At 74.5% G+C, this 55,889-nt stretch carries 51 protein-coding genes (2 of these 51 only partly in view); 26 read left to right on the forward strand and 25 right to left on the reverse strand.

What is annotated here, in order from left to right:
• On the forward strand, positions 1–402 hold the 3' portion of the coding sequence (locus QSK22_RS08110; RefSeq protein WP_285493388.1) for an alpha,alpha-trehalose-phosphate synthase (UDP-forming). It extends 996 nt beyond the left edge of the window; only the last 402 of its 1,398 coding nucleotides appear in the window; its start codon lies beyond the left edge, outside the window; the stop codon is at positions 400–402.
• 535 nt (positions 403–937) lie between these two features.
• On the opposite strand, the gene QSK22_RS08115 is transcribed toward QSK22_RS08110, so the two are convergent.
• Positions 938–1,537, reverse strand: a complete 600-nt coding sequence (locus QSK22_RS08115) for an ATP-binding protein (protein WP_285493389.1) — start codon at positions 1,535–1,537, stop codon at positions 938–940.
• A 196-nt stretch (positions 1,538–1,733) separates the two neighbouring features.
• On the opposite strand from QSK22_RS08115, the gene QSK22_RS08120 reads away from it, so the two are divergent.
• Positions 1,734–1,964, forward strand: coding sequence for a DUF397 domain-containing protein (locus QSK22_RS08120; protein WP_285493390.1), 231 nt, complete (start codon positions 1,734–1,736; stop codon positions 1,962–1,964).
• Between the two features lie 82 nt (positions 1,965–2,046).
• Positions 2,047–3,597, forward strand: a complete 1,551-nt coding sequence (locus QSK22_RS08125) for an acyl-CoA synthetase (RefSeq protein WP_285493391.1) — start codon at positions 2,047–2,049, stop codon at positions 3,595–3,597.
• 171 nt (positions 3,598–3,768) lie between these two features.
• On the opposite strand, the gene QSK22_RS08130 is transcribed toward QSK22_RS08125, so the two are convergent.
• From QSK22_RS08130 to QSK22_RS08160, 7 genes are all read right to left on the reverse strand, one after another.
• Positions 3,769–5,319, reverse strand: a complete 1,551-nt coding sequence (locus QSK22_RS08130) for a DHA2 family efflux MFS transporter permease subunit (RefSeq protein WP_285493392.1) — start codon at positions 5,317–5,319, stop codon at positions 3,769–3,771.
• A gap of 354 nt (positions 5,320–5,673) precedes the next feature.
• The gene (locus QSK22_RS08135) at positions 5,674–6,303 is read right to left on the reverse strand and encodes a DAK2 domain-containing protein (protein WP_285493393.1); all 630 of its coding nucleotides are present in this window, start codon (positions 6,301–6,303) and stop codon (positions 5,674–5,676) included.
• Positions 6,303–7,337 (reverse strand): dihydroxyacetone kinase subunit DhaK, encoded by a 1,035-nt coding sequence (locus QSK22_RS08140; protein ID WP_285493394.1) that lies wholly within the window; start codon positions 7,335–7,337, stop codon positions 6,303–6,305. Before QSK22_RS08140 ends, QSK22_RS08135 begins: the two co-directional genes overlap by 1 nt.
• A 217-nt stretch (positions 7,338–7,554) precedes the next feature.
• A complete protein-coding gene (locus QSK22_RS08145) occupies positions 7,555–8,706 on the reverse strand; it encodes an acyl-CoA dehydrogenase family protein (RefSeq protein ID WP_285493395.1) in 1,152 nt (383 codons plus the stop codon).
• Entirely contained in the window at positions 8,703–9,632 is a 930-nt protein-coding gene (locus QSK22_RS08150) for a hydroxymethylglutaryl-CoA lyase (RefSeq protein ID WP_285493396.1), read from the reverse strand. Before QSK22_RS08150 ends, QSK22_RS08145 begins: the two co-directional genes overlap by 4 nt.
• A gap of 2 nt (positions 9,633–9,634) precedes the next feature.
• Complete coding sequence (locus QSK22_RS08155; RefSeq protein WP_285493397.1) at positions 9,635–11,587, reverse strand: acetyl/propionyl/methylcrotonyl-CoA carboxylase subunit alpha; 1,953 nt, start codon at positions 11,585–11,587, stop codon at positions 9,635–9,637.
• A gap of 8 nt (positions 11,588–11,595) precedes the next feature.
• Positions 11,596–13,197: a carboxyl transferase domain-containing protein gene (locus QSK22_RS08160; protein WP_502872290.1), complete on the reverse strand. Its 1,602-nt coding sequence runs from the start codon at positions 13,195–13,197 to the stop codon at positions 11,596–11,598.
• A gap of 101 nt (positions 13,198–13,298) precedes the next feature.
• Here QSK22_RS08160 and QSK22_RS08165 point away from each other — a divergent pair, with 101 nt between their 5' ends.
• Both QSK22_RS08165 and QSK22_RS08170 read left to right on the forward strand, forming a co-directional pair.
• Positions 13,299–13,904, forward strand: a complete 606-nt coding sequence (locus tag QSK22_RS08165; RefSeq protein WP_285493399.1) for an SACE_7040 family transcriptional regulator — start codon at positions 13,299–13,301, stop codon at positions 13,902–13,904.
• 67 nt (positions 13,905–13,971) lie between these two features.
• Entirely contained in the window at positions 13,972–15,231 is a 1,260-nt protein-coding gene (locus QSK22_RS08170) for a chromosome segregation ATPase (protein ID WP_285493400.1), read from the forward strand.
• 112 nt (positions 15,232–15,343) lie between these two features.
• Here QSK22_RS08170 and QSK22_RS08175 read toward each other — a convergent pair whose 3' ends face one another.
• The 7 genes from QSK22_RS08175 to QSK22_RS08205 form a co-directional block, all read right to left on the reverse strand.
• Entirely contained in the window at positions 15,344–16,030 is a 687-nt protein-coding gene (locus tag QSK22_RS08175; protein WP_285493401.1) for an adenosylcobinamide amidohydrolase, read from the reverse strand.
• Positions 16,027–16,815, reverse strand: a complete 789-nt coding sequence (locus tag QSK22_RS08180; RefSeq protein WP_285493402.1) for an ABC transporter ATP-binding protein — start codon at positions 16,813–16,815, stop codon at positions 16,027–16,029. Before QSK22_RS08180 ends, QSK22_RS08175 begins: the two co-directional genes overlap by 4 nt.
• Positions 16,812–17,783 carry a FecCD family ABC transporter permease gene (locus QSK22_RS08185; protein ID WP_285493707.1) on the reverse strand — a complete coding sequence of 324 codons (972 nt, stop codon included), beginning with the start codon at positions 17,781–17,783 and terminating at the stop codon, positions 16,812–16,814. The genes QSK22_RS08180 and QSK22_RS08185 overlap by 4 nt, the downstream gene beginning before the upstream one ends.
• A gap of 113 nt (positions 17,784–17,896) precedes the next feature.
• Positions 17,897–18,847, reverse strand: a complete 951-nt coding sequence (locus tag QSK22_RS08190) for an ABC transporter substrate-binding protein (protein ID WP_285493403.1) — start codon at positions 18,845–18,847, stop codon at positions 17,897–17,899.
• 536 nt (positions 18,848–19,383) lie between these two features.
• Complete coding sequence (locus QSK22_RS08195) at positions 19,384–20,145, reverse strand: peptidoglycan DD-metalloendopeptidase family protein (protein WP_285493404.1); 762 nt, start codon at positions 20,143–20,145, stop codon at positions 19,384–19,386.
• 38 nt (positions 20,146–20,183) lie between these two features.
• Positions 20,184–21,362 carry a DUF8814 domain-containing protein gene (locus tag QSK22_RS08200; protein WP_285493405.1) on the reverse strand — a complete coding sequence of 393 codons (1,179 nt, stop codon included), beginning with the start codon at positions 21,360–21,362 and terminating at the stop codon, positions 20,184–20,186.
• A gap of 558 nt (positions 21,363–21,920) precedes the next feature.
• Complete coding sequence (locus QSK22_RS08205) at positions 21,921–23,384, reverse strand: MFS transporter (protein ID WP_285493406.1); 1,464 nt, start codon at positions 23,382–23,384, stop codon at positions 21,921–21,923.
• Between the two features lie 103 nt (positions 23,385–23,487).
• Here QSK22_RS08205 and QSK22_RS08210 point away from each other — a divergent pair, with 103 nt between their 5' ends.
• The 3 genes from QSK22_RS08210 to QSK22_RS08220 all read left to right on the forward strand — a co-directional run bounded on the left by QSK22_RS08210 (position 23,488) and on the right by QSK22_RS08220 (position 26,491).
• Positions 23,488–24,036 (forward strand): MarR family winged helix-turn-helix transcriptional regulator, encoded by a 549-nt coding sequence (locus QSK22_RS08210; RefSeq protein ID WP_285493407.1) that lies wholly within the window; start codon positions 23,488–23,490, stop codon positions 24,034–24,036.
• Between the two features lie 288 nt (positions 24,037–24,324).
• Positions 24,325–25,497 (forward strand): AI-2E family transporter, encoded by a 1,173-nt coding sequence (locus QSK22_RS08215; protein WP_285493408.1) that lies wholly within the window; start codon positions 24,325–24,327, stop codon positions 25,495–25,497.
• Positions 25,498–25,543: 46 nt separating this feature from the next.
• Complete coding sequence (locus QSK22_RS08220) at positions 25,544–26,491, forward strand: DMT family transporter (RefSeq protein WP_285493409.1); 948 nt, start codon at positions 25,544–25,546, stop codon at positions 26,489–26,491.
• 5 nt (positions 26,492–26,496) lie between these two features.
• Here QSK22_RS08220 and QSK22_RS08225 read toward each other — a convergent pair whose 3' ends face one another.
• The gene (locus QSK22_RS08225; RefSeq protein WP_285493410.1) at positions 26,497–28,152 is read right to left on the reverse strand and encodes an FAD-dependent monooxygenase; all 1,656 of its coding nucleotides are present in this window, start codon (positions 28,150–28,152) and stop codon (positions 26,497–26,499) included.
• A gap of 289 nt (positions 28,153–28,441) precedes the next feature.
• On the opposite strand from QSK22_RS08225, the gene QSK22_RS08230 reads away from it, so the two are divergent.
• From QSK22_RS08230 to QSK22_RS08280, 10 genes are all read left to right on the forward strand, one after another.
• The gene (locus tag QSK22_RS08230; RefSeq protein ID WP_285493411.1) at positions 28,442–28,813 is read left to right on the forward strand and encodes a SchA/CurD-like domain-containing protein; all 372 of its coding nucleotides are present in this window, start codon (positions 28,442–28,444) and stop codon (positions 28,811–28,813) included.
• A 288-nt stretch (positions 28,814–29,101) separates the two neighbouring features.
• On the forward strand, positions 29,102–29,797 hold the full coding sequence (locus QSK22_RS08235; RefSeq protein ID WP_285493412.1) for a response regulator: 696 nt from the start codon (positions 29,102–29,104) through the stop codon (positions 29,795–29,797).
• A gap of 111 nt (positions 29,798–29,908) precedes the next feature.
• Positions 29,909–30,301 carry a TcmI family type II polyketide cyclase gene (locus QSK22_RS08240; RefSeq protein ID WP_285493413.1) on the forward strand — a complete coding sequence of 131 codons (393 nt, stop codon included), beginning with the start codon at positions 29,909–29,911 and terminating at the stop codon, positions 30,299–30,301.
• A complete protein-coding gene (locus QSK22_RS08245; protein WP_285493414.1) occupies positions 30,298–31,971 on the forward strand; it encodes an acetyl-CoA carboxylase carboxyltransferase subunit alpha in 1,674 nt (557 codons plus the stop codon). The genes QSK22_RS08240 and QSK22_RS08245 overlap by 4 nt, the downstream gene beginning before the upstream one ends.
• On the forward strand, positions 31,964–32,686 hold the full coding sequence (gene accB / locus QSK22_RS08250) for an acetyl-CoA carboxylase biotin carboxyl carrier protein (RefSeq protein ID WP_285493415.1): 723 nt from the start codon (positions 31,964–31,966) through the stop codon (positions 32,684–32,686). Before QSK22_RS08245 ends, accB begins: the two co-directional genes overlap by 8 nt.
• Positions 32,658–34,100, forward strand: coding sequence for an acetyl-CoA carboxylase biotin carboxylase subunit (locus QSK22_RS08255; RefSeq protein WP_285493416.1), 1,443 nt, complete (start codon positions 32,658–32,660; stop codon positions 34,098–34,100). The genes accB and QSK22_RS08255 overlap by 29 nt, the downstream gene beginning before the upstream one ends.
• On the forward strand, positions 34,060–34,323 hold the full coding sequence (locus tag QSK22_RS08260; RefSeq protein ID WP_285493417.1) for an acyl carrier protein: 264 nt from the start codon (positions 34,060–34,062) through the stop codon (positions 34,321–34,323). The genes QSK22_RS08255 and QSK22_RS08260 overlap by 41 nt, the downstream gene beginning before the upstream one ends.
• Before the next feature lie 74 nt (positions 34,324–34,397).
• On the forward strand, positions 34,398–35,360 hold the full coding sequence (locus QSK22_RS33705) for a cupin domain-containing protein (protein ID WP_352231422.1): 963 nt from the start codon (positions 34,398–34,400) through the stop codon (positions 35,358–35,360).
• Positions 35,357–36,676, forward strand: coding sequence for a beta-ketoacyl-[acyl-carrier-protein] synthase family protein (locus QSK22_RS08275; protein ID WP_285493418.1), 1,320 nt, complete (start codon positions 35,357–35,359; stop codon positions 36,674–36,676). Before QSK22_RS33705 ends, QSK22_RS08275 begins: the two co-directional genes overlap by 4 nt.
• Entirely contained in the window at positions 36,673–38,001 is a 1,329-nt protein-coding gene (locus QSK22_RS08280) for a beta-ketoacyl synthase N-terminal-like domain-containing protein (protein WP_285493419.1), read from the forward strand. Before QSK22_RS08275 ends, QSK22_RS08280 begins: the two co-directional genes overlap by 4 nt.
• Here QSK22_RS08280 and QSK22_RS08285 read toward each other — a convergent pair.
• Together QSK22_RS08285 and QSK22_RS08290 are read right to left on the reverse strand one after the other, a co-directional pair.
• Positions 37,972–38,904 (reverse strand): sensor histidine kinase, encoded by a 933-nt coding sequence (locus QSK22_RS08285; protein WP_285493420.1) that lies wholly within the window; start codon positions 38,902–38,904, stop codon positions 37,972–37,974. The two genes, QSK22_RS08280 and QSK22_RS08285, sit on opposite strands and share 30 nt — an antisense overlap.
• Positions 38,905–39,105: 201 nt before the next feature.
• The gene (locus QSK22_RS08290) at positions 39,106–41,073 is read right to left on the reverse strand and encodes an APC family permease (RefSeq protein ID WP_285493421.1); all 1,968 of its coding nucleotides are present in this window, start codon (positions 41,071–41,073) and stop codon (positions 39,106–39,108) included.
• A gap of 244 nt (positions 41,074–41,317) precedes the next feature.
• On the opposite strand from QSK22_RS08290, the gene QSK22_RS08295 reads away from it, so the two are divergent.
• The 3 genes from QSK22_RS08295 to QSK22_RS08305 all read left to right on the forward strand — a co-directional run bounded on the left by QSK22_RS08295 (position 41,318) and on the right by QSK22_RS08305 (position 43,657).
• On the forward strand, positions 41,318–42,226 hold the full coding sequence (locus tag QSK22_RS08295) for an LLM class flavin-dependent oxidoreductase (protein WP_352231423.1): 909 nt from the start codon (positions 41,318–41,320) through the stop codon (positions 42,224–42,226).
• A 74-nt stretch (positions 42,227–42,300) separates the two neighbouring features.
• Positions 42,301–42,726: a hypothetical protein gene (locus QSK22_RS08300; RefSeq protein ID WP_285493422.1), complete on the forward strand. Its 426-nt coding sequence runs from the start codon at positions 42,301–42,303 to the stop codon at positions 42,724–42,726.
• A gap of 202 nt (positions 42,727–42,928) precedes the next feature.
• Positions 42,929–43,657 carry a FadR/GntR family transcriptional regulator gene (locus QSK22_RS08305; RefSeq protein ID WP_285493423.1) on the forward strand — a complete coding sequence of 243 codons (729 nt, stop codon included), beginning with the start codon at positions 42,929–42,931 and terminating at the stop codon, positions 43,655–43,657.
• A gap of 44 nt (positions 43,658–43,701) precedes the next feature.
• On the opposite strand, the gene QSK22_RS08310 is transcribed toward QSK22_RS08305, so the two are convergent.
• The 3 genes from QSK22_RS08310 to QSK22_RS08320 are packed head-to-tail and all read right to left on the reverse strand — an operon-like array spanning position 43,702 to position 46,528.
• Positions 43,702–44,484 (reverse strand): crotonase/enoyl-CoA hydratase family protein, encoded by a 783-nt coding sequence (locus QSK22_RS08310; RefSeq protein ID WP_285493424.1) that lies wholly within the window; start codon positions 44,482–44,484, stop codon positions 43,702–43,704.
• Between the two features lie 27 nt (positions 44,485–44,511).
• Entirely contained in the window at positions 44,512–45,270 is a 759-nt protein-coding gene (locus tag QSK22_RS08315; protein ID WP_285493425.1) for an SDR family NAD(P)-dependent oxidoreductase, read from the reverse strand.
• Positions 45,271–45,328: 58 nt separating this feature from the next.
• The gene (locus QSK22_RS08320) at positions 45,329–46,528 is read right to left on the reverse strand and encodes a thiolase family protein (protein ID WP_285493426.1); all 1,200 of its coding nucleotides are present in this window, start codon (positions 46,526–46,528) and stop codon (positions 45,329–45,331) included.
• 102 nt (positions 46,529–46,630) lie between these two features.
• Here QSK22_RS08320 and QSK22_RS08325 point away from each other — a divergent pair, with 102 nt between their 5' ends.
• The 4 genes from QSK22_RS08325 to QSK22_RS08340 are packed head-to-tail and all read left to right on the forward strand — an operon-like array spanning position 46,631 to position 50,534.
• Positions 46,631–47,794, forward strand: coding sequence for an acyl-CoA dehydrogenase family protein (locus tag QSK22_RS08325; RefSeq protein ID WP_285493427.1), 1,164 nt, complete (start codon positions 46,631–46,633; stop codon positions 47,792–47,794).
• A gap of 34 nt (positions 47,795–47,828) precedes the next feature.
• Positions 47,829–48,974 (forward strand): acyl-CoA dehydrogenase family protein, encoded by a 1,146-nt coding sequence (locus QSK22_RS08330; RefSeq protein WP_285493428.1) that lies wholly within the window; start codon positions 47,829–47,831, stop codon positions 48,972–48,974.
• A complete protein-coding gene (locus QSK22_RS08335) occupies positions 48,974–49,723 on the forward strand; it encodes an SDR family NAD(P)-dependent oxidoreductase (RefSeq protein WP_285493429.1) in 750 nt (249 codons plus the stop codon). The genes QSK22_RS08330 and QSK22_RS08335 overlap by 1 nt, the downstream gene beginning before the upstream one ends.
• 7 nt (positions 49,724–49,730) lie before the next feature.
• Positions 49,731–50,534, forward strand: a complete 804-nt coding sequence (locus QSK22_RS08340; protein ID WP_285493430.1) for an amidohydrolase family protein — start codon at positions 49,731–49,733, stop codon at positions 50,532–50,534.
• A gap of 72 nt (positions 50,535–50,606) precedes the next feature.
• Here the strand turns inward: QSK22_RS08340 and QSK22_RS08345 are convergent, their stop codons facing one another.
• The 3 genes from QSK22_RS08345 to QSK22_RS08355 form a co-directional block, all read right to left on the reverse strand.
• Positions 50,607–51,374: a FadR/GntR family transcriptional regulator gene (locus QSK22_RS08345; RefSeq protein ID WP_285493431.1), complete on the reverse strand. Its 768-nt coding sequence runs from the start codon at positions 51,372–51,374 to the stop codon at positions 50,607–50,609.
• Positions 51,371–52,624, reverse strand: a complete 1,254-nt coding sequence (locus QSK22_RS08350) for a CaiB/BaiF CoA transferase family protein (protein WP_285493432.1) — start codon at positions 52,622–52,624, stop codon at positions 51,371–51,373. The genes QSK22_RS08345 and QSK22_RS08350 overlap by 4 nt, the downstream gene beginning before the upstream one ends.
• Before the next feature lie 71 nt (positions 52,625–52,695).
• Positions 52,696–54,336 carry a flavin-containing monooxygenase gene (locus QSK22_RS08355; RefSeq protein ID WP_285493433.1) on the reverse strand — a complete coding sequence of 547 codons (1,641 nt, stop codon included), beginning with the start codon at positions 54,334–54,336 and terminating at the stop codon, positions 52,696–52,698.
• Between the two features lie 251 nt (positions 54,337–54,587).
• Between QSK22_RS08355 and QSK22_RS08360 the strand changes: the two genes are divergently transcribed.
• Complete coding sequence (locus QSK22_RS08360; protein WP_285493434.1) at positions 54,588–55,595, forward strand: LLM class flavin-dependent oxidoreductase; 1,008 nt, start codon at positions 54,588–54,590, stop codon at positions 55,593–55,595.
• A gap of 86 nt (positions 55,596–55,681) precedes the next feature.
• Here QSK22_RS08360 and QSK22_RS08365 read toward each other — a convergent pair whose 3' ends face one another.
• Positions 55,682–55,889, reverse strand: the end of a protein-coding gene (locus QSK22_RS08365; protein WP_285493435.1) for a nuclear transport factor 2 family protein. The gene runs 269 nt beyond the window's last position; 208 of the gene's 477 nt are visible here — the last part of the coding sequence; its start codon lies beyond the right edge, outside the window; its stop codon occupies positions 55,682–55,684.

Consider the following 55,889-nt stretch of genomic DNA (forward strand, 5'->3'; position numbering starts at 1 on the left):
TACGGGGAGCTGGGCTTCCCCGTCGTGCACTACCTGCACACCTCCTACGACCGCGCCGAGCTGGCCGCCCTCTACCTGGCCGCGGACGTCATGGTGGTCACCCCGCTGCGGGACGGCATGAACCTGGTCGCCAAGGAGTACGTCGCCTGCCGCGACGACCTGCGCGGCGCGCTGGTGCTCAGCGAGTTCGCCGGCGCGGCCGCCGAGCTCAAGCGGGCCTTCCAGGTCAACCCGTACGACATCGACGGGCTCAAGAGCACCATGCTGGCCGCGATGAACGCCGACCCGGCCGAACAGGCCCGCCGCATGCGCGCGATGCGCAAGCGCGTCCTCGAACACGACGTCGACCGCTGGGCCAGGGACTTCCTCAGCGCTCTGGAACAGCCCCAACGGGTCAACTGACCCGCCGTCCCCCGCAGGGGGACCTTAGGGGGACACAGCCTTCCGAACCCCTGAGCGACCGACCCGACTGTGCCCCCCGCCGAAAGGACGGCTCCCCGGTCCGAACCCCGCGGATGACCGGTCCGAACCCCTGTGCCGCCCGGTCCTGAGGCGACCGCGTCGCGCCGGCGCACCACCCGCGCGCTTGTTGTGGAGCGTGCCACCGACTTGACGGACGCGCCGTCACCACCGCTCGTGCCCCGGGCCCGGCAGATGCGGGGACGCCGCGTCCGACCAGCCGCCGGCGCCGCGGCGAACGCCGCCCCCTCGTCGGCGCTCGCAGCCTCGCCGCAGCCCGCTCGGCGCCCTCTCGCACCGCCCGGACGGGGCGTTCCAGACGCGGCCCGAGACGCCGGCTCCCGGCTCGCGCCGACCTCCCCGCGCAAAGCCGCCCCCGCAGCCGGCGGTCTCGGGCACGCGGCAGGCGGCCGTCACCCGGCGGCCCCGGGCGGCTTCCGGCACGCCCGGGGAACCCGCGGGCGGGCCGCCCGGGGTCTCAGCGGCCGGTGGAGGCCGGGCGCAGGTCGAAGGCCGCCCAGACGGCCTTGCCGCCGGTGGACAGGGGCGCCCAGCCCCACGCGTCGCTGACCGCGCCGACCACCACCAGGCCGCGGCCCGCCTCGCCGAAGCGGTCCGGGTCGGGCTCGGCCTGCTCGGGCACCTGGGCGCCCGGGTCGGTGACGGCCACGACCAGGCGGCGCGGATGCCCCAGCAGCACCACCTGGATGGGGCACGGCGGCGCCGGGCGCAGCAGGCCCGTCAGGCCGTGCCGCAACGCGTTGGTGACCAGCTCGGACACCGTGACCAGGACGTCCTCGGCGGCGTCGGCCAGCCCCCATTCCTCCAGCGTGGCCCGCGTGAACTCGCGGGCCGCCTTCGGCGAGGCGGCGTCGGCGGGCAGCACCCGGCGGGCGGTGCGCGGACGCCCCGAGGGCGGCGTCGGCCAGTGGCCGGCCAGCCCCGGTGTGGCCGGCGGGACCAACGCCGTCGGGCCGGCGTCCGGCCACAGCGCCCGCCCGGCGGCCGCGGGCCGCCAGGCCCGCCTCCCCCCGTGCGCGGCCGGAGCGGCGACGTCGTCTGCCTGGTCAACGATCATTGTCAGACCCCAGTGGCGAGCGGGTGTTCAGTGCGCGGCGTTCGCTATCTTGCTCCCCATGTCGTGCAGATGCAAGACCGTCTGCATGAACCAATGCAAGAACGAATGCACGTGCATCTCGTACCATGGCTACAGGGGTGGGGCGAGATCGCAGCCTCCCGCGCGGGAGGCGAGACGGCCTGACAAGGGGGCACGCATGTACGGCGACGAGCTGTCGGACCTCTGGCGGCACGGACTCGTCTGGCAGAAGAGCCGCCGCAGCAACCCGAGCGGCAACTGCGTCGAGTTGGCCGAACTTCCCACCGGGGAGATCGCGGTGCGCAACTCCCGGTATCCGGACGGACCGATCCTCGTCTACACGCGGGAGGAGGTCGAGGCGTTCGTGGGCGGTGCCAAGGACGGCGACTTCGACCACATGCTGGTCTGAGCCGCGGTCCGGTCGGGACCGTCGGTAAACCGAAACCGAATCCCGTTCCATTTTGGCGTTCCGCCGGGTACCGTGCTGACGCATGCACCTGGGACAGATCGCCGAGCGATCGCCCGGCAGGCCCGCCGTGATCATGGCGGGCTCCGGGCGGATCGTCACGTACCGGGAACTCGACGAGGAGTCCAACCGGCTCGCGCAGCTCCTCCGTGCCGAGGGGCTGCGCCCCGGTGACCACGTCGCCTTCATGCTCGAGAACCATCCGCTGTTCCTGGCCGTGGCCTGGGCGGCGCAGCGTTCCGGGCTCTACTACACCGCCGTCAGCTCGCGGCTGCAGGCCGACGAGCTGGCCTACATCGTCGACAACTGCGAGGCGAAGGTCTTCATCTCCTCGCAGGCCCTGGCCGGCACCGCTGCGGCCGTCACCGAGCGCACACCCAGGGTGCGGCTGCGGCTGATGCTGGACGGCGTCGCGCCGGGCTTCGAGTCGTACGAGGAGCGGGTCGCGGCCCATCCGCCGACGCCCATCGCCGACGAGTGCGAGGGCGTCGACATGCTGTACTCCTCGGGCACCACCGGCCGCCCCAAGGGCGTCAAACCGGAGCTGCGGCTGGACCCGATGGGCACGCCGGGCCCCCTCTACCAGCTGATCTCCCTGCTGTTCCAGCCCGACGGCGACTCGGTGTACCTGTCCCCGGCGCCGCTCTACCACGCCGCGCCGCTGCGCTACAGCCTCACCTTCCAACGGTTCGGCGCCACCGTCGTGGTGATGGAGAAGTTCGACCCCGAGCAGGCCCTCGCGGCCATCGACAAGTACGGGGTGACGCACAGCCAGTGGGTGCCCACCCACTTCATTAGGATGCTCAAGCTGCCGCCGGAGGTGCGCGCCCGCTACGACCTGTCGACGCTGCGGTGCGCCGTGCACGCCGCCGCGCCCTGCCCCGTCCCGGTCAAGGAGCAGATGATCGAGTGGTGGGGCCCGATCCTGCACGAGTACTACGCCGGGACCGAGGGCAACTGCTTCGTCTACACCGACTCCCAGGACTGGCTCACCCACAAGGGCACGGTCGGACGGCCTCTGCTGGGCGAGATCCACGTCCTCGACGAGAACGGCGACGAGCTGCCGCCCGGCACGCCCGGCACCCTCTACTTCGGCGCCGGCCCCGAGTTCGAGTACCACGGCGACGCCGAGAAGACCGCCGCGTCCCGCGACCCCAAGGGCCGCGGCTGGACGACGCTCGGCGACGTCGGCTACGTGGACGAGGACGGCTTCCTGTACCTGACCGACCGCCGCTCCTACATGATCATCAGCGGCGGGGTGAACATCTACCCGCAGGAGGCCGAGAACGTGCTGGCCGTGCATCCGAAGGTCGCCGACGTGGCGGTCATCGGCGTGCCGGACCCCGAGATGGGCGAGTCGGTCAAGGCCGTCGTGCAGCCGGTGTCCATGGACGACGCGGGCTCCGAGCTGGAGGCCGAGCTGATCGCCTACTGCCGCGAGCGCCTGGCCCACTACAAGTGTCCGCGCTCGGTCGACTTCCGCGCCGAGCTGCCCCGCCACGCCACCGGCAAGCTCTACAAGCGCCTGCTCAAGGACGAGTACTGGAAGGACGCCGCCACCGGGCCGCGGCCCTGACCCGCGTCCCCTCGCATCCCGCGCCGGGCGGCCCCCGGCGTGGCATCCGCCGCCCCGCGCCCGGGGCCGCTCCGTAATCGCCTTCGAGGCGGGATGAGAGGGGCGTACAGCGGAGAACGCCCCGCCCCGAAGGCTGAGACCTCGGGACGGGGCGTTCGGCCGTGCGGATGCTCAGTGCATCGGCATGGGCGCGTCGACGGCGCCGTCGGGCTTCTTGCGCGGCAGCATCAGCGCCGGGATGAAGGCCAGCACCAGCAGCGCCAGCGACCACCAGTAGGTGGTCTGGAACGCGTCGGCCATCTTGTTGAAGACCTGGGCCATGACCTCGGGCGGCACCTGCTGCGCCTGCGCCCCGGCGGGGGCCTCGGCCGCGCCGCCGCCGGTGGGCAGGTCGCGGGCCCGCAGCTGGGAGGCCAGCAGGACGGCGATGAACGCGGTGCCGATCGAGCCCGCCACCTGCTGGATGATGTTCAGCGCGGTGGAGGCCCGCGGCACCTCGTCGTGCTGCAGGGTCTGCATGGCGGCCGACATGGTCGGCATCATCGTCATGCCCATGCCGAGCCCCATGACGAACAGCGCGGCGCCCAGCCCCCAGTACGAGGCGTCGGCGGTGAGCTGCGAGGCGAAGCCCGCGACGCCCAGCACCACGATGGTGAGGCCGATCCACACGACCCGGCCGGGGCCCACGCGGTCGGTGAGCTTGCCGCCGATCGGCATGGTGACCATGGCGCCCACGCCCTGCGGGGCCAGCAGCAGGCCCGCGGTGAACGCGCTCTCGCCGCGCACCGACTGGTAGTACAGCGGCAGGATCAGCATGGCGCCGAAGAAGGCGCAGGCGAACAGCACCAGCGTGCCGGACGCGGTGGCCACCGAGCGGCGCTGGAACAGCCGCAGGTCGATCAGCGGGTTCTTGTTGTGGCGGCCGAGCGCGTGGACGACGAACCCGAGCGTCAGCACCGCCCCGGCGATGGTGGCGATGAGCACGTTCGGACGGCCGAAGTCGGACTTCTCCGCGCCGGTGGCCAGCCCGTAGATCAGCGCGGCCAGCCCCGGCGACAGCAGCAGCAGCCCGAGGAAGTCGAGCCGCTCGGCGGGGCGCGGTTCGTCGCGCTTGAGGATGCGCGCGGCCAGGAACAGCGCCACCGCGCCGATCGGCACGTTGATGTAGAAGATCCAGCGCCAGGAGACGTCGTCGACCAGCCATCCGCCCAGGATGGGGCCGGTGATCGGGCCGAGCAGCATCGGGATGCCGACGATGCTCATCACCTGGCCGACCCGCTGCGGGCCGGCGGCCTGGGTGAGGATCGTCATGCCGGCGGGCATGATCATGCCGCCGCCCAGGCCCTGCAGCACCCGGAAGGCGATCAGGGACTCGGCGTTCCAGGCCGTGCCCGCCAGCGCGGACCCGGCGACGAACAGCACGATCGACAGGATGTACAGGCGCTTGGTGCCGAACCGCGCGGAGGCCCAGCCGGTCACCGGGATGACCGTGGCCAGTGCGAGCGTGTAGCCGGTGGCCACCCACTGGATGGTGGCGAGCGACGCGTCGAAGTCCTCGGACAGGTGCTTGAGCGCGACGTTGACGACGGTCACGTCCAGGATGGACATGATCGCGCCGAGGACGACGACGATGGCCACCGCGAGCACGCCGCGGTCGAGCCCTCCAGCGGACGCCGAGTCCGGCGGATCGGCCTTCGTCTGCGAAGACGCGGGAGCGGTCAAAACGGTCTTCCAATCATCTGGGCCCGGGCATGCGGGCGCGACGGGATCACGACGGGGCTTCGGGATGCCGCAGCAAAATACTGCAGCGACTGACACTTTCGCGAACGATTAAACCCCCGCCGTACCGGGAGTATTCCGGCGGGGTCTGACATTTCCGTGCACGTCGGCCGTCTCCCCCTGCAACGGGCCGTGACCCGCAGCGCCATGCGGATGTGACATACCCGACATCCCCCTCAGGCTCCCCGGACACCGGGACATGCTCGCCGACACGCCCGCCGAGACACCCGCCGACTTGTCCGCCGCGAGGCGCGGCGCACCCCGGTGCCCGGTGGACCTACCGTGCGGGAGCGGCCGTCACAGGGAGGGGACCGGGGAGGGCACGTCCGCGGCGGGGTCGGCGGCGGTGGCGAGGGCCCAGAACAGCAGCGCGACCCCGACCGCCCCCGGGTCGGGCCGCCCCTTGACGCGGTCGCCGACGTAGCTGGCCCGGCCCATGCGGGCGCGCAGCTCCGCGGTGCGGGCGGCGCCCTCGGCGGCGGCCCGCGCCGCGGCGGCGAACGCGTCGTCCCCGCCCGCGCGCAGCGCGTCGACGGCGGGCGCCAGGGCGTCCACCAGCGTGCGGTCGCCCACCTTCGCCTCGCCGACGCGCTGGATGGCCGCCAGCCCGGCCGCCGCGCCCTCCGCCCAGGCCGCCGCGTCCGCGCCGGACTCCAGCGCCCGGGCGATCTCGGTGAACAGCAGGCCGAGCAGCGGGCCGCTGGTGCCGCCGACCTCGTCCAGGAACACCGTGCCGAGCACGCCGAACGCCGGCCCCCCGGACCGCTCGAACGCGGCGACCGCCGCGCGCAGCCCGCCCCGCAGGTTGTCGCCGAAGTCGCCGTCGCCGCTGTGCCGGTCGAGCGCGGTGAGCTCGGCGTGCGCGTCCTCGGCCGCGGCGGCGTAGCGGCGCAGCACGGACTCCTGGTCGGCCTCGGTGGCGGGCATCAGACGGTCTCCTCGGCGGTGGTGCGGGGGGCGGTGCGGGGGAACGCGGGGGTGACGGCCGGGGCGGCCCACCAGGTTCTCCACTCGGGCCGCATCCGGGTCAGCGTGATGGAGAACCCGGCCATGTCCAGGGCGGGGGCGAACGTGCCGACCAGCGCGCCGGCCAGCGCGAACCCGCGCCGCTCCAGCCCGCCGGCGACCAGGTCGTGCAGCCCGTACAGCTCCAGCAGCGTGGTGCCGCCCAGGCCGTTGACGACGGCGACGACCTCGTCCGGCCCCGCCGGGAGGCCCGCGATCACCTCGTCCAGCATCCGGTCCACCAGGTCCTCGGTGGACGGCCGGGGGATCGACTTGGCGGCGCGCTCGCCGTGGATGCCGACGCCGTACTCCAGCTCGCCCTCGGCCAGCTCGAACGCGGGCCTGCCGGTGTGCATGGAGGTCTGCGCCCGGGACGCCACGGCCAGGCTGCGCGACGCGGCGGCGAACGCCGCGCCCAGCTCGGCCAGTTCGTCGATGCCGAGCCCGTCGTCGGCGGCGGCGCCGAGCAGCTTCTCCACCACGACGGTGGCGCCGGTGCCGCGCCGCCCGGTCGCGGTGTCGGCGGAGTCGGTGGCCAGGTCGTCGTCCACCAGCACGCGGCGGACCTCGATGCCCTCCAGCCGCAGCCGCTCGGCGGCGATGCCGAAGTTGATGCGGTCACCGGTGTAGTTCTTCACCACGTGGATCACGCCGCCGGGCCCGGCCGCCTTCCGGCTGGCCTCCAGGATCTGCCGGTTGTGCGGGGAGGCGAACACCTTGCCGGGCGCGACCGCGTCGAGCATGCCGCGGCCGAGGAACCCGGCGTGCATCGGCTCGTGCCCGGACCCGCCGCCCGACACCAGCCCCACCCGCCGGCCCGGCGCACGGTGCCGCGCGACCAGGTGGGCGGGGTTCTCGTGCAGCTCGACCAGGTCGGCGTGGACCCGCGCGAAGCCGCGCAGCGAGGGCGGGACGGGGTCGCCGTCGGAGGGGTGGAAGGGCGCGCTGGACGTCACGGTGCGGTCTCCTCGGGGCAGACGATGCGCAGTCGACGCGGCCGCCTAATATACGCGCCCGGTATTCACCTCCGGCTCCCGGCCCGACCCGCAGGCGGCGGCCGAGTCCACGCGCGGCCGCGGACCGGGCGGCTGCACCGGGGGCCGTCAGGGCCGTCCCGCCCGGTCGCGGCGCGCAGAGGGCCCGGACGGGCCGCCGGGCGTCAGGCGGCGGGCGTCAGGCGGCGGGCGGCAGGCCCAGGGAGCGGGCGATGAGCATGCGCTGGACCTCGGAGGTGCCCTCGCCCACCTCCAGGATCTTGGCGTCCCGGTAGAAGCGGCCCACGGGGTACTCGTTCATGAAGCCGTAGCCGCCGAAGATCTGGGTGGCGTCGCGCGCGTTGTCCATGGCGGCGTTGGAGGCGACCAGCTTGGCGATGGACGCCTCCTTCTTGAACGGCAGCCCCGCCAGCATGCGGGCCGCGGCGGCGTAGTAGGCCAGGCGGGCGGTGTGCGCGCGGGTCTCCATGTCGGCGATCTTGAACTGGACGGCCTGGTAGCGGCCGATCTCGCGGCCGAAGGCGACGCGCTGGCCGGCGTAGCGCACGCACTCGTCCACGCAGCCCTGGGCCAGGCCGACCGACAGCGCGGCGATGGCGATGCGGCCCTCGTCCAGGATGCGCAGGAACTGGGCGTAGCCGCGGCCGCGCTCGCCGACCAGGTTCTCGGCGGGCACCCGCACGTCGGCGAACGCCAGCTCGCGGGTGTCGGACGCCGACCAGCCGACCTTGGAGTACTTGCGGCCGACGGTGAAGCCGGGCGTGCCGTTCGGCACGATGATCGTCGAGATCTCGTTCTCGCCGGTCAGCGCGGTGACGGTGACGAACGCGGTGATGTCGGTGCCGGCGTTGGTGATGAACGACTTGGACCCGTTGAGCACCCAGTGGCCGCCGTCCAGGCGGGCGGTGGTGCGCATGCCGCCGGGCACGTCGGAGCCGCCGCCCGGTTCGGTCAGCCCGAAGGCCGCCAGTTTCTCGCCGGACGTCAGCGACGGCAGCCACCGCTCCTTCTGCTCCTGCGATCCGAAGCGGTAGACGGGCATGGCGCCCAGGGACACCGCGGCCTCCAGCGTGATGGCCACCGAGGAGTCCACGCGGGCCAGTTCCTCCAGGGCGAGGCAGAGGGTGAAGTAGTCGCCGCCCATGCCGCCGTACTCCTCGGGGAACGGCAGGCCGAACAGCCCCATCTTGCCCATCGCGGCGACGATCTCGTACGGGAACTCGCCCCGCTCGTACAGGTCGCCGATCACCGGCGCGACGGACTCGCGGGCGAACCGCTCCACGGTCCGGCGCAGCTCCTCCTGCTCCTCGGTGAGCGTGAAGTCGATCATTGCTGCTCCTTGGGTGCCAGCGCCTGGACGACGCGGGAGGGACTGGGACGGCCGAGGCGCTCGGCCATCCAGCTACTGGTGGCGGCGAGGGCGGCGAGGTCGACGCCGGTGTCGATGCCGAGGCCGTGCAGCATCCACACCAGGTCCTCGGTGGCCAGATTGCCGGTGGCGCTCTCGGCGTACGGGCAGCCTCCGATGCCGCCGGCGGAGGCGTCGACCGTGGTGACACCGGCGCGCAGGGCGGCCAGCGTGTTGGCCAGGGCCTGCCCGTAGGTGTCATGGAAGTGCACCGCGAGCCGGTCGACGCCGATGCCCGCCGCGACCAGCGCCTCGATCAGCGCGGTGACCTGGCCGGGCGTGCCGACGCCGATGGTGTCGCCGATGCTCAGCTGCGCGCAGCCGAGGTCCATCATGCGCTTGGCCACGCGCACCACCTGGTCGATCGGCACGTCGCCCTCCCACGGGTCGCCGCACGCCATCGACACGTAGGCGCGCACCCACATGCCCTCGGCGAGGGCGCGTTCGACGACGGGCGCGAACATCGCGATCGACTCGTCGACGGTGCGGTTGAGGTTGCGCCGGGCGAACGACTCGGTGGCGCTGCCGAAGATCGCGATCTCGGTGACACCGTTGCGCAGCGCCCGCTCCAGTCCCCGTTCGTTGGGCACCAGGACGGGGCGGCGCGCCCCCGGGGCCGCCGGGGGCAGGGCGGCCAGCAGCTCTTCGGCGTCGGCCAGCTGCGGCACCCACCTGGGGTGGACGAAGCTGGTCGTCTCGATCGTGCGCAGTCCGGCGTCGGCGAGCCGCGCGACGAACTCGGCCTTGACGTCCGCCGGGACGGTCGCCTTCTCGTTCTGCAGCCCGTCGCGCGGCCCGACCTCGTAGATCTCGACCCGGTCGGGCAGGCCGTCCAGCGGCACCCGCATCGTCACTCCTCCTCGATGACGGCCAGCACCGCGTCCAGGGCGACCTGCGCGCCCGCGCGGACCGGCAGGTCCGTGACCGTGCCGGCGACCGGCGCGGTCACGGTGTGCTCCATCTTCATCGCCTCCACCACCACCAGCGGCTGGCCCGCGGCGACCCGCTCGCCCTGGCTCGCCTTGACGGAGAGGACGGTGCCGGGCATGGGGCTGCGGACGACGCCGTCCCCGGCCGCGGAGGCGCCGCCCCCGGTCTCGGCGCGCACGTGCTCGGCCAGCGCCCAGGCGTGCCCGTCGCGGCCGAGCCACAGCGTGCCGCCGTCGCGGGCGTGCCGGAAGGTCAGGGTGCGGTCGCCGTGGGCGAGTGTCAGCGTGCGGCCGTCGCGCCGAAGGGACGCGCGGACGGGCGCGGCGTCGCCGACGGCGACGAGCGCGTCGTGGGCGCGGCCCTGGACGCGCACCTCCACGGGGTCGCCGCCGACCGGGGTGATGATCCACGGGGTCCAGGCGGGGGCGCCGGGACGCCAGCCGTCGGGGATGTCCCACGGGTCGGCGTCGTCGCCGGGGTCCAGGGCGAGCATGCGTTCCAGCGCGGCGGCGGCCAAAACCTCGGCGGGGACGGAGCCGTCCCCCGTCAGGTCGGCCGGTGAACGCTCGACCAGGCCCGTGTCGAGACGGCCGGCCGCCACGTCCGGGTGCTTGAGCAGCGCCCGCAGGAACGCCACGTTGGCGGGGACGCCGAGCAGCGTGTACGACGCGAGCGCGCGGTCGAGGCGGTGCAGGGCGGCGGCGCGGTCGGCGCCCCAGGCGACCACCTTGGCGAGCATCGGATCGTAGGAGCCGCCGACCTCGTCGCCCTCCTCCAGGCCCGAGTCGACGCGGGTGCCGGACGGTTCGTCCAGCAGCAGCACCCGGCCGCCCGTGGGCAGGAAGCCGCGCGCCGGGTCCTCGGCGTAGACGCGCGCCTCGACGGCGTGGCCGTTCAGGCGCACCTCCTCCTGGGTGAGGGGGAGCGGCTCCCCGGCGGCGACGCGCAGCTGCAGCTCCACCAGGTCGAGGCCGGTGACCAGTTCGGTGACGGGGTGCTCGACCTGCAGCCGGGTGTTCATCTCCATGAAGAAGAACTCGCCGGGGCGGTCGGCCGGCACGATGTACTCCACCGTCCCGGCGCCGGTGTACCCGACGGCCCGGGCCGCCGCGACGGCCGCCGCGCCCATGCGCTCGCGGGTCGCCTCGTCCAGCAGCGGGGACGGCGCCTCCTCCACGATCTTCTGGTGCCGGCGCTGCAGGCTGCACTCGCGCTCGCCGAGGTGGACGGCGTTGCCGTGGGCGTCGGCGAGCACCTGGATCTCGATGTGCCGGGGGTTGCCGACGTACCGCTCCACCAGCAGGGTGTCGTCGCCGAACGCGGCGCGGGCCTCGCGGCGGGCGGCGGCGATCGCGTCGGGCAGCTCGGCGGCGTCGCGGACCAGCCGCATGCCCTTGCCGCCGCCGCCCGCCGACGGCTTGAGCAGCACGGGCAGGCCCACCTCCAGCGCGGCGGCGGCCAGCTCCTCGTCCGGCAGGCCCGGCTCGTCCCGGCCCGGCACGACCGGCACGCCCGCCGCCGCGACGGTGCGCTTGGCGCGGATCTTGTCGCCCATCGCCTCGATCGCCGCGGCGGGCGGGCCGACGAACACCAGCCCGGCGGCGGCGCAGGCGCGGGCGAACCCGGCGTTCTCGGCCAGGAAGCCGTACCCGGGGTGGACGGCCTCGGCGCCGGCCGCGCGGGCCGCCGCGACCACCGCGTCCGCGTCGAGGTACGACGGGATGCGCACCGCCTCGTCGGCCTCCCGGACGTGCCGCGCGCCGGCGTCGGCGCCGGTGTGCACGGCGACCGAGCGGACGCCCAGCCGCCGCAGCGTGCGGAACACCCGGACCGCGATCTCGCCGCGGTTGGCCACCAGGACGCTTTCGAACATTTGCGGCCTCACATCCGGAAGACGCCGTAGCCGACGGGTTCCAGCGGCGCGTTCGCCGCCGCGGACAGCGCGAGCCCCAGGACCCGGCGGGTGTCGAGGGGGTCGATCACGCCGTCGTCCCACAGCCGCGCCGTGGAGTAGTACGGGTTGCCCTGCTTCTCGTACTGCTCGCGGATCGGCGCCTTGAACTCCTCCTCCGCCTCCTGCGGCCACTGCTCGCCGCGCGCCTCCAGCTGGTCGCGGCGGACGGTGGCCAGCACGCCGGCGGCCTGCTCCCCGCCCATCACCGAGATCCGCGCGTTCGGCCACATCCACAGGAAGCGGGGGGAGTAGGCCCGGCCGCACATGGCGTAGTTGCCCGCGCCGAACGATCCGCCGATCACGACGGTGAACTTGGGGACGCGGGCGCACGCCACGGCGGTGACCATCTTGGCGCCGTGCTTGGCGATGCCGCCCGCCTCGTACTGCCGGCCCACCATGAACCCGGTGATGTTCTGCAGGAACAGCAGCGGCACCGAGCGGCGGTCGCACAGCTCGATGAAGTGCGCGCCCTTGAGCGCCGACTCGGCGAACAGGATGCCGTTGTTGGCCACGACGCCGACCGGGTGGCCGTGGACGCGGGCGAAGCCGGTCACCAGCGTGCTGCCGTACTCCTTCTTGAACTCCTGGAACCGGCTGCCGTCCACGATCCGCGCGATCACCTCGCGCACGTCGTAGGGGGTGCGCGGGTCGGGTGGCACGACCCCGTACAGCTCGCCGGGGTCGGCGGCGGGCGGCTCGGGCGGCGCCACGTCCCAGGGGCGCGGCGCGCGCGGGCCGAGCGTCGCGATGATGTCGCGGACGATCGCCAGCGCGTGCGCATCGTCCTCGGCCAGGTGGTCGGTCACGCCGGAGGTGCGGGCGTGCAGCTCCCCGCCGCCCAGCTCCTCGGCGGTGACGACCTCGCCGGTCGCGGCCTTCACCAGCGGCGGGCCGCCCAGGAAGATCGTGCCCTGGCCGCGGACGATCACCGCCTCGTCGCTCATCGCCGGGACGTAGGCGCCGCCCGCGGTGCACGAGCCGAGCACGGCGGCGATCTGCGGGATGCCGCGGGCCGACATGGTCGCCTGGTTGTAGAAGATCCGGCCGAAGTGCTCGCGGTCGGGGAACACCTCGTCCTGGCGGGGCAGGAACGCGCCGCCCGAGTCGACCAGGTAGACGCACGGCAGCCGGTTGTGCAGCGCCACCTCCTGCGCCCGCAGGTGCTTTTTGACCGTCATCGGGTAGTAGGTGCCGCCCTTGACGGTGGCGTCGTTGGCGACGACCACGCACTCGCGGCCCGAGATCCGCCCGACCCCGGTGATGATCCCGGCGCCGGGGGCCTCGTCGTCGTACATGCCGTCGGCGGCCAGCGGCGACAGCTCCAGGAACGGCGACCCCGGGTCGAGCAGGGCGTCCACCCGGTCGCGCGGCAGCAGCTTGCCGCGCGCCACGTGCCGCCGGCGGGCGCGCTCGGGCCCGCCGCGCCCGGCCCGCTCGATGCGGTCGCGCAGCTCGGCGGCCAGCGCCGCGTTGTGCTCGGCGTTGGCCTTGAACGCCGGGTCCGCCGGGTCGGCGCGGGTGGGCAGCACGGGTCCGGTCATCGGTGGCGTCCTCGTCGTGTTAATGACCGTTAACAAGGCCGATGTTAATACTCGTTAACATCGGACGTCCACCCCCCTACACTTCCCTCATGACCTCCGAACCCGTGCGCCCCGCGGGCGGCCGGGCGGCGGTGGCGTCCCCGCGCCGGGCCGAGATCCTGGCCGCGGCCGCCGAACTGTTCGCCCGGCGCGGCTTCCACGGCGCCTCCATCGGCGACGTCGGCCGCGCGGTCGGGCTCACCGGCCCCGCCCTCTACCGGCACTTCCGCGGCAAGGAGGCGGTACTGGCCGAGATGCTGCTCGACATCAGCGAGCGGCTGCGGGCCGAGGGCGCGCGGCGCGCCGCCGACCCCGACCCCGCCCGGGCCCTGGACGCCCTGCTGCGCTGGCACATCGCGTTCGCCCTCGACAACCCGGCGCTGATCACCGTCCACGAGCGCGAGCTGGACAACGTGCCCGAGCCGCAGCGCCACCAGATCCGCCGCCTGCAGCGCGCGTACGTGGAGGAGTGGGTCGGCGTGCTGCGCCGCATGCGCCCCGACGCCCCGCCCCCCGAGGACCGTGCGCGCGCCGCCGTGCACGCCTGCTTCGGCCTGCTCAACTCCACCCCCTACAGCGCCTCCGCCGTGGACCGTTCCGCCATGGGCGACCTGCTGTACGCGATGGCCCGCGCCGCCCTCCACCAGGTCTCCTAGCGGCCCGGCGGAACCGTTTTTTGCGCGGGCGTTGAACGGCGCGGGCCGCCGGTGCGTACGACCGGGCATGACGGACCAGAAGGTGGCGCCCCTCGGTAACGGTTCGGCGGACGGTCGCGACGGCGAGGAGCACGCGGCGGCGTCCCCGGACGGCGACGCCCGGCCGGAGGCGGCGACCGACGTCAAGGTGGCCGGCGCCGACTGGTCCGAGCGCGCCGGCGCGGCACCCGAGCGGACGGCGCCGCGGCCGGGGAAGCGGGCGCCGAACTCCATCGAGGTGTGGCCGTGCGCCAACTGCGGCAGGCCCGTCCCGCAGCCCGTCCCCGGCACCTGGTCGGTGCGCTACTGCCAGGACAACGACGGGGCGTGCGCCGCCGAGGCCCGCCGGCGCCGCGAACGCGGCCGCGACACCCCCGGGCTGACCGGGCAGGTCGCCTGGGCCTGGGAGATCGTCGAGAAGATGGAGGAGGCCGTCGGGCGGCTCGCCGGGTCGCTGGCCTCCGAGCTGAGCGTCGCCGGGGTGGAGCGGCGCATCGCCGACGCCGACGCCCAGGCCGCCGCCCGCGTCGCGGCCGCGCAGCAGGAGCGCGACGAGTCCCAGCGGCAGGCCGAGGCCGCCTGGCGGCAGGCCGCCGCCGCCCGGGAGCGGATGGAGGCCGCCGAACGCGAGGCCGCCGCCGCCCGCGAGGAGACCGAGCGGGTCGCCGCCGAACGCGACGCCGCGCGCCGCGAGGCCGCCGAGGCCCGCGAGGCCGCCGAGCGGGCCGCCGCCGCCAAGCTCGCCGCCGCGCACGAACGCGACCGGGTCGTCGAGCGCGAGAGCGAGCTGCTGTCGGCGCTGGAGTCGGCCCGCTCCGAGCTGGTCACCCTGCACTCGCGGCTGTCGGACTCGGAGACGATCGTGGAGGGCCAGCGGATCGAGGCCGCCGCCGCCCGCCGCGCCGCCGACGACCTGCGCTCCGCCCTGCACGAGGCGGAGACCAAACGCGGCCAGGCCGTGGCCGACCGCGACCAGATGCAGGCGCGCCTGCACGAGTGCGAGCAGCAGAACTGGCAGCTGTCGCGCACCGTCGACGAGCTGCGCGCCGCACTGACCGCGCTGACCGGCGAACGCGACGCGGCCCGCGCCGAGGCCGAGCGCGCCCGCCGCCAGATCGACGCGCTGACCGGCATGGTCGTCCCCGACGCCCTCGCCGACCGGGCCGCCGCCGGGGACCGCCGGGTCGACGCAACCGGCCCGGTCAACGGCACCCGGCCCGCCGCAGAGCCGGAGGCGCCCACCGGACTGCACTCCCTGAACGGATTCAGGCTGCCCCACGCGGGCTGATGTCCCACGCGGGCTGGACGACCGAGGAGGAGGTGAGGCCCCACCGCAAAGCACTGGCCCTGTCAGACCGGCCGCCGCGCCGTACCGGGACGGCGCGGCGGCCGGCCGCGTTTCAGGCGCGTTCCCGCAGCCGAGCCGCGTAGTCGACGGCCCCCGCGCGCACCGCGGCGTGCACGGCGCGGGCGATGCGCGCCCCCCACGTCGACCGGGGTCCCGCGAACGGCTCCTCGCCGCCGGACTCCGGCACCACGGGCGCGGCCACGCAGATCGCGTCGGACGCGGTGCCGGTGCAGGACCAGCCCGCCTCCAGCAGCGCCTGCGTCTTGGCCTCGGTGGCGGTGACGACCGCGTTGACCAGGGCGGCGTCGCCCAGCGGCACGGGCACCGCCACCACGATGTTGATCGTCCCGGGGGCGGTGCCGTCCAGGCGGGCGGGCGCCATGTGCGGATCGGCGGCGCCCGGGGGAGCGGCCGCCCACGTCGGCACGCGCAGCCCCACCGTCGCCGACACCGCCACGCCCTCGTCTTCGGCCTGGACGGTGCGGTCCACAGGCGCGGCGGTCATCATGGCGACGCCGCGTCCCCGCAGCCCGTAGGCGTCCGCCAGCTCACTCAGGTGCGCCTGCGGATCCAGCCGCGCGTACCCTCCGGGCACCTGCGCGTTCAGCACCCACCCGACCGGTCCGATCCCGCCGCCCAGCAGCGCCGAGGAGATCGCCCGCAGGCCCGGCCCCGTCCGCCACACCGTCGCCGCCAGCCGGGCGCCGTCCTCCTCCCGCCAGTGCGTCTGCAGCCTCATCGGCCCTCACCGCGAGAGCGCTCAAGGGACAGCACGGGACGGCCGTCCGGGCCCGGCGCGACGTGCACCCGGGCGCCGAAGTGCGCGCCGACCGCCTCGGCGGTGAGCACCTCGCCGGGCGGGCCGGACGCCGCGACCCGGCCGCCCGACAGCAGCACCAGCGCGTCGGCGTACTGCCCGGCCAGCGTCAGGTCGTGGATGGTGGTGAGCACGGTGAGCCCGTCGTCCCGCCGCAGCCGCTCCACCAGGTCCATCACCTGCTGCTGGTGGCCGATGTCCAGCGCGGTCGTCGGCTCGTCCAGCGCCAGCACCGGCGCCTGCTGCGCCAGCGCCCGCGCCAGCACCACCCGCTGCCGCTCCCCGCCCGACAACCGGTCCAGGGGACGCCCCGCCAGGCCGGTCAGGTCGAGCCGGTCCAGCGCCTGCGCCGCCACCGCCCGGTCGCGGGCGCTCTCGCGGCCCAGAAGCGGGATGTAGGGGGAGCGGCCCAGCAGCGTGTAGTCGAACACCGTCATCCCCGGCGGAAGGTTCGGGTTCTGCGGCGCGTAGGCCACCAGGCGGGCCCGGCGGCGCGGCGTGAGCGACCACGGGTCCTCGCCCGCCACGCGCACCGCGCCGCCGCGCGGCCGCACCAGCCCCAGGACCGCCCGCAGCAGCGTGGACTTGCCCGCGCCGTTCGGGCCGATGACCGCCGTCCACGCCCCGGCGGGCACCTCCAGCGACACGCCCCGCAGCACGGGCCGCCCCTCCAGGTCCACGTCCAGACCGCGCACCGAGACGCTCATGGCTCCGCCCGCCCCCGGACCGCGCGCAGCACCAGCACGAAGAACGGGCCGCCGACGAACGCGGTGACCACCCCCAGCGGAAGCTCGCCCGGCGCCACGATCGTGCGGCCCACCAGGTCGGCCACGGTGAGGAACGCCGCGCCGCCCAGCAGCGACAGCGGCAGCACGATCCGGTACGAGCCGCCCGCCAGCCGCCGCACCACGTGCGGCACCACGACGCCGACGAACCCGATCAGCCCGCTGACCGCCACCGCGCACGCGGTGGCCAGCGACGCGGCGGCCAGCACGGTCAGCCGCACCCGCGCCGCCGACAGCCCCAGCGAGGCCGCCTCCTCGTCGCCGACGCTCAGCACGTCCAGCAGCCGCCCGTGCAGCAGCAGCGTCACCACCGCCACCGCCGCGTACGGCGCGATCATCGCCAGGGTCGGCCAGTCGGCCAGCCCCAGCCCGCCCAGGATCCACGAGTAGATCCGCTGCAGCTCCTCCGCCTTGGCCTGCTGCAGGAACGCCTGCACCGACGCCAGGAACGACGACACCGCCACGCCCGCCAGCACCAGCGTCGCGGTGCCGGACCCGCCGCGCCCGGCCGTGCTGCCCAGCCCGTACGCCAGCGCGACCCCGCCGAGCGCCCCGGCGAACGACGCCAGCGGCACCGCCGGCGTCGGCCGGTCCGACAGCACGACGATCACCAGCGTGGCGCCGACGCCCGCCCCGGCCGCCGCGCCCAGCAGGTACGGGTCGGCCAGCGGGTTGCGGAACACGCCCTGGTAGCCGGCCCCGGCGACGGCCAGCAGCCCGCCCACCACCGCGCCCAGCAGCACCCGGGGCAGCCGCAGCTCGAACAGCACGTTCCGGTCGACGGCGGCCAGCCCCGAGTCCACGTGCACGAACGGCAGCCGGTCGGCCAGCGCCTTCACCACCCCGGCGGCCGGCAGGCCGGCGGGCCCGACGAGCAGCGCGGCCAGCATCGCCGCCAGCAGCACCAGCACGGCCACCGCAAGCGGCAGGGGGCGCAGCCGTGCCGCCTCCCGCGTCCTCACTGAAGTGTTCTCACAGGAGCGTTCTCACCGGAGCGGCGGTCTCACTTCGCCGCCGACGCCTTGCGCACGGCGTCTGCGATGGCCTGCACGAACTCCGGCAGCCGCGGACCCCAGCGGGAGGCGATCGCGTCGTCCAGCTCCACGACGCCGCCGCGCTTCACCGCGGTCAGGCCGGACCAGCCGGGACGCTTGCCCACCGCGGCGGCGTTCTGCCCGCAGCACTTGGTGTCGGCCAGGAACACCAGGTCGGGGTCGCTCTTGAGCAGGTGCTCGCGCGACAGCTGCGGGTAGGCGCCCGCCGACGGCTGCGCGTCGTCGGCGATGTTGCGCAGGCCGAACAGCGCGTACACCTGCCCGACGAACGTCTTGGACGTCACCGTGTGCAACTGCTCGTCCAGCTCGTGGTAGTAGGTGAGCGGGTCGCCGCCGGAGGCGCCGGCCTGCTTGGCCGCGTCCACCGTCTGCCGGATCCGGCGGCGCATGTCGTCGGTGAGCTTGCGGGCCTGCTCGGCGCGGCCGGTCGCGGTGCCCAGGTCCATGATCTCGTCGTAGGCGTCCTCGAGGCGGGTGGCGGCGGGCTCCAGCAGCACCGGCACCTTCACCTTCTCCAGCGCCTTGACGATGCCGTCCATGTCGTCCGACAGCACCACCAGGTCGGGCTTGTACCCGATGACGGCCTCGGCGTTCGGCTTGAACCCCGACAGCTTGGTCTTCGGCGCGTTCGCCGGGTGGTCGGAGTACTGGTCGACCGCCACCACCTGCGGGCCCGCCCCGATGGCGAACAGCGTCTCGGTGTGCGTGGGCGACAGCGACACGATCCGCTTGGGCACGCCGGGCAGGGTGACGGTGCCGTTGGCCGCCTGGACGGTGATCGCGCCGCCGCTTCCTCCATCCCGGCCGGACGAGGAGTCTTCGTTCGCGCCGCCGCACGCCGCGGTCAGCGTCAGCGCGATGGTCAGGGCGGCCGCGCCCAGGGCACGTAGCGGTCTCACCGGAGCCTCCAGAGGGCGGACGGGCCGCCCGCGACGGGCCGCCCTTCCGCGAGGGTCGACGTCATCCGCGCGCGGGAGGCGACCTGGCTCGGCCGTGCGGGGGACGGCCATCACAGTTGCGGGACAGCGCCGGAATCGCACCGGACTTCGCTCCGTCGCGCGCTCGACCGGTCACGTTATCAGCCGTTCGTCCGTTTCCGACAACGGACGTCCGGCCCCAGCCCATCGCCGCTGGAAGGGGGCGGTGCCCGCGACCGGTGTGCAGGACGCGCGGCAGGGGACGCACCATCGTCGCACGGCGGCCGGCGGCGGTTGGGCCGTCGCGGTCGTCCTCCGGTCCGCCGCCGAGGCTGAGGTGCCCCCGACGGTGGAGGGGGCGCCGAACGCCTCCACCTGGTGGAGCCAAGGGCGCGCAGAGCGGGTCGATCCGGGCGTGGGTTCGCGGGTTCGGCCGCTGCGTCAACGTCAACGGCGGCGGCCGGCTCACCGGGGGTCGCAGCGGTGAGCCGGCCGCCGCCGGTGCGGGGCGCCCGGGATCAGCAGGCGGGGACCACGGGGTTGTCGGATCCGGTGTAGACGTAGGCGTCGGCGACGTACCCGGCGCCGACCTTGTTCCAGATGTCGCTGGTGCCGTACGTGCCGGTGACCGTGGTGCCGCGCCGGTAGCAGGTCAAGAACACCGTTCCGCCGTCGGGCACCGAGCCGATCGCCGAGCTGCCGGTGCTCGCGCCGGACCGGACGGTCAGCGCGGCGCCGGAGGTGTTGACCGTGCCGGACGGGCCGATGCAGGCGTTGCGGCTGGTGTAGTCGGCCGTGCCCCAGTAGGTGATCTGCGTCCCGTTGAACTTGATCTTCTGGTCCACGCCGTTGAGGCGCTCCTCGAAGTGCAGGTGCGGGCCGGTGGAGCCGCCGGAGGTGCCCACGGTGCCGATCTGCTGCCCGGCCGCCACGCTCTGCCCGACCGTGACGAACTCGCCGGACAGGTGCGCGTACCGGGTGCGCCAGCCGCCGCCGTGGTCCAGCTCGATCCACAGCCCGTAGCTGGTGCTGCCGGTGTTCTCCACGCGGGCGACGGTGCCCGCCGCCGACGCGGTGACCGCGTCGCCGTCGTCGTTGGTGCGGTTGAGGTCCACCGAGTTGGCCGGGCTGTGGTTGGTGCGGGTCTGCCCCGACCACACCTGCCCGCAGGGGAACGGCATCTGGAACGTGGGCGCGGCCATCGCCGGGGCGGCGGGCAGCAGTGCCAGGACGGGGGCGGCGGCGAGCAGGACGGCGGTCGAGCGTGCGGGCACTCTCATGGGCGGCTCCGTTTCGTCGGCGGGCGGGGGCGACTGCGTCAGCAGGCGGGGGCCACCGGGTCGTCGGACCCGGTGTAGAGGTAGACGTCGGGAACGAAGTGGCCGGGGCCGATGCGGTTCCACAGGTCGCTGGTGCCGTACGTGCCGGTCACCGTCTGGCCCCGGACGTGGCACTCGACGATGACGTTGGCGTAGTTGGCCGCCAGCCCCACGATGCCGGCGGAGGTGCTGGCGGACGAGCGCACGTTCAATGGCGCGCCGGCGGTGCGGACGATGCCCTTGGGGCCGCTGCCCGTCCACAGGTACGTCACGTTCACCCAGGCGTTGTCGGTGAGCCGCAGCCCGTCCCAGAAGGTGCCGTCGGCGAGGTCGATGCCCGCCGGGTTGGCGACCGTCCGGCCGAACTCGTCCTTGCCGCCGTTGTAGCCGTCCTGGTAGGCGGCCTGGGCCTCGGGCCTGCCCTGGGCCAGGTCCGTCCACATCTGCCGGACCGACGGCGGGTTCCAGTAGTCGTCGCGCGTGTTCCAGGGGCCGACGTCCCACACGGGCGCGTACTCGCAGCGCGAACCCGACGTCGTGCACACGCGCACCGAGTACTCGCCGGCGTTGTTGGACGACAGCCCCCGGCGGGACGGCAGTGCGACGAAGTGGTCCCTGGCGGTGATGACGTGGCCGCTGGCCGTCGTGCCGCCGACCAGGCCCTCGCGGGTGGCGTAGATCCGGTACGTCCGCGCGGCCGCGGCCGCGACCCGGGGCTGCGCGACCTGCTCGCCGGTGAGCCGTACGGACGACACCGCGGGGGAGGCGCCGCCGGGCGCGGTCGACAGCACCACCCGCACCTGGATGCGGCGGGAGGCGGCCGGCAGCACCTCGCCGGCGGGATACCACTCGGTCCATTCGGTGCCGCCCAGGTGCGCCCGCACCTCGACGGTTCCGTCGCCCGTCACCTGCGCACTCACCCGGTTGACCGGTTCGGGCAGGTCTGTGGGGGCGAGGAGGAGCCGTCCGGAGGCGACGGCCCCGTCCAGGGCGGCGGGTCCGGTGCGGGTGTCGCGAAGACGGAGGGCGTGTCCGTCGTGGCGGACGTTGACATCGTCGCCGTCGATGACCGACAGGTCCGGTGCCCAGTCGGTGTCCGCTTCGGCGGTGCCGGGCAGGGCGATGAGGGACGCTGCGACTCCGAGCGCCACGGTTCCCTTGCGGATCAGCGGGAGCATGACCAAGAGCGTGAGCGTGAATGATCGCCTCGGCAAGCGTAAAAGATCTACGAAAGCATTCTTCGTCTTTCGGCTCGCCGTGCACCCGCTCCAGCTAGGAACGTTTCCGAGCGGCCGCCCGCACGGCACGACGGCCACGGCTTTCACCGTGCGGCGCACCGTGCTTAACCGAAGTGCGCCCGCTCGTTCACCGCCGCCCCGGGCCTCCCGCCGAATCAGCGGTCATGATGTTCCCGCGCCGGAAAGGCGATCCGGTGTTTCCCGCCGGGGCCGGCGAGCGCGGACGACTTCGTGCGCGGTTTGGCCGTTCGACCCCTGACCAGGACGCCCACATCGTCGGCATGGCCCGAGCGATCATCGCGTTCGCCGTTGCAGCCGACCGGGAATGGCCACCGAATATGGCCCGTCCGGCCGGGAAGTCCATCGGCAGGGTGACGTATCCGTCTCCCGTCAGGTCGATGGCGTGAGCCGCCGGGACGGGCGGAAGGCGCATCCCGGCGGCCCAGGGCGGCGCGCGGATCGCCGCGCCGGCCCCGGCGGCGTCCCCGGAGCCGCAGGTCAGGCGGCCGCCGCGGCGCGGCGGCCGTGCCGCAGGCCGTGCAGGACCGCGACGACGGCGGTGAAACCGGCGCCGATCGCCGCGAGCACGAAGCACAGCACGTACCCGTGCAGGCTCGGCACCGACGTGCCCCGGATCACGTTGGCGGTGAGCACCGAGGCGGTCGCCGCGCTGGCCGTGCTGCCCCCGGCCGTGCGGACCAGCGAGTTGATGCCGCTGGCGATGCCGCTTTCGTGCATCGGGACGTGCTGCACGGCCAGGGTGCCGAGCGCCGCGTACGCGATGCCGAACCCGACGCCCTGCACGGCGCCGAACACCAGCAGGTCGGCCACCGAGTCGTTGAACAGGGCCAGCCACACGTAGCTGAGCGCGGCGAACACCGAGCCGATCGCCAGCGTGTACGCGGCGCCGAGCCGGGCCTCGAACCGTCCGGCCAGCGCCGAGAAGACCAGCATGGTGGCGGTGCTGGGCAGCATGTACAGGCCGACGTCCAGCACCGAGCCGCTCAGCCCGTAGCCCACCTGCTCCCGGGGCGTCTGCACGAAGTTGGACACCAGGGTGAACGCGGCGAACATCGAGAAGCCGAGCACCAGCGACGCCAGGTTCGCCGACAGCGACCGGGAGCCGACCAGCAGGTTCAGCCGCACCAGCGGCTCGCGGACGGCCAGTTCGACCGCCACCCACACCGCGCACAGCACCGCCGCCGCGGCGAACAGGCCGAGGACCCGGCCCGAGCCCCAGCCCCAGGAGTTGCCCTGGCTGATCCCGAGCAGCAGGCACACCAGCCAGGCGCCGAGCACGAGGGCGCCGAGGACGTCGGGCCTGCCGCCCGTGCGTCCGCCCCCGGACGGGGCGCACGCCGCGACCAGCACCAGCGCGCCCGCGCCGAGCGCGGCCGCCGTCCAGAACACCGGGTGGTGGCTGGTGCTGTGGTCGGCGATCATGCCGGTGAACAGCATGCCGATGGTGCCGCCCACGCCCATCGTCGCGCTGACGACCCCGATCGCGGTGGTGACCCGGTCGGCCGGGAAGGCGTCCCGGATGGTGCCGATGGCCAGCGGGATCAGCGCCGCCGAGGCGCCCTGCAGCGCCCGCCCGGCGATGAGCACGCCGAGCGAGGTTGACAGCGCGCACACCACCGATCCGGCGACCAGCAGCCCCAGCGTCACGATGATCATCTTCTTCTTGCCGTACATGTCGCCGAACCGCGACAGCAGCGGCGTGGCGACCGCCCCGGCCAGCAGCGACGCCGTGAACACCCACGTCACCGCCGACACCGACACATGGAAGGCGGTCATCAGCCGGGGGAGCAGCGGCAGTACGAGCGTCTGCTGCACGGAGACGGCCATCCCCGCGACGGCCAGCGCGAGCAGGGTGAGCCCCGCCGGTGCGCGCGTCGTTTCCGTCTCCGCGTGTTCGGTGAGCTTTACCGGTCCGGTCCCCTTGGTACCGGTGCCTGACATGAGACCTCCTGCCGGACGGCTGGAGCGCCGGGGTGGGCGCGGACGATCCGCGGGCGCACGATAACTTGCTTTAGTTAAGCAAATAATTCGTAGGATGGGGGACATGTCCGCACAACGGTCCGTCCAAGCCGCCGAATCCGCCCGGCCCGACCCGCGCGCCGGGGAGTCCGCGGTGCCGGCCGACGTGATGAAGATCGAGCGCGCGCTGGCCCGCTTCTCCCACCTGCTCAACCGCAGCCGCCGGCACGGCACGGTGGCGGCCGAGGCCGGGATTCCGGTCGACCGGGCGGCCGTCCCGGTGCTGCGGCTGCTGTCCGACACCGAGCCGCTGCGCCTCGGGGAGGTGGCCGGCCGGCTGGGGGTCGAACCGTCGCACGTCACCCGGCAGGTGCAGCGGCTGGCCAAGGCGGGGTACGTGGAGCGCCTGCCCGACCCCGACGACCACCGCGCCTTCCGCGTCGGGCTGACCGCCCGGGGACGCGACGCGGCCGACCGCATCCGCCGGGTGGGCCGGCAGTGGATGAGCGACGCGCTCGCCGGATGGCCGCCGCCGCAGCGCGAGATGCTCGCCGTCCTGTTCAACCGCATGGTCGACGACTTCCTCGCATACTCCGAGCATCGGCAGATGCCCTGCTGCGAGTGCCCGCGCTGAGCCACCCGCGCTGAGCCACCCGCGCTGAGCCACCCGCGCTGAGCCACCCGCGCTGAGCCACCCGCGCTGAGCCACCCGCGCTGAGCCACTTGCACCGGGGGCGCGGCCCGCTCGCCGTGCGGCGCATGGCCCGCCTCGTCCCGTCGTCCGGCCGCTCCGGCTGAGTGCGGCGCCCGGGGGAAGGCGGCACGGCCGTCCGCCCGGTCCCGGGTTTCCCGGCCGCGGCAAGGGGCACGCTGCTGGCTGGACCGGCCGCCTCTCGGCATCGGCGGCGGTCGAGGCGGGGCCGTGAACGAGGATCGCAGGAACGACGACATGCGCGCGGAGGGGGCACGGCAGGTGCCGCCGTCGCTGGTCACGGCAGCCGGCTTCGGTTGGCGGCTGCTCGTCCTCGCCGCCGTGGGCTACGGGCTGGTATGGATCTGCACCAGGCTCACCATCGTGGTGCTCCCGATCATCGTTGCGCTGCTGCTGTGCGCGCTGCTGCACCCGGTCACGGCGTGGCTCGGCCGGCGGGGGCTGCCGCCGCTGGCCGCCACCTGGATCACCCTGCTGCTGTCGCTGGTCGTGCTCGGCGGGGTCGGCACGTACATCGTCGTCGAGGCGAACGCGCAGTTCCCCCGGCTGGTCACCGAGGTGCAGCAGACCGGCCGTGAGGTGCAGCGCTGGCTGGTCGAGGGGCCGCTGCACCTGAAGACCTCGCAGCTGCAGCGGTACGTGGACGAGGGCGTGAAGTACCTGGAGACCCGCCGCGGCGAGCTGGCCAGCACCGCGGTCCAGGCCGGGCGGCTGACCGTGGAGATCCTGGTCGCCTTCATCTTCATGCTGTTCGTCCTGTTCTTCCTGCTCAAGGACGGGCGCCGGATCTGGGACTGGCTGATCAGCGGGCTCGGGTCCTACCGGGCGCGGGTGGACCGCGCGGGCCGCGCGGCCTGGCGGGCGCTGTCGCAGTACGTCCACGGCACCGTCACGGTGGCCGCCATCAACGCCGTGGTGCTGGCGATCGTGCTGACGGTGCTGGGCGTGCCGCTGGTCGCCCCGCTCGCGGTGATCATCTTTGTGGGCAGCTTCATCCCCATCGTCGGCATCCTGGTGAGCGGCACCCTCGCCGTCGCCGTCACCTTCAGCGCCAAGGGCCTGTGGGCGGCGGTGATCTTCCTCGGCATCCTGCTCGTCGAGCAGCAGATCGAGGGGCACCTGCTGCATCCGCTGGTGGTCGGGCGCTGGGTGCGGCTGCACCCGCTGGGGATCATCGTGGCGCTCACCGTCGGCGGCGTCCTCGCCGGGATCCCCGGCGCCGCCCTTGCCGTCCCCCTGACCGCCGTCGTCTACCGCGCCTGGCCCGCCCTGCGCGCCGCACCCGAACCCGCCCCCGCCGCCCTGGCCAAAACCGGCCAGGCCCCCTCCGACGCGGAGGACATGGCCCGCACCCGGGATGATCCGCCCGGGCACGACGGTTGATACCTGTCGGTGGGTTTGTCGGGTAGGGGGTTCGGGAGGTGGGGCCGTGGCGTCCGAGGCCGCGTGCACCGGGGATCCGGCGGAGGGCGTCCAGGGGCGGCGCCGCGGGTGGACGGTCGGCCGGGCGGCGGCGTCCGCGGTGCCGGTGGCGTTCGTCCCGATTTGGAGCAGCGGCTACATCGCCGGGACCATCGGCGCGCGCACCGGGCCGACACTGGCGCTGGTGGCGTGGCGGTTCGTCCTGGCGGCGGCGGTGCTGGGCCTGATCGCCGCGGCGATGCGGGCGCCCTGGCCGCGCGGCCGCGCCGTGTACGCGCACCTGCTGGTCAGCGGCGTGCTGCTGCAGACCGTCCAGCTCGGCGGGGTGTTCCTCGGCCTCGGGCGCGGGGTCCCGGCGGGCCTGTCGTCCCTGATCCTCAGCGCGTGCCCGCTGGTGGTCGCCGCCGCGGCGGTGCCGCTGTTCGCCGAACGGCTGACGGCCCGGCAGTGGGCCGGGCTGGTGGTCGGGCTGCTCGGCGTGCTGGTCGCGGTGAGCGGCCGGCTGTCGGGCGGCGGCGACCTGACCGGGTACGCCTTCACCGGCCTGGCGCTGGCCGGCCTGGCGGCAGGCACGCTCTACCAGAAGCGGTTCGGGCACTCGGTGGACCTGCGCACCGGCACGACCGTGCAGCTGCTGGGCGCCGCGGCCGCCTGCCTGCCGCTGGCGGCCGCGTACGGCGGGCTGGACCTGCCGATGACGGCGGCGGCGCTGGGCTCGCTGGCGTGGCTGGCGACGGTCAACTCGATCGCCGCGCTGCTGCTGCTGTTCGTCCTGCTGCGGCGCAGTTCCGGCGGGGCGGCGACGAGCCTGCTCTACCTCGTCCCGCCCGTGACCGCGCTGCTGGCCGTGCCGATCCTCGGCCAGGACGTCACCGCCGGCGTCGCCGCCGGGATGGCCGTGTCCGCCGTCGGCGTCCTGCTGGTCACCGTCGGCGAACGCCGCCCGGCGGACTGACCGGTTCAGCGCGACGCCGCGGCCGGGCGGCGCGGCAGGAGCGAGGTGCGGCCGGTGACCTGGGCCAGGGCGGCCTCGACCGCTTCGGCGGCGTCCGGCGGGTAGGATCCGGTCCGCCAGGCGACGAAGCCGTCCGGACGGGCCAGCAGCGCGCCCCGGGCGCCGATGCCGACGTCCTCGTGCCATGTCCCGGACGGGTCGGCCAGGTCCGCCGAGCCGACCCGGTACACGTTGAGCGGCACGCCGAGGCGGGCGGCCGCGGCCCGCGCGGCCTCCTGCCAGCCGGGCGCGTCCGGCCCGGCGAACAGGGTGAACCGGGAGCCGATCAGGTCCAGGGTGGAGGTCTCGGCGCCGTCCAGCCGCAGCCACCGGTGCGGGATCCGCGAACCGGGCGTGCCGTCGAGCAGTTCGGTGATGTCCTCCAGCGACGGCAGGTCCCGGCCGCCGCCGACGACCGCCGACGACGCGTACCGGTACCCCAGGTGCACGACGGGCGCGCCGGCCGCGCCCGCCGCCGCCCGCTCGGCCACGGCGCCGGGGCTCCAGTGCAGCCGGGGGTTGCGGTGCCGCAGCAGCGCCTGCTCCATGGTGAACGCGGCGACCGGACGGCGCTCGGCGTCGTAGCTGTCCAGCAGCGCGGCGCCGGCCTGGTCGTGCAGCACGGCGGCCAGCTTCCACGCCAGGTTGTGCGCGTCGGCGATGCCGGAGTTCAGCCCGAACGCGCCCTGCGGCGGGACGGTGTGCGCCGCGTCCCCCACCAGGAACACGCGGCCGTCCTGGAAGCGGCGCGCCACGCGGGCGGTCGGCCGCCACGGCAGCGCGCTGAGCACCTCGACCTCCAGGTCCGGCGCCCCGACCGCGGTGCGGATCAGCCACCGGCAGCGCTCCTCGTCGTACCGCTCCCCGTCGTCGGCGATCACGTGCAGCGCCCACCGCCGCCGGCCGTCGAGGGCGGCCAGGCGCCCGGTGGCGTCCGGATGGGTGATGTCGGTCAGCACCGGCACCCGCGGGACGACGGCGGTCAGGTCCGCGCGGAACAGGATGTTGAGGGTGCGGCGGCCGACCCGCCCGGGGCCGTCGCAGCCGATGCCGAGCAGCCCGCGGACCGTGCTGCCCGCACCGTCGGCGGCCACCAGGTAGTCGGCGCGGACCCGCCGCTCGCCCGCGGGGCCGCGCACTGCCGCCGTCACGCCGTCGGCGTCCTGCCGCAGGCCGGTCAGCTCCGTGCCGAACGTCACCGTCGCGCCGCGCTCGGCCGCCGCAGGCAGCAGCACCGCGTCCAGGTGGTCCTGCGGGCAGCTGCCGGGGACCGGCGCGGGCGTCAGCAGGTCGGACGGCCCGCCGACGGCCAGCATGGGATGGGTCTCCGGCACGGTGCACTCGGCCGGGGCGGTCCGCAGCTCGGCGAGCGTGCGGACGGTGCGCCGCCAGATCCGGTCGGCGGGCACGTAGCACTCCTTCTCCACGGCCTGCTGCAGGCCGACCTCGCGCATCAGCTCCAGCGTGCGCCCGCTGAGCCCGGTGGCGCGCGGATGGTCCGACGGTGCCGCGCGCCGCTCCACCACCAGCGCGCGGACCCCGTGATGGCCGAGGAATACGGCCATGGCCAGGCCCACCGTGCCCCCTCCCGCGATCAGAACCGGCACCTGCGTCTCGCCCATGATGTCCCCCTTCGACTACGCTCAGCGTATGTTCAATTACATAAAGCGACATCATGGGATAGTCCATCAGCAGGTCGGCGCGCGCCGCCCGCACGTCCGGGCCGGTGCGCGGTCTCTTCACTGTGTCTGTTCACCGTGTCTCTGTCTCTTCGCGGCGTCTCCTCACCGAGGGCGACGTCCCCCTCGCGCAGCGGAGACGCATGTTCATCCGGCCGATGGGAGACAGCGCACACCGTCGCAGCGAAGGATGTGACGCACGGAGAGCATCCGATTGCAGAGGGGGGACGCCATGCAACGCCACGCGGTCATGTTCCGGATCAAGCCGGGCAGCCAGGACGCCGTGCGCAAGCTGATGTCGGGGTACCGGGCCCCGCGGCAGCTGGCCGACGGCAAGTCACGGCTGATCAGCACGTCGGTGTTCATGAAGGACGACATCGTGGTGCGGATGATCGAGATCGAGGGGGACCTGCCGACGCTGATGCGGCACCTGTCCCAGGACCCCAACATCCAGAAGCTGGAACGCGAACTGGAGCGGCACCTGGCCGAGAAACGCGACATGAGCACGCCCGAAGGGGCGGCCGAGTACTTCCGCAAGGCGATGATGGAGACCGTCACGACCCGTATGGCGCCGCCGCCCGAGCCTGCGCTCAGCGGCCACTGACGGCGCCGTACCGGCGTCCGGACGCTCCGGCGGAAAGGGCGCCGGTGCCGCTTTCCGTGCCCCGGGGAGAAGGCCGCTTGATGATGATCGCCGGGGAAGTGGCCCGCCCTTGGGGAACACATGGGAATTCAGCGGGCGCTCGGCGGTATATGTCCATTGCCGCACGACGTGCCGAGCCGCCGGACCATCGCCGCCCCGGCGCGCGGACATCGATCGGCGGGCTCGCGTCCGGCGGCGCTCCCCGCTTTCACCGTCATTTCGCGGTGCCCTGGAACGGAGGCGCAGGCAGTGGAACCCGTGCGCGTGCTGATCGCCGACGACCAGCCGCTGGTGCGCGAGGGGCTGCGGGCCACCCTCGCCCAGGCGGACGGCATCCGGATCGTCGGGGAGGCGTGCGACGGGCTGGACGCGGTGCGGCTGGCCCAGGCGACGCGTCCGCGAGTGGTGCTGATGGACATCCGCATGCCGGGCCTGGACGGCCTTGAGGCCACCCAGCGTCTGTGCGGCCCGGACGGCGTGCCCGGCGTGCGGATCATCATGCTCACCATGTTCGACCAGGACGAGCACGTCTTCGCCGCGCTGCGCGCCGGGGCCGGCGGGTTCCTGCTCAAGGACGTGCCCGGCGAGAAGATCGTCGAGGCGGTGCGCGTGGTGGCCGCCGGGGACGCATTGCTGGCCCCGGCCGTCACCCGCCGACTGATCGCCGAGTTCGCCCGGCGCCCGACCGTCACACCCGCCTCGGCGGCCGCGCTGGACGGGCTGACCGCCCGCGAGACCGACGTGTGGAAGCTGCTGGTGCGCGGCTACGGCAACGAGGAGATCGCCCGGCTGCTCTCCCTCGGGGAGAGCACCGTGAAATCGCACGTGCAGCACCTCTACCAGAAACTCGGCGTTCGCGACCGCGTCCAGCTGGTCATTCACGCCTACGAGTGCGGATTGCTGCGCCCGGGCGTCGCGATGACCTCCGCCGAGCGGATGAGCTGACCGCCCCGCGGGGGACGCGGCAATTCAGGTCGGCGTGGGAAGACGCGGATGAAATGCCGCCCTAAAGTGATGGGCGTCGTGTTTTTTCAATGAAATCGGGAGTGAGCCGCCGTGTCTGATCGGACCCTCATCGTCGCCCGTCTCAAACCCGGCGGGGCCGACGGCGTCGCCCGGCTTTTCGCCGAGTCGGACGCGTCGGAACTGCCCCGGGCGCTGGGCGTCGTCCGGCGCCACCTCTACCAGTTCCACGGACTGTATTTCCATTACGTCGAATTCGCGGGGGACGCGCGGGCGGCGGTGGAGAGCGCCCGCGGGCGCGCCGACTTCAGGCGGCTCAGCGACGACCTGCAGGACTACGTGATGGCCTACGACCCGGCGACGTGGCGGGCGCCCAAGGACGCCATGGCCGAGGAGTTCTACCGGTGGACGCCGGAGGAGGGCCCGCAGGGGCCCGCGCTGCGCGGGTCCGCGCCGCCCGGCGCCGCCGTGCGGGGGAACGGATGAAGGGCGGCGCCCCGGCCGCCTCGGACAGGCGCGCCCAGGTCGCCGGACGCTGGGTGCGGTGTGCGGGCTGCGGCGCGACCGTGTACGTCCCCAGGCTGACCAGGGCGCTGGGCGTGTGCCCGGACTGCGGGCATCACCACCGCCTGCGCGCGGCCGAGCGCCTCGGCCACCTGCTCGACCCGGGGTCGTTCGCCGCCGCGCCCGACCGCTTCCGCGGCGCCGACCCGCTGGGCTTCCGCGACCGGATGCCCTACCCGCAGCGGCTGGCGCGGGCCAGGGAGAGCACCGGCCTGGACGACGCGGTCGTCCGCGGCCGCGGCACCGTGCAGGGCATGCCGGTCGTCGCGGCCGTCATGGACTTCGCGTTCATGGGCGGCAGCATGGGCTCGGCGGTCGGCGAGGCGGTGACGCGGGCGGCCGAGGAGGCGCTGGCGACCCGCACGCCGCTGCTGCTCGTGGTGGCCTCCGGCGGCGCCCGCATGCAGGAGGGCTGCCTGTCGCTGATGCAGATGGCCAAGACCGCGCAGGCGGTCCGCGCCTGCGCGCGCGCCGGGGTGCTGACGGTGAGCGTGCTGACCGACCCGACCTTCGGCGGGGTCACCGCGTCGTTCGCCACGCTGACCGACGTCGTGCTGGCCGAGCCGCGCGCCCTGATCGGGTTCGCCGGGCCGCGGGTGATCGAGTCGGCCACCGGGCGGGCGCTGCCCGAGGGCTTCCAGACCGCCGAGTACCTGCGCGAGCACGGCATGGTGGACCGCGTCGAACCGCGTGCGAACCTGCGCCCGGTGCTGGCCCGCCTGCTGTCGCTGTGCGCGCCGCGCGCCGCGGACGCCGGGCGGTACGAGGCGCCGCGGCGGCCGGACGCGCCGGAGCGCGACGCCTGGCAGACCGTGCGGTTCGCCCGCGACATCAACCGTCCCACCACGCTGGACTACATCGGCATGATGTGCACCGACTTCGTCGAGCTGCACGGCGACCGGCTGCACGGCGACGACCCGGCGGTCGTGGGCGGCCCGGCCCGGCTCGGCGGCCGCAACGTCATGGTCGTCGGCCACCAGAAGGCGCACGACACCGCCGGCCTGGTGGCCCGCAACTTCGGCATGCCGCATCCCGAGGGCTACCGCAAGGCGGTGCGGCTGATGCGGCTGGCCGAGCGGCTCGGCCTGCCCGTCGTCACCCTGGTCGACACGCAGGGCGCGGCGGCGGGAGTGGGCGCCGAGGAGCGCGGCCAGGCGTGGGCGATCGCCGAGTCGATCGCCGCGATGGCCGAGCTGACCGTGCCGGTCGTCGCCACCGTGATCGGGGAGGGCGGCAGCGGCGGGGCGCTCGCGCTGGCCGTGGCCGACCGGGTGCTGATGCTGGAGCACGCCTGCTACTCGGTGATCAGCCCGGAGAGCTGCTCGGTGATCCTGTGCGGGGATCCGGGCCGGGCGGCGGAGATGGCCGGGGCGCTGCGCCTGACCGCGCCGGAGCTGCTGCGGCTGGGCGTCGCCGACGGCGTGGTGCCCGAACCCGGCGGCGGGGCCCAGCATGCGCCCGAGGACGCCGCCGACGCACTGAAGGCGGCCGTGCTGGCCGCGCTGCACGAGCTGGACGGGCTGGACGGGGCCGAACTGGTGGCCCGCCGTCACGCCCGCTTCCGCGACCTGGGGGTGGTCGCCGATGTCTGAACACTTCGCACACGCCGCGGCGGACGACGCGCGGCGCGCCGCCGGGAACGGCATGGTCAAGGACCGTTCCCGGGGGGACGTGACGCACGGTGGCAACGGGGCGGCCCCGTCCCGGGACCCGGCCCCGAACGGCGTGGGCGGCGGCCCGTCCGGGCACGGGAACGGCGCCGCCGGGGAACTGCACCGCGGCGGCCTGGCCGGAATCCGGCCCGACCGGGAGGGGCTGCTGCGCGCCCTGCGCGAGGAGGTCGCCTGCCTGGTCGGCACCGTGCCCGGGCCGCTGGCGCGGCTGGCGGTGAGCGCCGGCGACTGCTCGTTCGAGATCACCTGGGGGCCCGCCGAAGGGCCCGCCCCGCGCGGCGCGGACGGCGAGGCGGCCGCCGCGGGCGCGGTGCCCGCGCCGGCCGGGCCGGCCGACCCCGCGGACGCCGCCGAGGAGCTGGCGACCTGTACCGCGCCGCTGGTCGGCACGTTCTACCGGTCCCCGGCGCCGGGCGAGCCGCCGTTCGTGGAGGTCGGCGACCGGGTGGAGGCCGGGCAGCCGGTCGGGATCGTGGAGGCGATGAAGCTGATGAACGAGATCCCGGCGGAGTGCTCGGGCGAGGTCGTGGACGTGGTCGTCCCCGACGCCGCCCCGGTCGAGTTCGGCCAGCCGCTGGTGCGCATCCGCCCCGACCACCGCTGCGATGACCGTCCCGACCGGCGGCGGGACTGACCGGGGGCCCGCGGTGTTCCAGAAGATCCTCATCGCCAACCGCGGCGAGATCGCCGTGCGCATTGCCCGCACCTGCCGGGAGATGGGCATCGCCACCGTCGCGGTGCACTCCACGGCCGACCGGGACGGCCGCGCCGCGGCGTACGCCGACGAGACCGTGCAGATCGGCCCGCCGCCGGCGCGGCGCAGCTACATGTACGTGCCCGCGATCATCGAGGCGGCGCGGCGCACCGGCGCCGACGCGATCCACCCCGGCTACGGGTTCCTGTCGGAGGACCCCGACTTCGCCCGGATCTGCGCCGAGCACGGCATCGCGTTCATCGGCCCGCCGCCCGAGGTCATGGAGGTCGCGGGCGACAAGGCCCGGGTGCGCGGCCTGCTGGCCCGCGCCGGGCTGCCGGTGCTGCCCGGCAGCGACGGCACGCCGGCGGCCCTCGACGAGGCCCTGGAGGTGGCCCGGTCCGTCGGCTACCCGGTGATCGTCAAGGCGGCCGCGGGCGGCGGGGGACGCGGCATCGCGGTGGCCGGCACGCCGGCCGAGCTGCGCCGCGCCTACCGGGAGACCACGGCGGTCGCCCGCACCGTGTTCGGATCGGGCGAGGTCTACCTGGAGCGGTACCTGCCCGCCGCCCGGCACGTCGAGGTGCAGCTGCTGTGCGACGCGCACGGCGCGGCGGTCCACCTGGGCGAGCGCGACTGCTCCCTGCAGCGGCGCCGGCAGAAGCTGATCGAGGAGGCGCCGTCCCCGGGGCTGTCGCCGCACCTGCGCGCCCGGCTGGGCGAGTACGCGGTCACCGCCGCCCGCGCGCTGGGCTACCAGGGCGCCGGGACGGTGGAATTCCTCGTCGACCCCTCCGGACGGCCCACGTTCATGGAGGTGAACGCGCGGATCCAGGTCGAGCACCCGGTCACCGAGATGGTCACCGGCCTGGACCTGGTCCGCGAGCAGATCCGCATCGCGGCGGGGGAGCGGCTCGCGCTGACCCAGCGGGACGTGCGGCTCACGGGCTGGGCGATCGAGTGCCGCATCAACGCCGAGGACCCCGACGCCGGCTTCCGGCCCACGCCCGGGGTGCTGGAGGTGTTCCGCCCGCCCGGCGGGCCCGGGACGCGCGTCGACTCGGGCTTCGCCCAGGGCGACCGGGTGCCCTCCGACTACGACTCGCTGATCGCCAAGCTGGTCGTCTGGGCGCCCACCCGGGACCAGGCCGTCGCCCGCGCCGACCGGGCCCTGGCCGAGTTCGCCGTCGGCGGTCCCGGCGTGGCGACCACCGTCCCGCTGCTGCGCGAGCTGCTGGCGCATCCGGAGTTCGCCGCGGGACGGCACCACACCAACCTCGTCGACCAGATGACCCGTCCGAAAGGAGACAGCGATGTCCGAGAAGACGACGTCCGCACCGGTGCTCACCGATGACGACGTCCAGACGCTGCTGCGCGCGGTGGGCGCGCCCGCCGGCGTGACGGCCGGCGACCACGGCCGGTCCTTCGAGGAGCTGGGCCTGGACTCGCTGGCGCGCTTTGAGATCGCCAGCCGGATCAAAAAGCGCTACGGCGTGGACATCGAGGACGACATCACCGCCGAGACCAGCCCCGCCGGAGTGCGCGACCTGGTCAACGGCAGGCTCGCCGGGGCCTGAGGCTCCCGCGGGGCCCGCCCGGACCCCGCGGCACGCGCGCGGCCCCGCGAACGGGCCCGCAGAGGGAGGACGACATGATCGGCACCACCGACAACTCGATCGTCATCGACGCGCCCGCCGGGTACGTCTTCGCCAGGACCAACGACGTGCGCGGCTGGCCGGACCTGTTCACCGAGTACGCCGCCGTGGAGGTGCTCGAGGAGGAGGAGCACGCCGTCACCTTCCGGCTCACCATGCACCCCGACGAGAACGGCAAGGCCTGGTCGTGGGTGTCGCGCCGGGAGTGGGACCCGCGCACCCGCACCGTGCGGGCCCGCCGCCTGGAGACCGGCCCGTTCGAGTTCATGGACATCATCTGGACGTTCGAGGAGCTGGAGCCCGACCGCACCCGGATGCGCTGGGTGCAGCACTTCCGCATGAAGCCGGACGCGCCCGTGGACGACGAGTGGATGACCGGCAACATCAACCGCAACTCCGTCGAGCAGATGCGGATCATCAAGGAGCGGCTGGAGGCGCGGCGCAGCACGGTCGTGGGGCTGGACGACGTACCGTCCAACACCCGGCGCGGCGGCGACATGCGCACGCTGCTGGCGCCGAGCACCATCGGGTCGGCGTTCGGGTTCGGCGGGGCGGTGCGCCTGCGCCCGGGCGAGCGGACCCGCGAGCACTACCACCCGTACTCGGAGGAGTTCCTGTTCGTCGCCTCCGGGGAGATGCGCGTCGAGCTGGACGGGCGGGCCGCGACCGTCGGCGCGGGGCAGGCGCTGCTCGTCCCGCGCGGCGTGCGGCACCGCGTGACCGGCGGCGACAGCGAGTCGCTGGTGGTGTTCCACCTGAGCCCCCTGGCGCCGCGTCCCGACCTCGGCCACGTCGACACCGAGGACGAGCCGGCCGCCGCGGGCAAGGCCGCGCCCGCCGCGGCGCCCGCCGGGCCGGGGCACGCCGAGGCGGGGCATGCCAAGCCCGCCGCCAGGGCCGAGTCCGGGCGGGCGAGCGCGAAGACGCACCTGAAGCCGCGCGTGAAGGAGACGTCGTGAGACCTGACAAGGGCGCGGGGAGGCGTTCGCGTCCCGCCTCCGGGCCGCGGCGCACCGTCGTCACGGGCATCGGCGTCGTGGCGCCGGGCGGCGGCGACCGCGAGGAGTTCTGGCGGCGGATCGTCAACGGCAAACCGGCCATCCGGCGCATCACCTTCTTCGACCCCGCGCGGTTCCGCTCCCAGGTGGCGGCCGAATGCGACTTCGTGCCCGCCCACTACGGGCTGACACCCCGGGAGGTGCGCCGCACCGACCGGTTCGTGCAGATGGCGATGGCCGCCGCCGACGAGGCGATGGCCGACAGCGGTCTCGATCCGCAGGCCGTGGACACCGAACGGATGGGCGTGTCGCTCGGCACGGCCACCGGCGCCGCCGGGACGCTGGAGGACGAGTACGTCGTCGCCAGCGACCACGGCAGGCACTGGGTGGTCGACGCCGAGCACGTCATGCCGTTCCTGTACCAGGCGCTGGTGCCGTCCAGCGGCGCCAGCGAGCTGGCGGTGCGCTACGGCGCGCACGGACCCGCCGCAGTGATCTCCACCGGGTGCACCGCGGGCATCGACGCCATCGGGCACGCGCACCGGCTGATCGTCGACGGCGAGGCCGACGTGATGGTGGCGGGGGCGTCGGAGGCGCCGGTCACGCCGTTCTCGGCCGCCGCGTTCGACGCGATCCGGGCGACCACCCCGCACAACGACGACCCGGAGGGCGCGTCGCGGCCGTTCGACGCCGACCGGAAGGGGTTCGTGCTCGGCGAGGGCTGCGCGGTGCTGGTGCTGGAGGAGCTGGCGCACGCCCGGGCCCGCGGCGCCGAGATCTACTGCGAGGTCACCGGGTACGGCTCGCGCGCCAACGCCTTCCACATGACCGGGCTGCGGCCCGACGGCCTGGAGCTGGCCGAGGCCATCGCCGACGCCATGCGGCAGGCCCGGCTCGACGGCGCCGACCTGGGGTACATCAGCGCCCACGGGTCCGGCACCAAGATGAACGACCGGCACGAGACCGCCGCCTACAAGCGCGCGCTGGGCCACTCCGCCTACCAGGTGCCGATCAGCTCCATCAAGTCGGTGGTGGGGCACTCGCTCGGCGCGATCGGGTCGATCGAGATGGCCGCGTGCGCGCTGGTGATCCAGCGCGGGGTCATCCCGCCGACCGCCAACCTGCACACCCCGGACCCCGACTGCGACCTGGACTACACGCCGGTCACGGCCCGGGAGGCCCGGGTGGACCACGCGCTGTCGGCGGGCAGCGGCTTCGGCGGCTTCCAGTCCGCCATGATCTTCTCCCGGCTCGCCGGCGGCCGGGCGGACTCATGAGCGCCGAAGGCGGCCGCACGGCCGCGACCCTCGCCCGCCGGCGGGCCCGCGGGCCCGCCGGCGCGGACGGCGGCGCGGACGGCGCCCGCACGACCGTGATCAGCGGGATCGGCGTGGTCGCGCCGACCGGCATCGGCGTGGCCGAGCACTGGGCGGCGACCCTGCGCGGCACGTGCAGGCTGGCGCCGATCACCGCGTTCGACACCGCGGAGCTGCCGATCCACGTGGCCGGGCTGGTGACCGGGTTCGATGCCGAACGGCTCGTCCCCGACCGGCTGCGGGTGCAGACCGACCGGTGGACGTGGATGGCGCTGGCCGCCGCCGAGATGGCGCTGGCCGACGCGCGGCTGGACCCGGCCGCCGAGGACGACCCGTACGCCCTGGGCGTGCTGACCTCCAGCGCGTCCGGCGGCAACGAGTTCGGCCAGCGGGAGATCCAGGCGCTGTACGCGCAGGGCCCGCAGGACGTCACCGCCTACCAGTCGATCGCCTGGTTCTACGCCGCCAGCACCGGCCAGCTGTCGATCCGGCACGGCATCAAGGGGCCGTGCGGCGTCATCGTGTCCGACGGCGCCGGCGGCATCGACGTGATGGCGCAGGCCCGGCGGCTGATCCGGCGCGGCACCGAGGCGGTGCTGGCGGGCGGCACCGAGGCGCCGCTGTCCCCGTACGCGATCACCTGCCAGGGGACGCCGGAGATGAGCGGCGGGCGCGACCCGCGCACCGCCTACCGCCCGTTCGCGCGGTCGGCGACCGGCGCGGTGCCCGGCGAGGGCGGCGCGATCCTGGTCATGGAGGAGCGCGAACGGGCGCTGCGCCGCGGCGCGCCCACCATCTACGCCGAGCTGGCCGGCACCGCGTCCACCCACGACGCGCACCGGCCCGCGGGGCCGCCGCCCGACCACCGGCAGCTCGCCCGGGCGATGCGCCTGGCCATCGAACGCGCCGGGCTCACCCCGCAGGACGTGGACGTGGTGTTCGCCGACGGGGCGGGCGACCCGGCGCGCGACGCGCTGGAGGCCGCGGCGATCCACGAGGTGTTCGCGCACGCCGTCGGGTCCGTCCCGGTGACGGTGCCCAAGACCATGACGGGGCGGCTCGGCTCGGGCGCCGGCGTGCTCGACGTGGCCTGGGCGGCGCTGGCGCTGCACCACGACACGATCCCGCCGTCGGTCAACCTGGACGGCGAGGACTGCTACGGCCTGGACCTGGTCACCGAGCCCCGCGAGCGCGCCGCGCTGCGCCACGCGCTGGTGGTGGCGCGCGGGTCGGGCGGGTTCAACGCCGCCGCCGTGCTACGGGCGGTGCGCCATGACGTCGGATGACGCCCCGCCCGCCGCTTCGCCCGGCCCGTTGCCCGGCGCGCCGGCCCCGGAGCCGGCGGGGAGGCCGGACAGGGCGCCGGACGGGGCGCCGGACGGGGCGCCGGGCGGGCGGCGCGCGGCGGGCAGCGGCAGCCGGGCGCGCACCAGGAACCCGTCGCCGGGCGGCCGCCCGAAGGTGAACGAGCCGCCCCGCGCGGTGACCGTCTCGACCAGGCCGCGCAGCCCCTGCCCGCCGGGACCGGCCCAGCCCTCCCCGGGCGGCCGCCCGCCCTCGTCGGTCACGGTGATGCGCAGCTCGTCGCCGTACTCGATCAGCACGCGCAGCCTGCCGCCGCCGTGCTTGAGCGCGTTGGCCAGGCTCTCCTGCACGACGTGCAGCGCGGTGGTGCGCAGGTCGAGCGGCAACGGTGGCTCGCGCCCGGTCACCTCCAGCTCGACCGCGCGCCCGTCGGGCATCCGCCCGACCAGCTCGGCGGCCCGCTGCGACAGCAGCCAGCCGCCGGGCTCGGGGGCGCCGCGCAGCGTGCCGATGATCTGCCGCATGTCCCGCAGCGTCGCCTGGGCGGTCTCGTCGATCAGCCGGGCCACCGACTGCGCCTGCGCGCTGACCGCCGGCAGCCGCCGCGAGTGCATGGCGATGACGACCAGCCCGTGCCCGACCGCGTCGTGCAGCTCGCGGGCGATGCGCCGGCGTTCGCGCTGCACGGCCAGGGCGACCTCGTCGGCAGGCCCCCGGCAAAGGCGGCCGTACCGGTGCACCACCCGGTGCCCCAGCGCCGCCCCCGCCAGCGCGCCGATCGCCGCGCCCCCCGCCACCAGGACGATCGGGTGGCGGACCCATCGGGCGGGTGCCCGCGCGGTGCGCCCGCCGCTCGCGCGCGGCGCCGTCCGCGGCCGCGTCACGGCCCCGTGTCCCTGGTCAACTCGCCCCCGAAGATGTCGCCCCGCCGACCCCCTGCACCGTCGTCGACCAGTCAGGATGCTAGGCGCGCCGGACAAGGTGATCAAGAAGACGAGTGTCAAGAATGCCGTCGCACCCGGTAGATCATGATGTCCGTGACAGGGCCCCGGTGCCCGCAGCGGGGGCGCGGCCGGACCGGGCCGTCACCGGTCGGCGTCCGAGCGGCGGTGCGGCAGGGGGATGACCCGGCGGACGCGGTGGCGGCTGTTCATGGCGGCGCGTTCAGCCCGGCGGGCCTGCGCCTCGGTGCCGGCCGAAGCCAGCTGCCATGGGACGCTGCACACCATGACGCCGGGGCGGAACAGCAGCCGGGCCTTCAGGCGCAGGGCGCTCTGGTTGTGCAGCACCTGCTCCCACCAGTGCCCGACGACGTACTCGGGGATGAACACGCACACCACGTCGCGGGGGCTCCGGCGGCGGACGCGCGACACGTAGTCCAGCACCGGGCCGGTGATGTCCCGGTACGGGGAGTCCAGGACGACCAGCGGCACCGGGATGTCGCGTTCCCGCCACTCGCGCTCCAGCCCCGCCACCTGGGCGGGGGAGCCGTCCACCGTGACGGCGGTCAGGGTGCTGGGATGGGTGGCGCGGGCGAACGCCAGCGCCCGCAGGGTCGGGGTGTGCAGTCTGGACACCAGCACCACCGCGTGGATGCGGCTGGGCAGCGGCACCGGCTCGTCGCCCGGCCGCAGCTCGGCGTCCAGCCGGTCGTAGTGCCGCCGGATCGCCTTCATCATCCAGAACAGCAGCGGCGTCGCCACGCACACGATCCAGGCGCCGTGGGTGAACTTGGAGACGACCACGATCGCCAGGACCAGCGCGGTCAGCGTGCCGCCCAGCCCGTTGACCAGCCGGGCCCGGCGGATGCGGCCGCGGGGCGCGGCGCCGCCGGTGCGCAGCGTCCGGGTCCAGTGCCGCACCATGCCCCACTGGCTGAGCGTGAACGACACGAACACCCCGATGATGTACAGCTGGATCAGCCGGGTGGTACTGGCGTCGAACGCCCAGATCAGCGCGATCGCCAGCAGCGCCAGCAGCACGATGCCGTTGCTGAACACCAGCCGGTCGCCGCGGCGGCCGAACTGGCGCGGCAGGTGGCCGTCCTCGCCCAGGATCGAGGCCAGGATCGGGAACCCGTTGAACGCGGTGTTGGCCGCCAGCACCAGGACCGCCGCGGTGAACACCGCGACCAGGAAGAACGGCACCGAGCCGGCGCCGAACACCGCCGCCGCCTCCTGCGCGATCACGGTCTTCTGCATATAGCCCGGGGGCGCGCCCGCCAGCCGCCCCGGGGCGTCGGTGACGTGCACGCGGGCCGTCACCGCCAGCGCCGTGATGCCCGCGAACATCGTCACGGTGAGGGCGCCCATGAGCGCCAGGGTGGCCGCGGCGTTGGCCGCTTTGGGCGGCCGGAAGTTCGGCACCCCGTTGCTGACCGCCTCCACGCCGGTCAGCGCGGTGCAGCCCTGGGAGAAGGAGCGCAGCACGATCGCCGCGGCCAGCAGCCCGGCGGCGTGGTGGGCCGGCTCCACGCGCAGCGACGCCGACTCGGCCACCGGCACGCCGCCGGTCAGCGCGCGGACCGCACCCCAGGCGAGCATGGCGAACACGACGGTGACGAAACCGTAGGTGGGGATCGCGAACACCGTGCCCGACTCCTTGACGCCGCGCAGGTTCATCACCGTCAGCACCGCGATCATCGCGACGCACAGCTGCACCGCGTACGGGTGCAGCGCGGGGAACGCCGACACGATGTTGGCGACCCCGGCGGCCACCGACACCGCCACCGTCAGCACGTAGTCGATCAGCAGCGCGCCGGCGGCGACCAGCGAGGCGTTCAGGCCCAGGTTGGCGCGGCTGACCGCGTACGCGCCGCCGCCGTTGGGATAGGCGCGGCAGGTCTGCCGGTACGACATCACCACCACGGCCAGCAGGGCGATCACCGCCGCGGCCACCCAGGGCGCCAGGTGCAGCAGCGCCATGCCGCCCAGACCCAGCCCGAGCAGGATCTCCTCGGTGGCGTAGGCGTTCGACGACAGGGGGTCGCTGCAGAACACCGGCAGCGCCAGGCGTTTGGGCAACAGCGTCTCGCCCATCTGCTGGGTGCGCATCGGGCGACCCACGAGCAAGCGCTTGGGAAGTCCAAGGACGGCCTTCACGGCGACCACCTCATGCGCCGCCTACCCGGCCGGGTTTCCGCCTAACGGCGAGGCCGGGCCGAGGACGCCGGGCCGTGGCCGTTTCCCGTGCGGCCGGGGCGGAATACCGTCCCGTGGCGCGCGGTTCCACGGCACGTCCGATCACCTTGGGGCCGTGCGGCCGCGACGTCCGCGCGGCGGCAGTGAGGGGGGAGTCATGACCGACTACGGCCACGACCTCATGTTCGGCGCGTTCATCACCCCGGGCAGCGCCGACCCGAAACACGTGCTGGACCTGGCGCAGGAGGCCGAGGCCGCCGGCCTCGACCTGGTGACGTTCCAGGACCACCCCTACCAGCCGCGCTTCCTGGACACCTGGACGCTGCTGTCCTACGTGGCGGCGCGCACCGAGCGCGTCCGCCTTTCGGGCAACGTGCTGAACCTGCCGCTGCGTCCGCCCGCGGTGCTGGCGCGCGCGGCGGCGAGCCTCGACCTGCTCAGCGGCGGCCGCTTCGAGCTCGGCCTGGGCGCCGGCGGTTTCCGGGACGCCATCGCGGCCATGGGCGGGCCCAGCCTCACCCCCGCGCAGAGCGTCGACGCGCTCAGCGAGGCCATCGACGTCATCCGCGGCGTCTGGGACGCCGGCAACACCGCGCGGTTGCGCATCGACGGCGCCTACCACCGGGTGGACGGCGCCAAGCGCGGCCCGGCCCCCGCCCACGACATCGGGATCTGGCTGGGCGCCTACAAGCCCCGCATGCTGCGTCTGGTCGGCGGGAAGGCCGACGGGTGGCTGCCCTCGCTGCCGTACCTGGACGGCGTGCACCGGCTCGCCGAAGGCAACGCGGTCATCGACGAGGCCGCCGCCGCGGCCGGACGCGACCCCGCCGCGGTGCGCCGCCTGCTCAACATCGGCGGCCGGTTCGGGTCCGGCGGCGAGGAGCCGTTCACCGGACCGCCCGCGCGGTGGGCCGAGCAACTGGCCGAGCTGGCCCTGGAGTACGGCGTCAGCGGCTTCATCGCCATGGCCGACGACCCCGCCTTCCTGCGCACGTTCGGCCAGGAGGTCGCCCCCGCGACCCGCGAACTGGTCGCCTCCGCCCGCGCGTCCGCCGCCCCCGCCTGACCTGGCCGGGCCCGGTCCCGGACGCGCCCCGCCCCCCATCGCATGCCCGACCGTCCGTCCACCAGGAGGATGCGATGAAGCTGAGGACCGTTCCGGGCCGCCTCGCCTGCGGCGCGTACATCCTGCACAGCGGGCTGGAGCTGTGGAAGGGGGACAAGGAGCAAGCCGCGGCCACGCACGGCATGGCGGCCGCCGCCTTCCCGTTCCTGCGCGACGTCCCGCCGCACCGATTCCTGCGCCTACTGGCCGCCGGGCAGATCGCCACCGGCGCCGCGCTGCTCGCGCCGTTCGTGCCGAGCGCCCTGGCGGGGGCCGCCCTCACCGGGTTCGGCGGCTCCCTGGTCGCGTTCTACCTGCGCGCCCCCGGCCTGCGCAAACCCGGCAGCGTCTGGCCCAGCCGGGAGGGCATCGGCGTCAGCAAGGACGTCTGGCTCCTCGGCATCGGCCTCGGCCTGCTGGCCGACGCGGCCACCGAGCGCCGCGCACCGGAACGCGGCTGATCGTCTCCCTCTGCCGGGGTGATGCCTCTCGTCACGGGGCGGCGGCCGCCGCGCCGCGTGCCGTCCCGGGTCGACCGCCCGGGACGGCACCTTGTGATCTACAACGTAAAGGCGTCGGCCGGGTCGCCGCGGCGCCATGCCGGGTCTTCCTATGGACCATAATGATGGTTGTCATTGATTCAGGAAGACGGGTAGGGACGACGTGGCGCAGCCGCATATCAAACGGGGGGTGAAGGTCGGCGAGGCGATCGCGCAGGACATCGTGCGGAAGATCGGCGCGGAGGGGCTGGCACCGGGCACGCCGCTGCCGTCCGAGGCCCAGATGATCGAGGAGTACGGCGTCGGGCGCGGGTCGCTGCGCGAGGCGCTGCGCATCCTGGAGGTGCACGGCCTCATCTCGATCAAGCCGGGCCCGCGCGGCGGGCCGATCGTCGCCGAGGTCAGCGCGGCCGCCTTCGGCCAGATGGCGTCGCTGTACTTCCAGGCGGCGCGGATGACCTTCCGGGAGCTGATGGAGGCCCGGCTGGTGATGGAGCCGGTCATGGCGCGGCTGGCCGCCGAGCGCCGCGAACCCGACAAGGTCGAGCTGCTCAGGAGCATCGCCCAGGGCACGCCGCTGGACGACGACGCCGGCTACCTCAGCCACAGCGGCGACTTCCACCGCCTGGTCGCGTCCATGTCGGGCAACGGCATGCTCAACCTCTACAGCGCCTCGCTCGGGCACATCTTCCACGACCGGGTCAGCGGGATGTTCTTCCCCAAGGCCCGCCGCGCCAAGGTGCGCGAGGCGCACGCCGCCATCGCGCAGGCGATCGCCGACTCCGACGCCGACGCGGCCGACAAGCTGATGCGCGACCACATGCAGGAGTACGCCACCTACGTGCGGCGCAAGCAGCCGGCGCTGATGAACGAGGTCGTCGGCTGGCGCTGACGGCGCGCGGCGCGCCGGGCGGCGGGCCTTCGGGGCCGTCCCTTTCAGGAGCCGGTCCAGCGCGGGGCGCGCTTCTCCACGAACGCCCGCGCGCCCTCCTTGGCGTCGGCCGACTCGCGGACCGGGGCGACGATCTCCTCCTGCCGGGCGAACTGCTCGTCCAGCGTCCAGTCCGCGGACTCCACCAGCACCCGCTTGGACGCCGCCAGCGCCAGCGGCGCGTTCGCGGCGATCTCCTCCGCCAGCTGCAGCGCCCCGGCGAGGGCCTTGCCGGGGTCGGTGAGCCGGCCGACCAGGCGGACCTCGGCGGCGTCGGTGGCGGGCCACATCCGCCCGGTCAGCGCCAGCTCCATCGCCAGGTGGTACGGCACCCGCCGCTGCAGCCGCAGCAGGCCTCCGGCGGCCGCCGTCAGGCCCCGCTTGACCTCCGGCAGCCCGAATGTGGCCGCCCGCGACGCCACGATCAGGTCGCAGGCCAGGGCGATCTCGAACCCGCCGGCGAGGGCGTACCCCTCCACGGCGGCGATCAGCGGTGTGCGCGGCGGCCGCTGCACCAGCCCGGCCAGGCCGCGCCCCTCCACGACGGGCCGCTCGCCGCGCGCGAACCCCTTGAGGTCCATGCCCGCGCAGAACGTCCCGCCCGCCCCGGTGATCACGCCGACGGCCAGGTCGGGGCGGGCGTCCAGCAGGTCCAGCGCCTCGGCGATGCGGTGCGCCATGTTCCGCGTCACGGCGTTGCGGGCGGCGGGCCGGTTCATGGTGAGCACCAGCACCGGGCCGCGCTCCTCCACCAGCAGTTCCGGCTCCGCGCCGGCGGTCTGGCTCATCTTCGGTCTCCTTCGACGATCCGGCGGTCAGCGGGGGGCCATGCGCAGCGCGCCGTCCAGGCGGATGGTCTCGCCGTTCAGCATCCTGTTCTCGATGATCTGCAGGGCCAGCGAGGCGTACTCGTCGGGGACGCCGAGCCGGTTGGGGTGGGGGACGCTCCTGCCGAGGGACTCGCGCACGTCCTCGGGCAGGCGGGCCAGGATGGGGGTGTCGAACAGCCCGGGCGCGATCGTGGTGACCCGGATCAGCCGCGACGCCAGGTCGCGCGCGGCCACCAGCGTCATGCCGACCACGCCCGCCTTCGCCGACGCGTACGGGATCTGGCCGATCTGCCCCTCCCACGCGGCGACCGACGCGGTCAGCACGCACACGCCGCGTTCGCCGCCGACGGGCTCGTTGCGGGCCATCCGCGCGGCCGCCAGCCGCAGCACGTTGAACGTCCCGATCAGGTTGATCCGCACGATCCGCTCGTAGGTCTCCAGCGACCCGGGGGAGCCGTCGCGGCCGACGAGCCGGACCGGCCCGCCGCGTCCCGCGCAGTGCACCAGGGCGCGCAGCGGCGCGGCCGCCTCGGCGGCGTCGAGCGCGGCCTGCACGCCTTCGGGTTCGGTGACGTCGGCGGGGGCGAAGGTGCCGCCGATCCGGCCGGCGACGGCCGCGCCGTCGGACTCGGGCAGGTCGAGGACGACCACGTGGGCGCCGCGCTCGGCGAGCCGCGCCGCGGTGGCCGCGCCCAGGCCCGAGGCGCCGCCGGTGACGATGACCGATGTTCCTTTGACGTCCACGCGGGTGTCTCCGTTTCGCGATGGTGGCGGGGCGGGAAGGCGGGTTCGGCAGGCGGGGTCAGAGGCGTTCGATGACGGTGGCGTTGGCCATGCCGCCCGCCTCGCACATCAGCTGCAGCCCGTAGCGGCCGCCGCCGTCCTCCAGGGCGTGCAGCATCGTGGTGGCCAGGCGGGCGCCGGACGCGCCGAGCGGGTGGCCGAGGGCGATGGCGCCGCCGCGCGGGTTGACCCGGTCCGGGTCGGCGTCCGGGAACTCGGCGAGCCAGGCCAGCGGGACGGATGCGAACGCCTCGTTGATCTCGATGTGGTCGATGTCGGCGAGCGTCAGCCCGGAGCGTTCCAGGACGCGGTGCGTCGCCGGGATCGGCGCGGTGAGCATCAGCAGCGGGTCGTCCCCGCACACCGCCATCGCGTGGATACGGGCGCGCGGTGTCAGCCCCAGCCGGGCGCAGCGGGCGGCGCTCATCACCAGCAGGGCGGCGGCGCCGTCGGTGATCTGCGAGGAGTTCCCGGCGGTGATGTGCCAGCCGATCTCCGGGAAGCGGGCCGCCAGGTCGTCGCGGGCGAACGCGGGCCGCAGCGCGGCCAGGCGCTCGGCGGTGCTGTCGGGGCGGATCGTCTCGTCGCGGCCGAACGGGCCCGCCGGGGTGTCCACCGGCACGATCTCCCGGTCGAACGCGCCGGAGTCGCGCGCGGCGGCGGCCAGGCGGTGCGAGCGGACGGCGTAGGCGTCCAGCTCGTCGCGGCTCAGCTTCCAGCGGGCGGCGACCAGTTCGGCGGCGACGCCCTGCGGCACCAGGCCGGGGGCGTACCGGGCGCCGACGGCGGTGCCGTACGGGTCGGCGCCCGCGCGGGCCGAGCCCATCGGAACCCTGCTCATGGATTCCACGCCGGCGACCACGACGACGTCCTGGCAGCCGGACATGACGGCCTGCGCGGCGAAGTGCAGGGCCTGCTGGCTGGATCCGCACTTGCGGTCGATGGTGGCGGCGGGCACGTGCGCCGGCAGGCCGGCGCCCAGCCAGGCCATCCGGCCGGGGGTGGCCGACTGCTCGCCGACCTGCGACACGCAGCCCACCAGCACGTCGTCGACGAGGGCGGGGTCGAGGCCGGTGCGGGCGAAGAGCGCGGTGAACGTCTGGGCCAGGAGGTCGACCGGGTGGACGTCGGCGAGCGCGCCGCCCGGTCGGCCGCGTGCGGCGGCGGTGCGGACCGCATCGACGATGACGGCCTCGGTCGGCGGGTGTCCCTGCTGCATGACAATTGATTATCATGATATGCATCAGTATGTCCACGAGCGCCGATGACCGCCGCTCGCCCACAAACCAGGTTCATCATTACTAGGGAGAAGGCGGGTTCCATGACTGCCGTTGCCGAGCATCCCGAGATCGACGAGATCCGCGAGTTGGCGGCCCGGGTGGCGACCGAGGTGTTCGGCCCGTCGGCCGAAGAACGCGACGCCGCCCGCACCCCGGTGTCGGAGGCCGAGCGGCGCCGCCTGGGCGAGCTGGGCTTCCTCGGCATCGCGCTGCCCGAGCGGTTCGGCGGCGCGGGCGCCCCGCTGCCGCAGGCGCTGGCGGTGATCGAGGAGTTCGCCAAGGTGTCCCGGCCGGCGGCGTTCCAGATCTTCGAGGCCAACACCGGGCCCGCCCAGGTGATCAACCATCTGGGCACCGAGGAGCAGCGGGCGCGCTGGCTGCCGCCGATCATCCGGGGCGAGAGCACCATGGCGGTCGCCATCTCCGAACCGGACGCCGGGTCGGCCGCCACCGACATGCGCACCCGCGCCGAACGCGTCGACGGCGGCTACGTCGTCAACGGCGTCAAGCGCTGGATCTCCAACGGCGGCGAGGCCGACCGCTACCTGCTGTACTGCCGGATGGGCGACGCCCCCGGCGCCAAGGGCATCGGCGCCGTCGTCGTGGAGAAGGGCATGCCCGGCCTGAGCTTCGGCCGGCCCGAGCGGCTCATGGGCTTTCGCGGCATCCCGTCCGCCGACGTGATCCTCGACGGCGTCCGGGTGCCCGAGGAGAACGTCGTCGTGCCCGCCGGCGGCTTCGGCAGGCTGTTCGGGGTGTTCGCCATCGAACGGCTCGGCAACTCCACCATGAGCCTGGCGATCGGGCAGGCCGCGCTGGACCGCACCCGCGAGTACGTGTGCCGGCGCGAGCAGTTCGGCAAGCCGCTGGTGGAGTTCCAGTCCGTCCAGCTCGCGCTGGCCGACATGCTGCTGCAGGTCGAGGCGGCCCGGCTGCTGGTGCAGCGCGCCGCCGCCGGCGCCGGCGCCGGCCTGCCCGACCCGCTGCAGACCTCGCTGGCCAAGTGCGCCGCCAACGAGATGGCCAAGCGCGTCACCGACCTGGCCATGCAGCTGCACGGCGGCAACGGCTACACCGAGGAGTACGGCATCGAGCGCCTGCACCGCGACGCGCACGGCTGGGCCATCGCGGGCGGCACCCCCACCATGCAGCGCATCCGCATCGCCTCCGAGCTGCTCGGCCGCAGGTTCGACCAGCGCCGCTGACCGTCCGCCCCGACAGGCGACCCTAAGGAGCATCGTGGAAGAAGGGCAGTTGTTCGAGCTGAGCCCGCGCCACCGCAGCGTGCAGGAGGCGGCGCGGCAGGTCGCGGCGCAGGTGGACGCGTTCGCCGCCGAGGCCGACGAGAGCACCCGGGTGCACGCCGGGGTCCTTGCGGCCCTGCGCTCCTCCGGCCTGGCCCGGCACGTGGTGCCTGCGGCCTACGGCGGGCAGAGCGAGACCCTCGACCCGCTGACGATCACCGTCGTGCGCGAGGCGCTGATGTACTCCTCGGCGCACCTGGACTCGCTGTTCGCCATGCAGGGCATCGGCAGCTACTCGCTGGCCGTCGGCGGGAGCGACGCGCTGCGCCGCGCGTGGCTGCCCCGGGTGGCCGCGCTCGACGCCATCGCCGGGCTGGCGCTCACCGAGCCGGACGTCGGGTCCGACCTGCGCGCCGTCACCACCACCGTCGAGAGCGTCGCGGGCGGCGTGCGGGTGCACGGCCGCAAGTCGTTCATCACCAACGGCGGCGCGGCCGACTTCTACTGCGTCCTCGGCCGCGAGGGCGCGGACGGGTACTCGATGGTGCTCGTCCCCGCCGACGCGCCCGGGCTGACCGTCACCCCCGGCAGCGACCTGATCGCCCCGCACATCCTCGGCGAGCTGGACTTCGACGGGGTCGTGGTGCCCGAGGAGAACCGGCTCGGCGTGCCCCGCAAGGCGTTCTCGCTGATGCTGCAGACGCTCGCGGTGTTCCGCGTGTCGGTGGCCGGGTCGGCGGTCGGGCTGGCGCAGGCGGCCCTGGACGAGGCGCTGCGGCACGTCACCACCCGCGAGCAGTTCGGCCGGCCGCTGATCCACCTGGGCGCCGTCGCGCAGAACGTCGCGCTGTCGTGGACGGAGGTGGAGGCGGCCCGCGCGCTCGCCTACCGGGCGGCGGCGCAGGCCGGCGCCGACCCGCTGGCCCGCCTGGATATGTCTTCGCTCGCCAAGGTCGCCGCCACCGAGGCCGCCGGCCGGGTCGTGGACCGGTCCCTGCAGGTCATGGGCCGCTTCGGGCTGGTGCGCGGCTCGAAGATCGAACGGCTGTACCGCAACGCGCGCCCGCTGCGCGTGTACGAGGGCGCCACCGAGGTGCTGCTCGACTCGCTCGCGCGGCGCCTGGCGAAGGGAGTGTCCTGATGGATCTTCGGCTGCGGGACGCGGTCGTCCTGGTGACCGGCGCGAGCCGGGGCCTGGGCGCCGCCATCGCGCTGCGGCTCGCCGCCGAGGGCGCGCACGTCGTCGGCGCCGCCCGCTCCAAGCACGCGCTCGACGAGCTGGCGGCGCGCAGCGGCGGGCGCATCACCGCCGTCGAGGCCGACATGCGCGACGAGGACGCCGTCGCCGGGCTCGCCGACGAGGTGGTCGCCCGGCACGGACGCATCGACGCGCTGCTCAACAACGCGGGCATCGCCCCGGCGGGCAGGTTCGCCGACCAGGACCCCGCCGTGTGGAAGGAGGTGATGGCGGTCAACGTCCTGGCGCCCATGCTGCTCGCCCGGGCCGCCGGACGGCACATGATCGCCCAGGGGGGCGGCCGCATCGTCAACGTCGCCTCCACCACCGGCGTGCGGGGCAAGCCGCACCTGGTCGCCTACTCCACCTCCAAGGGCGCGGTGGTGCGCTTCACCGAGGCCCTGGCCGCCGAGTGGGCCGCCAAGAACGTCCAGGTCAACTGCCTGGCGCCGGGTGCGTTCCGCACCGACGCCCAGCGCGCCGTGCTGGAGTCGCCCGACCTGCTGCGCCGCCGCGTGGCCCGCATCCCCGCCGGGCGCATGGCCGACCCGGACGAGCTGGTGCCGCTGGCGTGCCTGCTGCTGTCCCCGCTGTCGTCGTTCACCACCGGCGCCACCTTCGTGGTGGACGGCGGCGAGTCCGGCAAGCTGTGAGGAGAACATGATCATCGATGCGCACAGCCACGTGTGGCCGGACCGGATCGCCGCGGCCGCGCTCGGCGGCAACCGCGTGCCCGGACTCACCGCGCGCGGCGACGGCACCGTCGGCGGGCTGACCGCGGCCATGGACCGCGCCGGCGTCGACGTCAGCTGCTGCCTGGGCATCGCCAACCAGGCCCGGCACGTCGACAAGGTCAACGCGTTCGTCGCCGGGCTGGCGGGCAAGCGGCGGGTCGCCGTCGGCACCGTCCACGTCGACCTGCCCGTCGAGGAGAACCTGGCCAGCCTGCGGCGGCACGGCGTCACGGCGGTCAAGCTGCACCCGCTGTTCCAGAACTTCGCCCTGGACGACCCGCGCCTGTGGGACCTGTTGGAGGCGTTCGGCTCCGACGTCGCCGTCATCGCGCACGTGGGGGAGGGCGGCGACGCCCGCACCAACGCGCTGTCCAACCCCCGGATGATCGCCGACATCGCGCGGCGGTTCCCCGACCTGCGGCTGGTGGCCTGCCACTTCGGCGGCTACCGCATCCTGGACCAGGCCGAGGAGATGCTGGACGGCGCCGACGTGGTGCTGGAGACGTCCTGGCCGCCGAGCCTGGCGGAGCTGCCGCCGGAACGGGTGCGGCGGCTGGTGCGGCGGCACGGCGCGGAGCGCATCGTGTTCGGCTCGGACTGGCCGATGACCGACCCGGGCGCGGAGATCGCCGCGATCGCAGCGCTCGGCCTGACCGACGACGAGACCAAGTCCGTGCTCGGCGGCACCATGGCCCGCGTCCTGGGGATCGACTCGCCCTGGGCGGGGTGATCCGGTGACCGGGTGTGCTCCGGGAGGTCCCCGCGCGGTCCTCCCGGAGCACCCGGAGCGTCCGGGCGGGTGCTAGAGGCCGTCGCTCCACACGATCGGGGCCGCCAGCACCTCGGGGAACTTGCGTTCGGCGTAGCGGATGTACTCCTCGATGTGCCGGGTCATCGCCTCGGCCGACGCCGCCGGGTCGCGCGCGGCGATCGCCTCGTAGATCCGCAGGTGCGCCCGGTGCACGGCGCGGCGCCGCACCTCCGGGTAGTCGATGCCGATGGCCGAACCGTCCAGGATGCCCAGCAGCGCGTCCACCACCAGCCCGAAAAGCTGGTTGCCCGAGCCGTGCGCGATGACGTCGTGGAAGCGCTTGTTCTGCTCCAGGAACACCGCCTGGTCGTCCAGGTGGTCGCCCATGAGCTCGACGCTGGAGCGCAGGTCGGCCAGGTGCCCGGCGCTCATCCGCTCGGCGGCCAGCCGCGCCATCATCGGCTCCAGCCCGCCGCGCGCCTCGGCGACCGTGCGGAACGGCGCGTTGCCGAACTGCAGCAGCAGCGTCAGCGTGGTGGCCAGGGTGCCCGCGTCCGGCCGCTGCACGACCGGCCCGCCGCCCGGGCCCGGCTTCAGCGCGATCACGCCCTGCAGCTCCAGGAACCGCAGCGACTCGCGCAGCGTGCCGCGGCCGACGCTGTAGTGCTCCAGCATCTCCCGCTCGGGCGGCAGCCGGTCGCCGACGGTGTTGCCGCGCCGGTTGATGTCGGCGACGATCCGCTGCGCCAGCAGCTCGGCGGTCTTCTTCGGCCGCGGCGTGCCGCGGGCCGCCGGGCCGGGCGCCACCGGTGCGGTCATCGGCACGCCCCTCCCGGGGCGCTGATCACGCCCGCCGCGGCCAGCTCGGCCAGCTCCTGCGCCGACATCCCCAGCTCCCCGCCCAGCACCTCGCCGGTGTGCTCGCCGACGCCGGGCACGCCCTGGTACACCGGCCCCGGGTAGTCCTTGACGTGCAGCACCGGGCCGGGCATCACGGCGGCGGGGCCGAGGACGGTGCCGGCCAGCTCCCTGAGCGTGCGCTCGGCGAAGTGCGGGTCGCGGGTGATGTCGCGGGCGTCGTTGACCGGCGCCGCCACCACCTCGTGCTCGTCCAGCACGGCCAGCACCTGCGCGCGCGGCCGCGACCGCACCCAGTCCGCCACGATCCGCTGCAGCTCCTCGTTGTTGGCCATGCGCGCCGCGTTGGTGGCGTACCGCTCGTCGGTGCGCAGGTCGGGCCGGCCCATCGCGTCGAACAGCCGCATCGCGATGCTCTGGTTGGACGCCGCGATCGACAGCCACGCCCCGTCGGCGGCCTGGTAGATGCCGCGCGGCGAGGCCGCGCCCGACGCGTTGCCGCAGCGCTGCATGATCTCCCCGGAGGTGGTGTAGCGCAGCACCGCGTCGCCGAGGATGAACATCAGCGGCTCGTACAGCGCCACGTCCACCTCGCCGCCGGTGCCGTCGCCCGCCTCCCGCCGGTACAGCGCCATGGTCGTGCCGAACGCCGCCGCGATGCCGGCGATGGAGTCGGCGAACCCGAAGGGCGGCGCGGTCGGGGGCGAGTCCGGCCAGCCGTTGAGGAAGGCGTAGCCGCTGGCGGTCTCGGCGACGGTGCCGAACCCGGGGCGCTCCCGGTACGGGCCGGTCTGCCCGAAGCCGCTCACCCGGGTCAGCACCAGGCCGGGGTTGTCCTGCGACAGCTCCTTGTAGCCCAGGCCCCACGCCTCCATCCGGCCGGGGCGGAAGTTCTCGATGAGCACGTCGGCGTCCCGGGCCAGCCGCCGGACGAGGTCGCGCCCGGCGGGCTGCCGAAGGTCGATGCCCACCGACCGCTTGCCGGCGTTCAGCCGGGAGAACCCGATCGCCAGGCCGTTGTGCGCGGGCTGCCACTGGCGGGCGAAGTCGCCGCCGGCCGGGTCCTCGACCTTGACCACGTCCGCGCCGAAGTCGCGCAGCATCCGGCCGGCGGTCGGCGCCGCGTACATCGAACCGAGCTCGATGACGCGCACGCCCGCGAGGGGGCCGTCGGCGGGGGGACTGTCGTCGCGCATGTCAGCAGGGCTCACGCGCCGGACCTCCTGGTGTGTTCACGTGCGGGGCCTTCCCGCTCGCGATCGTTCGTGGGACGGCTCGGGGGTCAGCTCAGGTCGAAGCCGTCGTAGTCGCGTGCGGCCACGTCGGCGCAGATCCGCCGGTACCGCCCGACCCCGCCGGCGTAGGGCATGAACACGCGCGGCTTGCCCGGCACGTTCGCGCCCAGGTACCAGGAGTTGCCGCGCGGGTAGAGCGTCTGCGCGGCGACCTCGTTGACGTGCTCGACCCAGGCGTCCTCCTTCTCCAGGACGGCCTCGGAGCGGGTCAGCCCGTTCTTGCGCAGGTACTCCAGGTGGTCGGAGACCCACTCGACGTGCTGCTCGATCGACACCAGCACGTTGCTGAGCACCGAGGGGCTGCCGGGCCCGGCCATGAAGAACAGGTTGGGGAACCCGTGGGTGGCCAGCCCCAGGTAGGTGCGGGGGCCCGCCGACCACTTGTCGCGCAGCGACCGTCCGCCCCGGCCGCGAATGTCGATCTTCAGCACGGCGCCGGTCAGCGCGTCGAACCCGGTGGCGAACACCAGCACGTCGAGCCGGTGCAGCTCCGGCTGCGGGCCTGCGGTGCGCACGCCCTCGGGCTCGATGCGCTCGATGGGGGTCTCGCGCACGTCGACCAGGCGGACGTTGTCGCGGTTGAACGTCTCGTAGTAGCCGATCTCCAGGACCAGGCGCTTGCTGCCGAACGGGTAGCCGCGCGGGGTGAGCCGCTCGGCGACCCACGGGTCGCGGACGATCTGGCGGATCTTGGACCGGACGAACTCGGCGGCCAGCTCGTTGGCCTCCATGTCGCGGGTGATGTCCTGGTAGGCGGCCTGGATGTCGGGGCCGCCGCGCCGCCAGTACTCCTCCAGCCGCGCGCGCAGCTCCGCGGGGTCGGCCTCCACCGCCAGGTCCTCGTGCAGCACGCGGTGCGTGCCGCCCGGGTGGTTGCGGGCCTGCTCGCGGTACTCCTCGAAGCGCGACTTGAGGTCGGCGACGTACTCGGGGTCGAGCGGGCGGTTGACGGCCGGGACGATGTAGTGCGGGGTGCGCTGGAACACCGTCAGGTGCGCGGCCTGCCGGGCGATCTGCGGGATGACCTGCACGCCGGACGAGCCGGTGCCGATCACGCCCACCCGCTTGCCGGTGAAGTCGACGCCGCCCGGCGGCCAGTTTCCGGTGTGGTGGCAGTCGCCGGCGAAGTCGCCGACGCCTTCGATGTCCGGCGGCTTGGCGACCGACAGCTGGCCGGTGGCCATGATGACGTGGCGGGCGGTGACGCGGTCGCCGTGCTCGGTGACGGCCGTCCAGGCGTCCGCCTCCTCGTCGAAGGTCAGCGCGGTCACCCGGGTGCGGAAGGTGATGTCGCGGCGCAGGTCGAACCGGTCGGCGACGTGGTTGATGTAGCGCAGGATCTCCGGCTGGGAGGGGTAGCGCTCGGTCCAGTCCCACTCCTGGACCAGTTCGTCGGAGAAGGAGTAGCAGTAGTCGACGCTCTCGATGTCGCAGCGCGCCCCGGGGTAGCGGTTCCAGTACCAGACGCCGCCGACGTCGCCGGCCGCCTCCACGGCGTGCACCCGGTGGCCGAGCGCGCGCAGCCGGTACAGGGCGTACAGGCCCGCGAAGCCCGCGCCGACGACGAGGACGTCCAGTTCCCCGGGCGGCGGCCCGGGGCGTTCGTTCGATCCGGTGGGCGTGCTCACAACCAGGCGCTCCCTACCCTTAACTCTGATAATGAAATGAAGGTATTTGGTGGAGAGCCGCCGCGTCAAGCGATCGCCGGGGCGGCGGCCCTCCTCGCGGGCCCGCCCAGGTCGCGCGGCGGGCCGGGACGCTTGACCCGGGCCGAAATCCAGGCGCATGATGAACCTGTTTTTGCCAGCCCTGACGTCCCCTGTCCAGCTGGTCCGTACGATGTCGCCCGGGGTGGCCCGGGCGTTGTGGAGGTGCCGAGGTGCTGCGGTTCGGGCTCGCCGTCATGAACGACTTCCCCCCCGACGCGGTGCCCGCGCGGCGCGTCCCGCTGATCCGCGAGCAGGTGCGGGCGGCCCGCGACGCGGGGATCTCCTCGATCTGGGTGCTGCAGCACTACCTCGGCGGCATGCCGACCCTGCAGCCGGTCCCGCTGCTGGCCGCGCTCGCCGAGGACGCGGGCGACATGCGCCTGGGCACGAACATGTTCATCCTGCCGCTGCGGCACCCCGTCGAGGTCGCCGAGGAGTTCGCCACCCTGGACCACCTGACCGGGGGCCGCGCCGTCGCCGGCTTCGGCATGGGCTACCGGGAGAACGAGTTCGCCTCCTTCGGCATCCCGATGGAGCACCGGCTCGGCCGCTACGAGGAGGCCGTGGAGCTGATCCGGCGGCTGTGGAGCGGCGAGCGCGTCACCTTCCGCGGCGAGCACTTCCGCGTCGACGACCAGCACATCAGCCTGCCGCCGGTGCAGCCGGGCGGGCCGCCGGTGTGGATCGGTGCGGGCCCGCACCGCACCGGGGCGCTGCGCGCCGCCCGGCTCGGGGACGCCTGGATCGTCCCGCCCCACGTCGCCCCGGAGAAGCTACGCACGCTCCTCGGGCACTACCGGGGGGAGCGCGAGCGGCTCGGCCTCGGGCCGTCGGAGCTGGTCGTCCGCCGGGAACTGGTGCTCGACCACGACCGCGAGCGCGCGCGGGCCGTCGGCGTCGCGGCCCGCGGCGCCCTCACCCGCAGGTACGCCGAGTACAACGCGCCGCAGCAGGGCGAGGCGTACCGGCACCTGCGCGGCGACCGGGCGGCCGAGGAGGTCGCCGACGCCTCCTATCTGTTCACCGACCCGGCGGGGGCGGTCGCTGCGCTCAAGGCCCTGGAGGCCGACGGGTTCACCCACGTCATCCTGCGCGCCCAGTGGTATGACCTGCCCCAGGAGCAGGTGCTGCGGACCCTGGAGCTGTTCAAGAACGAAGTGCTCCCCGCGTTCGCCTGACCGCCGCGCCGCACGCGGCCGGCGGGGCGTGCCCGGCCCGCCGGGCACGCCTCACACGTCCGCATGAGGCGGGCGCGTCCGCCGGTTCACGGACGCGCCCACCCCTTCTCCAGGTCGGTGCTCACGTGCAGGTCGATGGTCTTGTCGGCGAACAGGGCGGTGTCGCCGTCGACGTGCAGCCGGTCCCGGTAGGTGCCCCAGCCGATCACCGACGAGACGTCGGCGCGCGCCGTGAACAGGAAGTACGAGGCGATCTCCACCACGCCCGGCGCCACCCAGGTGGTCCGGGGGCTG

The organism is Actinomadura sp. NBRC 104425 (assembly GCF_030269545.1).
GTDB classification, from domain to species: Bacteria; Actinomycetota; Actinomycetes; order Streptosporangiales; family Streptosporangiaceae; genus Spirillospora; species Spirillospora keratinilytica.

Bases quoted from the DNA above. Each gene is read 5' to 3' on its own strand.
- QSK22_RS08155 (WP_285493397.1), bottom strand. From the start codon at position 11,587: ATGTTCGAAAGCGTCCTGGTGGCCAACCGCGGCGAGATCGCGGTCCGG.
- QSK22_RS08120 (WP_285493390.1), top strand. From the start codon at position 1,734: ATGTACGGCGACGAGCTGTCGGACCTCTGGCGGCACGGACTCGTCTGG.
- QSK22_RS08300 (WP_285493422.1), top strand. From the start codon at position 42,301: ATGAAGCTGAGGACCGTTCCGGGCCGCCTCGCCTGCGGCGCGTACATC.
- QSK22_RS08225 (WP_285493410.1), bottom strand. From the start codon at position 28,152: ATGGGCGAGACGCAGGTGCCGGTTCTGATCGCGGGAGGGGGCACGGTG.
- QSK22_RS08260 (WP_285493417.1), top strand. From the start codon at position 34,060: ATGTCCGAGAAGACGACGTCCGCACCGGTGCTCACCGATGACGACGTC.
- QSK22_RS08310 (WP_285493424.1), bottom strand. From the start codon at position 44,484: ATGAGCCAGACCGCCGGCGCGGAGCCGGAACTGCTGGTGGAGGAGCGC.
- QSK22_RS08195 (WP_285493404.1), bottom strand. From the start codon at position 20,145: ATGAGAGTGCCCGCACGCTCGACCGCCGTCCTGCTCGCCGCCGCCCCC.
- QSK22_RS08150 (WP_285493396.1), bottom strand. From the start codon at position 9,632: ATGCGGGTGCCGCTGGACGGCCTGCCCGACCGGGTCGAGATCTACGAG.
- QSK22_RS33705 (WP_352231422.1), top strand. From the start codon at position 34,398: ATGATCGGCACCACCGACAACTCGATCGTCATCGACGCGCCCGCCGGG.
- QSK22_RS08325 (WP_285493427.1), top strand. From the start codon at position 46,631: ATGACTGCCGTTGCCGAGCATCCCGAGATCGACGAGATCCGCGAGTTG.
- QSK22_RS08340 (WP_285493430.1), top strand. From the start codon at position 49,731: ATGATCATCGATGCGCACAGCCACGTGTGGCCGGACCGGATCGCCGCG.
- QSK22_RS08205 (WP_285493406.1), bottom strand. From the start codon at position 23,384: ATGTCAGGCACCGGTACCAAGGGGACCGGACCGGTAAAGCTCACCGAA.
- QSK22_RS08175 (WP_285493401.1), bottom strand. From the start codon at position 16,030: ATGAGGCTGCAGACGCACTGGCGGGAGGAGGACGGCGCCCGGCTGGCG.
- QSK22_RS08165 (WP_285493399.1), top strand. From the start codon at position 13,299: ATGACCTCCGAACCCGTGCGCCCCGCGGGCGGCCGGGCGGCGGTGGCG.
- QSK22_RS08320 (WP_285493426.1), bottom strand. From the start codon at position 46,528: ATGCAGCAGGGACACCCGCCGACCGAGGCCGTCATCGTCGATGCGGTC.
- QSK22_RS08210 (WP_285493407.1), top strand. From the start codon at position 23,488: ATGTCCGCACAACGGTCCGTCCAAGCCGCCGAATCCGCCCGGCCCGAC.
- QSK22_RS08115 (WP_285493389.1), bottom strand. From the start codon at position 1,537: ATGATCGTTGACCAGGCAGACGACGTCGCCGCTCCGGCCGCGCACGGG.
- QSK22_RS08145 (WP_285493395.1), bottom strand. From the start codon at position 8,706: ATGATCGACTTCACGCTCACCGAGGAGCAGGAGGAGCTGCGCCGGACC.
- QSK22_RS08280 (WP_285493419.1), top strand. From the start codon at position 36,673: ATGAGCGCCGAAGGCGGCCGCACGGCCGCGACCCTCGCCCGCCGGCGG.
- QSK22_RS08200 (WP_285493405.1), bottom strand. From the start codon at position 21,362: ATGCTCCCGCTGATCCGCAAGGGAACCGTGGCGCTCGGAGTCGCAGCG.
- QSK22_RS08295 (WP_352231423.1), top strand. From the start codon at position 41,318: ATGACCGACTACGGCCACGACCTCATGTTCGGCGCGTTCATCACCCCG.
- QSK22_RS08185 (WP_285493707.1), bottom strand. From the start codon at position 17,783: ATGCTGGCCGCGCTGCTCGTCGGGCCCGCCGGCCTGCCGGCCGCCGGG.
- accB (WP_285493415.1), top strand. From the start codon at position 31,964: ATGTCTGAACACTTCGCACACGCCGCGGCGGACGACGCGCGGCGCGCC.
- QSK22_RS08255 (WP_285493416.1), top strand. From the start codon at position 32,658: ATGACCGTCCCGACCGGCGGCGGGACTGACCGGGGGCCCGCGGTGTTC.
- QSK22_RS08335 (WP_285493429.1), top strand. From the start codon at position 48,974: ATGGATCTTCGGCTGCGGGACGCGGTCGTCCTGGTGACCGGCGCGAGC.
- QSK22_RS08135 (WP_285493393.1), bottom strand. From the start codon at position 6,303: ATGCCCGCCACCGAGGCCGACCAGGAGTCCGTGCTGCGCCGCTACGCC.
- QSK22_RS08345 (WP_285493431.1), bottom strand. From the start codon at position 51,374: ATGACCGCACCGGTGGCGCCCGGCCCGGCGGCCCGCGGCACGCCGCGG.
- QSK22_RS08180 (WP_285493402.1), bottom strand. From the start codon at position 16,815: ATGAGCGTCTCGGTGCGCGGTCTGGACGTGGACCTGGAGGGGCGGCCC.
- QSK22_RS08230 (WP_285493411.1), top strand. From the start codon at position 28,442: ATGCAACGCCACGCGGTCATGTTCCGGATCAAGCCGGGCAGCCAGGAC.
- QSK22_RS08125 (WP_285493391.1), top strand. From the start codon at position 2,047: ATGCACCTGGGACAGATCGCCGAGCGATCGCCCGGCAGGCCCGCCGTG.
- QSK22_RS08290 (WP_285493421.1), bottom strand. From the start codon at position 41,073: ATGCGCACCCAGCAGATGGGCGAGACGCTGTTGCCCAAACGCCTGGCG.
- QSK22_RS08170 (WP_285493400.1), top strand. From the start codon at position 13,972: ATGACGGACCAGAAGGTGGCGCCCCTCGGTAACGGTTCGGCGGACGGT.
- QSK22_RS08245 (WP_285493414.1), top strand. From the start codon at position 30,298: ATGAAGGGCGGCGCCCCGGCCGCCTCGGACAGGCGCGCCCAGGTCGCC.